The organism is Pedococcus sp., assembly GCF_036000045.1.
Taxonomy (GTDB): domain Bacteria; phylum Actinomycetota; class Actinomycetes; order Actinomycetales; family Dermatophilaceae; genus Pedococcus.
In genome coordinates, this window is the sequence record NZ_DASYGF010000072.1 from 1 (window position 1) to 55635 (window position 55635).

General features: G+C 71.5%; 56 protein-coding genes, 1 tRNA gene and 1 riboswitch (1 of these 58 only partly in view). Of the genes, 27 read left to right on the forward strand and 30 right to left on the reverse strand.

The window, feature by feature from the left end; translation table 11 throughout:
• The 4 genes from VGN50_RS10905 to VGN50_RS10920 form a co-directional block, all read right to left on the reverse strand.
• On the reverse strand, positions 1 to 432 hold a 432-nt coding region (locus tag VGN50_RS10905; protein ID WP_327444797.1), incomplete at its 3' end, for an extracellular solute-binding protein.
• The gene (locus VGN50_RS10910; RefSeq protein ID WP_327444798.1) at positions 429 to 1514 is read right to left on the reverse strand and encodes a LacI family DNA-binding transcriptional regulator; all 1086 of its coding nucleotides are present in this window, start codon (positions 1512 to 1514) and stop codon (positions 429 to 431) included. The genes VGN50_RS10910 and VGN50_RS10905, both read right to left, overlap by 4 nt.
• A gap of 275 nt (positions 1515 to 1789) precedes the next feature.
• Positions 1790 to 1863: transfer RNA gene (locus tag VGN50_RS10915), tRNA-Met, on the reverse strand.
• Positions 1864 to 1909: 46 nt separating this feature from the next.
• Complete coding sequence (locus VGN50_RS10920; RefSeq protein WP_327444799.1) at positions 1910 to 4981, reverse strand: UPF0182 family protein; 3072 nt, start codon at positions 4979 to 4981, stop codon at positions 1910 to 1912.
• A gap of 104 nt (positions 4982 to 5085) precedes the next feature.
• On the opposite strand from VGN50_RS10920, the gene VGN50_RS10925 reads away from it, so the two are divergent.
• Complete coding sequence (locus tag VGN50_RS10925; RefSeq protein ID WP_414694592.1) at positions 5086 to 5640, forward strand: PPA1309 family protein; 555 nt, start codon at positions 5086 to 5088, stop codon at positions 5638 to 5640.
• A 37-nt stretch (positions 5641 to 5677) separates the two neighbouring features.
• Here VGN50_RS10925 and VGN50_RS10930 read toward each other — a convergent pair whose 3' ends face one another.
• The 3 genes from VGN50_RS10930 to VGN50_RS10940 are packed head-to-tail and all read right to left on the reverse strand — an operon-like array spanning position 5678 to position 8417.
• Complete coding sequence (locus tag VGN50_RS10930) at positions 5678 to 6772, reverse strand: YlbL family protein (RefSeq protein WP_327444801.1); 1095 nt, start codon at positions 6770 to 6772, stop codon at positions 5678 to 5680.
• Positions 6769 to 7266 (reverse strand): molybdenum cofactor biosynthesis protein MoaE, encoded by a 498-nt coding sequence (locus VGN50_RS10935; RefSeq protein ID WP_327444802.1) that lies wholly within the window; start codon positions 7264 to 7266, stop codon positions 6769 to 6771. Before VGN50_RS10935 ends, VGN50_RS10930 begins: the two co-directional genes overlap by 4 nt.
• Complete coding sequence (locus VGN50_RS10940; RefSeq protein ID WP_327444803.1) at positions 7263 to 8417, reverse strand: NAD-dependent epimerase/dehydratase family protein; 1155 nt, start codon at positions 8415 to 8417, stop codon at positions 7263 to 7265. The genes VGN50_RS10935 and VGN50_RS10940 overlap by 4 nt, the downstream gene beginning before the upstream one ends.
• A gap of 62 nt (positions 8418 to 8479) precedes the next feature.
• On the opposite strand from VGN50_RS10940, the gene VGN50_RS10945 reads away from it, so the two are divergent.
• Positions 8480 to 9922 carry a zinc-dependent metalloprotease gene (locus VGN50_RS10945; protein WP_327444804.1) on the forward strand — a complete coding sequence of 481 codons (1443 nt, stop codon included), beginning with the start codon at positions 8480 to 8482 and terminating at the stop codon, positions 9920 to 9922.
• A 1-nt stretch (position 9923) separates the two neighbouring features.
• The gene (locus tag VGN50_RS10950; RefSeq protein WP_327444805.1) at positions 9924 to 10523 is read left to right on the forward strand and encodes an NUDIX hydrolase; all 600 of its coding nucleotides are present in this window, start codon (positions 9924 to 9926) and stop codon (positions 10521 to 10523) included.
• Positions 10524 to 10573: 50 nt separating this feature from the next.
• On the opposite strand, the gene VGN50_RS10955 is transcribed toward VGN50_RS10950, so the two are convergent.
• Positions 10574 to 11158, reverse strand: a complete 585-nt coding sequence (locus VGN50_RS10955; RefSeq protein ID WP_327444806.1) for a M48 family metallopeptidase — start codon at positions 11156 to 11158, stop codon at positions 10574 to 10576.
• Between the two features lie 236 nt (positions 11159 to 11394).
• Here VGN50_RS10955 and VGN50_RS10960 point away from each other — a divergent pair, with 236 nt between their 5' ends.
• The 3 genes from VGN50_RS10960 to VGN50_RS10970 all read left to right on the forward strand — a co-directional run bounded on the left by VGN50_RS10960 (position 11395) and on the right by VGN50_RS10970 (position 14034).
• Complete coding sequence (locus VGN50_RS10960) at positions 11395 to 11553, forward strand: DUF5679 domain-containing protein (RefSeq protein WP_195908071.1); 159 nt, start codon at positions 11395 to 11397, stop codon at positions 11551 to 11553.
• Positions 11554 to 11671: 118 nt separating this feature from the next.
• Complete coding sequence (locus VGN50_RS10965; RefSeq protein WP_327444807.1) at positions 11672 to 12700, forward strand: hypothetical protein; 1029 nt, start codon at positions 11672 to 11674, stop codon at positions 12698 to 12700.
• A complete protein-coding gene (locus VGN50_RS10970; protein WP_327444808.1) occupies positions 12697 to 14034 on the forward strand; it encodes an AarF/ABC1/UbiB kinase family protein in 1338 nt (445 codons plus the stop codon). Before VGN50_RS10965 ends, VGN50_RS10970 begins: the two co-directional genes overlap by 4 nt.
• Before the next feature lie 4 nt (positions 14035 to 14038).
• Here VGN50_RS10970 and VGN50_RS10975 read toward each other — a convergent pair whose 3' ends face one another.
• The 7 genes from VGN50_RS10975 to VGN50_RS11005 form a co-directional block, all read right to left on the reverse strand.
• Positions 14039 to 14221 carry a hypothetical protein gene (locus VGN50_RS10975; protein WP_327444809.1) on the reverse strand — a complete coding sequence of 61 codons (183 nt, stop codon included), beginning with the start codon at positions 14219 to 14221 and terminating at the stop codon, positions 14039 to 14041.
• A 2-nt stretch (positions 14222 to 14223) separates the two neighbouring features.
• Positions 14224 to 14844 carry an HhH-GPD-type base excision DNA repair protein gene (locus VGN50_RS10980; RefSeq protein WP_327444810.1) on the reverse strand — a complete coding sequence of 207 codons (621 nt, stop codon included), beginning with the start codon at positions 14842 to 14844 and terminating at the stop codon, positions 14224 to 14226.
• 96 nt (positions 14845 to 14940) lie between these two features.
• Positions 14941 to 15129 (reverse strand): hypothetical protein, encoded by a 189-nt coding sequence (locus tag VGN50_RS10985; RefSeq protein WP_327444811.1) that lies wholly within the window; start codon positions 15127 to 15129, stop codon positions 14941 to 14943.
• The gene (locus tag VGN50_RS10990) at positions 15126 to 15413 is read right to left on the reverse strand and encodes a WhiB family transcriptional regulator (RefSeq protein WP_327444812.1); all 288 of its coding nucleotides are present in this window, start codon (positions 15411 to 15413) and stop codon (positions 15126 to 15128) included. The genes VGN50_RS10985 and VGN50_RS10990 overlap by 4 nt, the downstream gene beginning before the upstream one ends.
• 268 nt (positions 15414 to 15681) lie before the next feature.
• Entirely contained in the window at positions 15682 to 15924 is a 243-nt protein-coding gene (locus VGN50_RS10995) for a hypothetical protein (protein WP_327444813.1), read from the reverse strand.
• Between the two features lie 144 nt (positions 15925 to 16068).
• On the reverse strand, positions 16069 to 18246 hold the full coding sequence (locus VGN50_RS11000) for an ATP-dependent DNA helicase UvrD2 (protein WP_327444814.1): 2178 nt from the start codon (positions 18244 to 18246) through the stop codon (positions 16069 to 16071).
• A gap of 71 nt (positions 18247 to 18317) precedes the next feature.
• Complete coding sequence (locus VGN50_RS11005) at positions 18318 to 18773, reverse strand: PPOX class F420-dependent oxidoreductase (RefSeq protein ID WP_327444815.1); 456 nt, start codon at positions 18771 to 18773, stop codon at positions 18318 to 18320.
• 100 nt (positions 18774 to 18873) lie between these two features.
• On the opposite strand from VGN50_RS11005, the gene VGN50_RS11010 reads away from it, so the two are divergent.
• The gene (locus VGN50_RS11010) at positions 18874 to 19143 is read left to right on the forward strand and encodes a mycoredoxin (RefSeq protein WP_327444816.1); all 270 of its coding nucleotides are present in this window, start codon (positions 18874 to 18876) and stop codon (positions 19141 to 19143) included.
• A gap of 14 nt (positions 19144 to 19157) precedes the next feature.
• Here VGN50_RS11010 and nudC read toward each other — a convergent pair whose 3' ends face one another.
• Positions 19158 to 20012, reverse strand: a complete 855-nt coding sequence (gene nudC, locus VGN50_RS11015; RefSeq protein WP_327444817.1) for an NAD(+) diphosphatase — start codon at positions 20010 to 20012, stop codon at positions 19158 to 19160.
• 131 nt (positions 20013 to 20143) lie between these two features.
• On the opposite strand from nudC, the gene VGN50_RS11020 reads away from it, so the two are divergent.
• On the forward strand, positions 20144 to 21451 hold the full coding sequence (locus tag VGN50_RS11020) for a phosphotransferase (RefSeq protein ID WP_327444818.1): 1308 nt from the start codon (positions 20144 to 20146) through the stop codon (positions 21449 to 21451).
• On the opposite strand, the gene VGN50_RS11025 is transcribed toward VGN50_RS11020, so the two are convergent.
• The 4 genes from VGN50_RS11025 to moeB form a co-directional block, all read right to left on the reverse strand.
• Positions 21448 to 24855 (reverse strand): ATP-dependent helicase, encoded by a 3408-nt coding sequence (locus VGN50_RS11025; protein ID WP_327444819.1) that lies wholly within the window; start codon positions 24853 to 24855, stop codon positions 21448 to 21450. The two genes, VGN50_RS11020 and VGN50_RS11025, sit on opposite strands and share 4 nt — an antisense overlap.
• Positions 24852 to 27998 carry an ATP-dependent DNA helicase gene (locus tag VGN50_RS11030; RefSeq protein ID WP_327444820.1) on the reverse strand — a complete coding sequence of 1049 codons (3147 nt, stop codon included), beginning with the start codon at positions 27996 to 27998 and terminating at the stop codon, positions 24852 to 24854. Before VGN50_RS11030 ends, VGN50_RS11025 begins: the two co-directional genes overlap by 4 nt.
• A gap of 91 nt (positions 27999 to 28089) precedes the next feature.
• On the reverse strand, positions 28090 to 28434 hold the full coding sequence (locus VGN50_RS11035) for an MGMT family protein (protein ID WP_327444821.1): 345 nt from the start codon (positions 28432 to 28434) through the stop codon (positions 28090 to 28092).
• Positions 28435 to 28445: 11 nt separating this feature from the next.
• A complete protein-coding gene (moeB, locus tag VGN50_RS11040) occupies positions 28446 to 29654 on the reverse strand; it encodes a molybdopterin-synthase adenylyltransferase MoeB (protein ID WP_327444822.1) in 1209 nt (402 codons plus the stop codon).
• A 93-nt stretch (positions 29655 to 29747) separates the two neighbouring features.
• Here moeB and VGN50_RS11045 point away from each other — a divergent pair, with 93 nt between their 5' ends.
• The 3 genes from VGN50_RS11045 (at position 29748) to VGN50_RS11055 (ending at position 31144) form a co-directional block, all read left to right on the forward strand.
• Positions 29748 to 30419, forward strand: a complete 672-nt coding sequence (locus VGN50_RS11045; RefSeq protein ID WP_327444823.1) for a TetR/AcrR family transcriptional regulator — start codon at positions 29748 to 29750, stop codon at positions 30417 to 30419.
• Between the two features lie 65 nt (positions 30420 to 30484).
• The gene (locus tag VGN50_RS11050) at positions 30485 to 30709 is read left to right on the forward strand and encodes a DUF3107 domain-containing protein (protein ID WP_327444899.1); all 225 of its coding nucleotides are present in this window, start codon (positions 30485 to 30487) and stop codon (positions 30707 to 30709) included.
• Between the two features lie 159 nt (positions 30710 to 30868).
• The gene (locus VGN50_RS11055) at positions 30869 to 31144 is read left to right on the forward strand and encodes a GlsB/YeaQ/YmgE family stress response membrane protein (RefSeq protein WP_327444825.1); all 276 of its coding nucleotides are present in this window, start codon (positions 30869 to 30871) and stop codon (positions 31142 to 31144) included.
• 92 nt (positions 31145 to 31236) lie between these two features.
• On the opposite strand, the gene VGN50_RS11060 is transcribed toward VGN50_RS11055, so the two are convergent.
• The gene (locus VGN50_RS11060; protein ID WP_327444826.1) at positions 31237 to 31929 is read right to left on the reverse strand and encodes a ferritin-like fold-containing protein; all 693 of its coding nucleotides are present in this window, start codon (positions 31927 to 31929) and stop codon (positions 31237 to 31239) included.
• Positions 31930 to 32129: 200 nt separating this feature from the next.
• On the opposite strand from VGN50_RS11060, the gene VGN50_RS11065 reads away from it, so the two are divergent.
• Positions 32130 to 33644, forward strand: a complete 1515-nt coding sequence (locus tag VGN50_RS11065; protein ID WP_327444827.1) for a DEAD/DEAH box helicase — start codon at positions 32130 to 32132, stop codon at positions 33642 to 33644.
• A gap of 49 nt (positions 33645 to 33693) precedes the next feature.
• On the opposite strand, the gene VGN50_RS11070 is transcribed toward VGN50_RS11065, so the two are convergent.
• The 4 genes from VGN50_RS11070 to VGN50_RS11085 are packed head-to-tail and all read right to left on the reverse strand — an operon-like array spanning position 33694 to position 36889.
• The gene (locus tag VGN50_RS11070; RefSeq protein ID WP_327444828.1) at positions 33694 to 34473 is read right to left on the reverse strand and encodes a ParA family protein; all 780 of its coding nucleotides are present in this window, start codon (positions 34471 to 34473) and stop codon (positions 33694 to 33696) included.
• Between the two features lie 35 nt (positions 34474 to 34508).
• Positions 34509 to 35387, reverse strand: a complete 879-nt coding sequence (locus tag VGN50_RS11075; protein WP_327444829.1) for a PD-(D/E)XK nuclease family protein — start codon at positions 35385 to 35387, stop codon at positions 34509 to 34511.
• Between the two features lie 30 nt (positions 35388 to 35417).
• The gene (locus VGN50_RS11080) at positions 35418 to 36035 is read right to left on the reverse strand and encodes a MarC family protein (protein WP_327444830.1); all 618 of its coding nucleotides are present in this window, start codon (positions 36033 to 36035) and stop codon (positions 35418 to 35420) included.
• Positions 36032 to 36889, reverse strand: a complete 858-nt coding sequence (locus tag VGN50_RS11085; RefSeq protein WP_327444831.1) for a PHP domain-containing protein — start codon at positions 36887 to 36889, stop codon at positions 36032 to 36034. The genes VGN50_RS11080 and VGN50_RS11085 overlap by 4 nt, the downstream gene beginning before the upstream one ends.
• A gap of 101 nt (positions 36890 to 36990) precedes the next feature.
• Between VGN50_RS11085 and VGN50_RS11090 the strand changes: the two genes are divergently transcribed.
• On the forward strand, positions 36991 to 37518 hold the full coding sequence (locus VGN50_RS11090; RefSeq protein WP_327444832.1) for a MaoC family dehydratase: 528 nt from the start codon (positions 36991 to 36993) through the stop codon (positions 37516 to 37518).
• Between the two features lie 10 nt (positions 37519 to 37528).
• On the opposite strand, the gene VGN50_RS11095 is transcribed toward VGN50_RS11090, so the two are convergent.
• Entirely contained in the window at positions 37529 to 38047 is a 519-nt protein-coding gene (locus tag VGN50_RS11095) for a MarR family winged helix-turn-helix transcriptional regulator (protein WP_327444833.1), read from the reverse strand.
• Positions 38048 to 38308: 261 nt separating this feature from the next.
• Here VGN50_RS11095 and glpK point away from each other — a divergent pair, with 261 nt between their 5' ends.
• From glpK to VGN50_RS11115, 4 genes are read left to right on the forward strand one after another with little or no spacing between them, the layout of a single operon-like run.
• On the forward strand, positions 38309 to 39832 hold the full coding sequence (glpK, locus tag VGN50_RS11100; protein ID WP_327444835.1) for a glycerol kinase GlpK: 1524 nt from the start codon (positions 38309 to 38311) through the stop codon (positions 39830 to 39832).
• 49 nt (positions 39833 to 39881) lie between these two features.
• Positions 39882 to 41597: a glycerol-3-phosphate dehydrogenase/oxidase gene (locus tag VGN50_RS11105; protein WP_327444837.1), complete on the forward strand. Its 1716-nt coding sequence runs from the start codon at positions 39882 to 39884 to the stop codon at positions 41595 to 41597.
• Between the two features lie 35 nt (positions 41598 to 41632).
• Positions 41633 to 42634 (forward strand): DNA topoisomerase IB, encoded by a 1002-nt coding sequence (locus VGN50_RS11110; protein ID WP_327444838.1) that lies wholly within the window; start codon positions 41633 to 41635, stop codon positions 42632 to 42634.
• A gap of 55 nt (positions 42635 to 42689) precedes the next feature.
• Entirely contained in the window at positions 42690 to 44180 is a 1491-nt protein-coding gene (locus VGN50_RS11115) for an aminopeptidase P family protein (protein WP_327444839.1), read from the forward strand.
• Here VGN50_RS11115 and VGN50_RS11120 read toward each other — a convergent pair.
• Together VGN50_RS11120 and VGN50_RS11125 are read right to left on the reverse strand one after the other, a co-directional pair.
• Positions 44177 to 44761 (reverse strand): general stress protein, encoded by a 585-nt coding sequence (locus VGN50_RS11120; protein WP_327444840.1) that lies wholly within the window; start codon positions 44759 to 44761, stop codon positions 44177 to 44179. The genes VGN50_RS11115 and VGN50_RS11120 overlap by 4 nt on opposite strands.
• Positions 44762 to 44819: 58 nt before the next feature.
• On the reverse strand, positions 44820 to 46019 hold the full coding sequence (locus VGN50_RS11125; RefSeq protein WP_327444841.1) for an acyl-CoA dehydrogenase family protein: 1200 nt from the start codon (positions 46017 to 46019) through the stop codon (positions 44820 to 44822).
• A 275-nt stretch (positions 46020 to 46294) separates the two neighbouring features.
• Between VGN50_RS11125 and VGN50_RS11130 the strand changes: the two genes are divergently transcribed.
• Together VGN50_RS11130 and VGN50_RS11135 are read left to right on the forward strand one after the other, a co-directional pair.
• Positions 46295 to 47191: a serine protein kinase RIO gene (locus tag VGN50_RS11130; RefSeq protein ID WP_327444842.1), complete on the forward strand. Its 897-nt coding sequence runs from the start codon at positions 46295 to 46297 to the stop codon at positions 47189 to 47191.
• Positions 47192 to 47224: 33 nt separating this feature from the next.
• Positions 47225 to 48019: an alpha/beta hydrolase-fold protein gene (locus VGN50_RS11135; RefSeq protein ID WP_327444843.1), complete on the forward strand. Its 795-nt coding sequence runs from the start codon at positions 47225 to 47227 to the stop codon at positions 48017 to 48019.
• Between the two features lie 8 nt (positions 48020 to 48027).
• Here the strand turns inward: VGN50_RS11135 and VGN50_RS11140 are convergent, their stop codons facing one another.
• A complete protein-coding gene (locus VGN50_RS11140) occupies positions 48028 to 48774 on the reverse strand; it encodes a L,D-transpeptidase family protein (protein WP_327444844.1) in 747 nt (248 codons plus the stop codon).
• 354 nt (positions 48775 to 49128) lie between these two features.
• Here VGN50_RS11140 and VGN50_RS11145 point away from each other — a divergent pair, with 354 nt between their 5' ends.
• From VGN50_RS11145 to cobU, 8 genes are all read left to right on the forward strand, one after another.
• On the forward strand, positions 49129 to 49326 hold the full coding sequence (locus tag VGN50_RS11145; protein ID WP_327444845.1) for a hypothetical protein: 198 nt from the start codon (positions 49129 to 49131) through the stop codon (positions 49324 to 49326).
• Positions 49327 to 49357: 31 nt separating this feature from the next.
• Positions 49358 to 50653 carry an HNH endonuclease signature motif containing protein gene (locus VGN50_RS11150; RefSeq protein WP_327444846.1) on the forward strand — a complete coding sequence of 432 codons (1296 nt, stop codon included), beginning with the start codon at positions 49358 to 49360 and terminating at the stop codon, positions 50651 to 50653.
• The gene (locus tag VGN50_RS11155; RefSeq protein ID WP_327444847.1) at positions 50650 to 50880 is read left to right on the forward strand and encodes a hypothetical protein; all 231 of its coding nucleotides are present in this window, start codon (positions 50650 to 50652) and stop codon (positions 50878 to 50880) included. Before VGN50_RS11150 ends, VGN50_RS11155 begins: the two co-directional genes overlap by 4 nt.
• A 104-nt stretch (positions 50881 to 50984) precedes the next feature.
• A riboswitch (adenosylcobalamin (AdoCbl) riboswitch) is annotated at positions 50985 to 51078 on the forward strand.
• 67 nt (positions 51079 to 51145) lie between these two features.
• A complete protein-coding gene (locus tag VGN50_RS11160; RefSeq protein ID WP_327444848.1) occupies positions 51146 to 51517 on the forward strand; it encodes a hypothetical protein in 372 nt (123 codons plus the stop codon).
• Complete coding sequence (gene cobA, locus VGN50_RS11165; RefSeq protein WP_327444849.1) at positions 51514 to 52500, forward strand: uroporphyrinogen-III C-methyltransferase; 987 nt, start codon at positions 51514 to 51516, stop codon at positions 52498 to 52500. The genes VGN50_RS11160 and cobA overlap by 4 nt, the downstream gene beginning before the upstream one ends.
• A complete protein-coding gene (gene cobT / locus VGN50_RS11170) occupies positions 52497 to 53528 on the forward strand; it encodes a nicotinate-nucleotide--dimethylbenzimidazole phosphoribosyltransferase (protein ID WP_327444850.1) in 1032 nt (343 codons plus the stop codon). The genes cobA and cobT overlap by 4 nt, the downstream gene beginning before the upstream one ends.
• 7 nt (positions 53529 to 53535) lie before the next feature.
• The gene (locus VGN50_RS11175; RefSeq protein WP_327444851.1) at positions 53536 to 54315 is read left to right on the forward strand and encodes an adenosylcobinamide-GDP ribazoletransferase; all 780 of its coding nucleotides are present in this window, start codon (positions 53536 to 53538) and stop codon (positions 54313 to 54315) included.
• Positions 54312 to 54842, forward strand: a complete 531-nt coding sequence (gene cobU, locus VGN50_RS11180; protein ID WP_327444852.1) for a bifunctional adenosylcobinamide kinase/adenosylcobinamide-phosphate guanylyltransferase — start codon at positions 54312 to 54314, stop codon at positions 54840 to 54842. Before VGN50_RS11175 ends, cobU begins: the two co-directional genes overlap by 4 nt.
• A 257-nt stretch (positions 54843 to 55099) precedes the next feature.
• On the opposite strand, the gene VGN50_RS11185 is transcribed toward cobU, so the two are convergent.
• On the reverse strand, positions 55100 to 55635 hold the 3' portion of the coding sequence (locus tag VGN50_RS11185) for a CoA ester lyase (protein ID WP_327444900.1). 352 nt of this gene lie beyond the right edge of the window; the window shows 536 of its 888 coding nt (coding positions 353–888); its start codon lies off the right edge, out of view; it ends in the stop codon at positions 55100 to 55102.

Here is a 55635-nt window from a genome sequence, read left to right on the forward strand (position 1 = left end):
CTTCCCGTCCGCTGACTTGTACTGGGCCGCAGCGGGGCCCGTGCGGGCCTGCACGTATGCCGCGCCGCCGCTGAAACCGTCCAGCGGCACCAGGCCGCCCTGCTTCTGGAACCCCGGCACAGCGGCCGGGGAGGTGTTGAAGACCAGGCACGGGGCGTTGCCGGCGGTGATGGCGGCGCCGATGACCTCCTCAGAGGTCTTGCCAGCGGGAATCTCTTGCCCGGTAACGGTTTCCTTGGGGTTGGCCGCGTTCCACTCCTTGATCATCGCCTGGCCCCAGGCGATCTCCTCGGGGTTGTTGGACAGCCACACCTTGATCGGGCCCTTCGCGCCGACAGCCGCGCTGCCACCGCTCGAGGCGCCGTCTCCGCAGGCCGCGGTCAGGCTCAAGGCCAGGAGGCCGACCGTTCCCATCACGAGCTTGGCTTTCATTGCTTCTCCATTCGTGCGCGTTCCGTGGTGGAACGTCGTCGGGGTGATGGCGCGGCGTATGCCGCACCCGAGTTGGCAGGGCCTGTGGACGCCCGGATCACGAGCGCTGCAGGGGCCAGCTCGACCGGCGTCGGGTCGGTGCCGTCGATCAGTTCGAGCAAGCGGGTGGCCGCGGCCCTGCCCCAGGCGATGGCGTCCTGGCGGACGCTGGTCAGGGCGGGCTGGAGGTGGGCGGCGATCTCGGTGTCGTCGAAGCCGACGATGGACAGCCGACCGGGGACGTCGATGCCGCGGGAGACCGCCAGGGAGAGTCCAGCCATGGCCATGAGGTCGTTGGCGTAGATCACGGCGGTGGGCGGCTCGTCGAGGTCGAGGAGGTGTCTCGTTGCGGCAGCGCCCGATTCGGCCGAGAAGTCGGTCTCGACGAACGGCGCGTCGGGCAGCCCGGCCGCGCGCAGGGTGCCGCACCACGCCTCCCGCCGGGAGACGCCGTGGACCACGGCGCTCGGCCCACCCACGTGAGCGATGCGCGTGTGCCCGAGGGCGAGGAGGTGCTCGACAGCGGCGACGATGCCGGGCGCGTCGTCGGCGCCGACCACGGGCCAGTACGGGTTCTTGTTCCCCGGGCCCAAGATGACCGCGGGGAGCCCGATCTCACTCAGCAGCTCGGGGCGTTCGTCCGCTACGAGCAGGTCGGTGACGAAGACCCCGTCGACGCGACCTTCGCTCGCCAGTCGGCGGTAGCTCTGCCGTTCCCTGTCGGGATCGGACACCATCTGTAGGAGGAGCGCGTATCCGTGATCGGAGAGCACGGACTCCACACCTGCAATGAACGAAGGAAAGAACGGGTCGGCGCGCAACGTGTCGGGTCGGCGCGCCATGACGAGCCCGACAGCCAACGCCTTGGACACCGACAGAGCCCGAGCTCGTGCACTCGGGGTCCACCCCAGCTCACGCGCCACGTTCAAGATCCGCTCGCGAGTGGCTGGTGCGACACCGGGCCGATCGTGCAGGGCGAACGAGACCGCCCCCTTCGACACGCCTGCAGCCAGCGCGACATCGTTGATCGTCGGTCGGGGCATGATGTCACTAAACCGGTTTAGGACAGAGGTGTCAAGAGGCGCGAACCGTCCAATGTGCGCAAAAGCCCGTGGTCGCTGGCGTGCTCCAGCGCCAGTCGCAGGTCGCGCAGGACGTTGCGGGAGGTCGACTTGGCCAGCCCGTGCGGGGTGGCGGACTCGGCCGGGGTGGCTCCGGCGGCGACGTCCTCGGGGCGTGGAGCGCCGGGGGAAGCGATCAGCCCCCCAGGTAAGCCTGGGGGGCTGATCGTTAACGCTGCAATCGCAGTGTTGCGTTGTAGCGGGGGCAGGATTTGAACCTGCGACCTCCGGGTTATGAGCCCGGCGAGCTACCGAGCTGCTCCACCCCGCGTCGGTAGTCACTACCTTACGGGAGCGGTCGCGTCAGTCCAAATCGCCTACTTCGTGGTCGGCGACGGGCTGGGCGTGGAGGTCGTGGCGCTGCCCTTCGGCGTCGGCGTGACCGTCACGCTGCCACCCTTGGGTGCGGCCGCGACCGCCCGCTGGATCGCATCGTCCAGCTGCTTCTGCGCCGCCCCGTACGCCGCGAAGTCGCCGTCGCGCAGGGCCTTCTGCCCCGCGGCATACGCGGCCTGGATGTCCGCGAGGGCCTTGGTGAGGGCCGCGGCATTCTGGGGTGAGGTAGGGCCGGTGCCTCCGGTGCCGGTCGTGGGGGGCGCCGTGGTGCCCGACCCGGAGTCGCCAGTGGTGGCACCCGAGTTGCCGCCGAAGAGACCGGCGAGAGCGCCGTCCAGTGTGTCCGACCACGCCAGCTTGTCGCCGAACGCCGCGATGGTCGCCCGTGACAGCGGATAAGCCGAGGATCCCTGCGCGCTCACGTAGATCGGCTGGACATAGAGCAGTCCGCCGCCGACGGGCAGCGTCAGCAGGTTGCCGAGAGTGACCTTGGAGCCCTGCTGCCGGCTCTGGTTGAGGAACTGGTTCAGGGTCAGCGTGAACGCGGCCGAGGTCTGGTTGGACGAGGCGACATCGTTCTCGACCTGGCCAGGACCCTTGACCGTGGTGTCGCGCGGCAGAACCAGCAGCCGGAGCTTGCCGTAGTCACCGAGCCGCGTGCCGGCCTGGGACCCCGCGTTGGAGTCCACGGCGAGGAACCCGGACAGCACCTCGCGGTCACCGGCCGGCATGAACGTGGAGGTCAGCGAGAACGTCGGCTTGGACTGGTCGGGCATGGCCAGGGTGAGGTAGTACGGCGGCTGCATCACGACGCGGTCCTCCTGGGCCGGGTCGTTGGGGACCCGCCAGAAGTCCTGGCCGCCGTAGAACGAGTCCGCGTCGGTCACGTGGTATCGCGCCAGCATCGTGCGCTGCACCTTGAACAGGTCCTCGGGGTAGCGCAGGTGAGACATCAGGTCGGCGCTGATGTCGCTCATGGGGAGCACGGTGTTGGAGAACGCCTTGCTCCACGCCTTGAGCATCGGGTCCTGGTTGTCCCAGGCATAGAGCTTGACGGACCCGTCGTAGGCGTCGACCGTCGCCTTGACCGAGTTGCGGATGTAGTTGATCTGCCCGCTGCCGATGGGACGCACGGCCTGGGAGCTGGCCGTCACCGAGTCGGACGTGGCGTTGTCGATCTCCTGCAGGCGCGAGTAGGGGTAGTCCGCCGAGGTCGTGTAGCCGTCGATGATCCACTGGATCCGACCCCCCACCACGGCAGGGTAGGGGTTGCCGTCGAGGGTCAGCCAGGGCGCGACGCGCTGCACACGCTCCAGCGGTGAGCGGTGGTCGAGCAGCCTGCTGTCGCTGTTGACCGTGTCGGACAGGATGAAGTTGAGCTCGCGGTACTGAAGCGCGTAGGCGACCTTGCGCGCGAACGAGCTCAGCTGGACACCGCCCTTGCCGGTGTAGGTGTTGTTCTTCTGTCCGGCGACGCTGCTGTCGGGGTAGTCGAACTCACGCGGACGGCTGCCCGAAGGACCGCCGACGATGGAGTACTCGGGCGACTGCTCCCCGAAGTAGATGCGCGGCTCGAAGGGCGGCAGTGGCCCGACCGTGGGGATGTTCTGCTCGAAGAAGACCGGCTGGCCGTCCGCGCCGCGCTGGTTGCCGTATGCCGCGACGACGCCGAACCCGTGCGTGTAGACGGTGTGGTCGTTGAGCCAGTTGCGCTGGTTGTCGGGGACGCCGTTCAGGTCCAGCTCGCGGACCGCGATCACGGTGTCGTCCACCTTGCCGTTGATCGTGTAGCGGTCGACGTCGAGGGCGTCCGGGAAGGCGTAGTAGGACTTGACCGACTGCAGCTGCTTGAAGGTCGGGCTCACGACGATCGGGTCGACGAGCCGAATGCCGGGGATCGTCTCGGCGTCGTTGCGCAGCTGGCCGGCGTTGGACTGCGTGGTCGCCTGGTAGGGGCTCGTCTGCACCCCGTCGATGCCGTAGGCGGCGCGGGTCGCGGTGATGCTGCGCTGGATGTAGGGGCGCTCCAATGTCTTCTGGGAGGGCTGCACCTTGAAGCTCTGCACGATCGCCGGGTAGATGCTGCCCACGACGACCGAGGTGATCACCAACAGGGCCACACCGACCGCCGGCAGCCGCCAGGAGCGGGTCCAGATCGAGGCGACGAACAGCCCCGCCGTCATGATGGCAGCCACCGCGAGGATCGCCTTGGTGGGCAGCACGGCGTGGGCATCGGTGTAGCCGATACCCGTGAGCAGCGAGCTGTCCTTGGTGAGCAACGAGTAGCGGTCGAACCAGTAGGTGGCGGCGCGCACGAGCACCAGCGCCGCCAACAGGACGGCGAGGTGGGTACGGGCGGCCTTGGTCGTCCGGTCGGCGCGCAGCTGCAGCTGGAGCCCGCCATACATGTAGTGGGTGAAGGCCGCCGCGACCAGCGCCATGATGAGGACCATCGTGACGAAGCCGAGGACGAACGTGACCCACGGCAGCGTGAAGGTGAAGAACGACAGGTCGATGCCGAACTGCGGGTCCTTGACGTGGAACGGCACGGCGTTGCGCCACAGCAGGTAGGTCTTCCACTCCCCCGCTGCCGCCGTGCCCGTCAGCAGGCCCAGGACGGCGGGCACGGCGACGATCGCCACCCGGCGCAGGGGCTCCACCGCCTCGCGGTACTGGTCGAGGCTCTGCTGCTGGGGCGTGACCGGCGCGTAGATCGGGCGGGTGCGGTAGCCGATGACCAGGCTGGACGCGACCAACCCCGCCGTCAGGACGAACCCGACGGTGAACAGCAGGATCTTGGTCGTCAGCTCGGTGACGAAGACGCCCTCGTAGCCGACCGAGTCGAACCACAGGACCTCGGTCCACAGGTTCGCACCCAAAGACACGACGACCCCGAGTGCGATGAGGATGGCGATGGTCGGCCCCAGCGGGCCGCGGGCGCGGCGCAGGCGGAGCCCCGGTGGGCGTCGCGGACCCCCAGGGCGAGGGCCACCCTCGGCTCCTCCCCCGCCTTCGCCAGGGCCGCCAGGTCCGAACCAGTCAGAAGAACTCACTTCACGCCCGATCTGCCGAGCGACCCTCTCCGGTCGCCTACTGGTAGTGAGACCAACTTACCGAGGCCCTCTGTGGTTCCCGCACCCGTCAGGAACCTGGGGGCATGCGGCACCATTGGGGCGTGCATCAGTCCTCCCGCCCCGTGACCGACCCCCTGTCCATCGCTGCCCTCGACACCGAGCGCCACGTGGCCTCCGGCGGCTGGGACCAGAACCCACGCCTGTTCGCCCTGGTCCCCACGGCCGAGCTGGTGGAGCGGGAGCCCCACCTGCGCGCCCAGCTGCGGGGACATGACCTCGTCGCCGGGGCCCTCAGCGCGGTCGAGCAGGAGAACCTGCCTCCCACCGCCAACCTCGAGAGCCTGCTCGGGGGCATCGCCTGGCCGGACAGCGTCGTCGGCGCGGCGCTGGCGGTCGAACGGATCGTCGTGCCGCCAGAGGCCGAGCGCGACCTGCCCCTGCACCCCGACGCCGCCGTCGACGCGCTGGCCGCTCATCCCTCACGCCAGGACGTCCGGCTGCTCGTCGCCGTCACCCGCGATGGCCAGAGCCGTTGCCTGTTGCGTCAGCGTGCGCACGACAGCGACGACCAGGTCGCGGTCGGAGAGGACATCGCACCCGGGCTCGTGCACGCCCTGAAGGCGACCCTCCAGGGATAGGGCCGCATGCCCGTATGCCGCGTGCGCGGCATACGGGTCAGCCCGTGCAGGTGGGCAGCGTGCCTCCACGGCCGGCCGCGATCGCCTCCACGGACGAGCGCGCCTGGTCGAATGTCGCCATCTTGACCACCCGTAGGCCGTCGGGCACGTGACCCACGACCTCGTTGCAGTCCGCGGCCGGTGCGAGGAACCAGCGTGCGCCGCCGGCCCGGGCACCAGCGAGCTTCTGGCGGATGCCGCCGATCGGTCCCACGGCTCCGGTGACGTCGATCGTGCCGGTGCCTGCGATGTTCTGACCGCCGGTCAGGGCACCGGGCGTGAGCTTGTCGTAGACGCCCAGCGCGAACATGGTCCCGGCCGAGGGACCACCCACGTCGCCCGCGTTGATCTTCACGTCGACGGGGAACGTGAACCTCAGGCCCAGGAAGACACCGATAGTGGTGCGACCAGCGGACGAGTGCGTCTTGGCGGCCACGCTGATCTCCGTGCCGTGCCGCAGCAGCCGCAGCTGGACGAACTCACCGGGCTTGTGGCGTGAGATCGCGGCGCGGATCTGCTCGCTGGTTGTGACGGGCGTGCCGTCGACCGCCTCGACCACATCGCCCGCCCGGAGCACCGCCGCGGACGGTGCGTCAGGCGCGACCTCGGCGAGGACGAGGTGCTGGGGCACCGTGCGGCCGGTGGCCCTGAGCGCGACCGCGACGGCCACCTGCTGGGAGTCGACCATCTCGGCGGTGTTCTGCTCCTGGACCTGCTTGTTGGTGATGCCTGTCGGGAACAGTGCGCCCTCCGGGAGGATGTCCTGGTCCGGGCTCAGCTTGGCGGCCAGCAGGTCCCACACCGTGACGCGGACCCCGGGACCACCCACGACCCGGACCGTCGTGAAGTCGAGCGCGCCGCGCGTGGGATAGGTGCGTGCGCCCGAGATGGTGATGAGCTGGCTGCCCGAGAGCGTGTCCAGGGTGTTGGTCACCGGCCCCGGCTGCATGACGACGTAGGGCAGGCCGACCATGACCGACAGCGCACCGAGCACGATGACGAAGAACCCCGCGACGAGCGCGACGACCGCCCGTCGGCTGAGCGTGTGGGGGTCGACCGTGACAGCGGAAGGCGGCTGGAAGTCCTGGGTCACGGAAGGCCCACCCACTCGTCGCCGCCATCGCTGAACTGCTGGTGCTTCCAGATCGGGACGCGCGCCTTGAGGGCGTCCACCAGGTCCCGGCAGCCCTCGAAGGCAGCGCCCCGATGCGCCGCCGACACCGCCGCCACCACGGCGAGGTCGCCGACCTCGAGGTGACCGACGCGGTGCACCACCGCCATCCGGGCCACGTCGTGACGGGCCACGACCTCGCGGCATACGGCACCGAGGGTGTCCACGACACTGGGGTGGGCCGAGTAGTCGAGGGACGAGACCGCCTCCCCGTGGTCGTGGTCGCGCACGACGCCCACGAACACGGCGATGCCGCCACATCGCGGGTGCCGCACGAGGTCGAGCACCTCGTCGATGCTGAGCGGCTCCTCACGCACGTCGTGGAGCATCACCTCACGGTGAACGGCGAGGTCGTGCTCGGCCCTCGGGTGCGGGTCGACCTCGACCGTGCGTATCGGGTCCGTTGGCTGGCTCATCGGGTGCCCCCCTTCCTGCGGCGCTGCCGCATGATGGCTGCCGTACCCACCAGGGCGACAGCCGCACTGGCCGCTCCCAGAGCGGCATCCTTGCGATCGAGGCGTCGGGCCGCGACCGCATGCGAGCCCCGGATGGCGTCCAGCAGCACACCGAGGCAGGTCTCATTGTCATAGGTCGGCACCCACCCCTGGTCTCGCAGGGTCCGCGAGGACACGACCCAGGGGAAGGCGACAAAGGCGAGGTCGCTGGCGGGTGCCGGCAGCATTCCAACGCGGTGCAGGCGGTCGGCGGTTCCCAGAGCCGCACCCATGCTGAGCTCCACCCGGCGCATACCGGTCAGGCGCTCGAGGTCCTCTTGACCGAGGAACCCCTCGGAGCCGACCGTGACGACCGGCCCCAGACCCCGCGCGAGCACCACAGCCACCGCGGACGCCAGGTCTTCCAGATGGCAGAACTGCCACGCGGACCGGCCGTCGCGCACCGTGAGGAGCCGAGGCGCCTCGAAGTGCCGGGTGGTGACCGTGTCGATGCCGTCACCGACCAGCGCCGCCGGCCGGACCACGGTCAGCCGCAGACCGGGGTGGACCTCCTGGGCCACCGCCACGAGCTGCTCGACGTCCATGAGGTCGCCGACCTGCCCGTCGCCCGAAGGGGCGCGCAGGGGGGCGTCCTCGGGGAGCGGAACCGGGTTGTGGGGCTCGGCGCCGTAGACCTGCGCGCCCGTGACGACGACCAGATGACGGACGCCCGCGGCGGCAGCGGCCGTGACGACGGTCTGCGCCCGGCGCAGGTTGCGCTCCCGCCGGGGCCGGGCACCGAGCGCCAGGTCGGCGGCCAGGTCAGTGCTCGTCGCCACGAAGGCGGCGCTGTGCACTCCCCGTAGGGCTTCGACGAGCTGAGGGTCGGCGGGGTCGGCCATCCGGAACTCGGCTCCGCCCACCGGCGGGCGTTCGACGTCGACGGCGACGACCGTGCCGATGCGGACCTCGGACTCGTCCCAGGCGGCCGACGCCGAACCGCGGGCCGCCGTGGTGACCAGAGCCCGCAGAACGGCGAGGCTGGCCGGGTCGGCAGTTCCGACGACAGCGACCTCGATCGAGGTACGCCGCGAGCGAACGGCGGCCCTCCGGGGGGTCGCAGGGGAACTCACTGTGGCCTCCGCGTGGTTGTCTTAGTTCAGAACCATCCTCTCAGGAGAGCCCAGGAGCCGTTGTGCCCGACCATCCCCACTCGTCCGACCACCCCGCCGATGACGGCTCCGAATCCGGCCAGGGCATGGGCTCCGGCCTGCCTCCCGAGATCGAGCAGATGCTGGCCAGACTCACCGGCGGCACCCTCGACCCGGACATGGCCAAGGCCCTCAAGGACATGGGGGTCGACAAGATCGACCCCTCCATGATGCAGATGATGGTGGGGCAGCTCCAGGCCATGTTCGCCAGCCCCGACACCGACGCGTTCAACGTCGGCCTGGCCACCGACGCCGCCCGCAAGGCCGTCTCGGCAGCCGGCGACGCCGTGGTGAGCGAGGTGGCGAACCGTCAGACCGCCCAGGCCGCACAGGTCGCCGAGCTGTGGCTCGACGAGGTGACCTCCTTCGAGGCACCCGGGGTGACCACCCACGCCTGGAGCCGCGCCGAGTGGGTCGAGGCGAGTATGCCGGTCTGGCGGACGCTCGTGGAGCCCGTCGCCGAGGGCGTTGGCCGCGCGGTGGGGGCGGCGCTGCACACCCAGCTCGAGCAGCTGGGCGAGGGCGCCCTCCCCGAGGGCATGTTCCCGCCGGGCGTCGACCCGTCCATGCTGATCGGCCAGATGGAGCCCATGGTGGCCAAGATGAGCGGGGCGATGTTCGGCCTGCAGGTCGGCCAGGCGGTGGGCGCACTGGCCACCGAGACGGTGAGCGGCACCGAGGTGGGGCTGCCTGTCGTGGCCGACCGGTCTGTGGTGCTGCTTCCGGCGAACGTCGAGGCCTTCGCCGAGGGTCTGGGCGTCGACCTGGAGCAGGTGCGCCTCTACCTCGCTGTGCGGGAGGCCGCTCGCGTGCGCTTGTTCAGCGAGGTGCCGTGGATCGGACCGCAGCTCGTGGCGGCCGTCCGAGACTACGCGCGCGACATCACCATCGACACCGACCGCATCGAGTCCGCGCTGCAGTCCGTCGACCCCACCGACGCGGAGGCACTCCAGGCTGCGCTGCAGGACCAGCTCTTCCGCCCCGACCAGAGCCCGGCCCAGCGGGCCGCCCTGGGCCGGCTCGAGACCTACCTCGCGCTGGTCGAGGGCTGGGTCGACGTCGTCACCGACCGGGCCACCCGGGCTCACCTGCCGCAGGCTGCCGCGCTCGGCGAGGCGGTCAGGCGCCGTCGCGCCACCGGCGGACCGGCCGAGAAGGCGTTCGCCGGGCTCGTCGGCCTGGAGCTGCGTCCGCGCCGGCTTCGCGACGCGGCGAACCTGTGGAGCGCGCTCGAGTCGGCCCACGGGTCCTCCGGCCGGGACGCCGCGTGGGGGCACCCCGACGTCGCGCCTACGGGTGCTGACCTGGACGACCCGCTGGGCTATGTCGAGCGGGTGGGCTCCTCCGACAGCGCCGCGCTCGACGCAGCCCTGGACCAGATCCTGCGCGGAGGCGAGGACAGCGCCGGAACCACGAGCGAGAGCTGAGGTGAGCGGTTCTCCCGAGGTGACTGCCGCCGCGGGGGTCGTGCCCGCGGCATACCTGCGGCTTCGCGACGATGCGAGGCGCACCCTCGAGCAGTGGCAGGCCCCCGATGCCCAGCAGGAGCAGCTGCGCGCCGAGCTGCTCGAACACTGCAGAAGGCACCCCGCAGCCCTGTGGAAGCAGGGCCCGTCGGCTCACCTGACGGCCAGCACGCTGGTGCTCAACCCCTCCCTCGACAAGGTGCTGCTGACCCTGCACGCGAAGGCCCAGATGTGGCTGCAGTTCGGGGGCCACTTCGAGCCTGTCGACTCCAGCGTCGTCGATGCCGCGACTCGTGAGGCTCGGGAGGAGTCGGGGCTGGCCGACCTCGCACTGCACCCTGAGCTCGTGCACCTGGACCGGCATCGGCTCCTGGCCACGGGGTTCGGGCGCTGCGCAGAGCATCTCGACCTGCGGTATGCCGCGGTGGCCGACGACGCGCAGGCCTATGCCGTCAGCGAGGAGTCGCTCGACGTGGCGTGGTGGCCTGTGGACGCGCTGCCGTCAGCCAGCGGGGACGAGATCCGACCCCTGGCCGTCGCCGCCCGGCGGGCGCTGGGCTGAGCGACAGCCGGGCGGGTCGAAACCTGCCCCACCTGACGGGGTCGCTCCGCTCAGTCGGAGGGCCCGAACTCCAGCGCAGCCTGTCCCAGCTCGTCGTCCTCGACGGCGCCGTCCGAGAGCTCGAGGCCGGCGGTCGCCGCGACCCCCTCGAGGTAGCCGCGGGCTCGCTCGAGCCGGGGATAGGCCTTCAGAAGCGACCAGAACTCAGGGCCGTGGCCCGGCGCCAGCAGGTGCGCGAGCTCGTGGAGGATGACGTAGTCGAGCACGTAGCCCGGCATCCCCTTGACCCTCGTCGAGATCCGGATGGTGCCGTCGGCCGGGGTGCACGAACCCCAGCGTGAGTTCTGGTTGGCCACCCAGCGGATGCTGGTCGGCCGTGCCACGCCGCCGAGGAAGCGCTGTGACAGCTCGGCAGCCCGGGCCTTGAGCTGGGCATCACTGGGCCGGCGCTTGCGGTCGCCCCGAGCGAGCCGATCGACCATCGTGGCCACCCACTGCTGCTCCTCGGCCTTGGTGAACCGGGCCGGGATGAGCACGATCGTGCGGCCACCCTCACGGTAGGCGCTGACGGTGCGCCGCCGCCGTCGGCTGCGCCTCACCTCGACGGCCGGCGGCTCGATGTCGCGTGTCCCCATCCTCAAACGATAAGCGAGAGGGCCGACATCTCCCGGCATGCTGGCCGCACCGACTGTCCGTCGCCCCCTCCCTTGGGGGGCCGGAGGCGTGAGGAGAAGGCTGGGCGCAGGGGTGAGGGAGGGCGTCCTGAGCACGACGCAGCGTCCCCCTTGCACGATTTTGTGCTCAGCATGGTCTAAGTTGGCCGGAGTCCGACGGCGCACCCTGTGCCGTGAACAACAAGGAGACATTGGCGATGGCTGACGAGACCTACAAGGGCGAGTTCTACTGCGTGAAGTGCAAGGAGAAGCGCGAGGCCGAGGGCCGCGTCGTGGAGACGAACGGCCGTCGCATGGCCAAGGGTGTGTGCCCGGTCTGCGGCACCAACCTCAACCGCATTCTCGGCAAGGCCTGATCCAGGCCCCCGCACGAGAGGGGCGGACGCGACCATCCGGTCGGGTCCGCCCCTCTCGCTGTCCCGGGCCTGTGGACGACGAGCGGGAGCACCGGAACGTCTGTGCCAGATTGGCGAGGTGACGTCGCGACCGCTGCTCAAATGCCTGTGGCCCGTGCTGCGGCGCGGCAACGGTGACGTGCAGCTCGGCATCGACCCCAGCCGCGCCGTGGTGCTGCGGGGCCTCACCGAGGACCAGGTGACCGCGCTCGAGTCGCTCGACGGCACCCGTGACCTCCCCGCCGCGCTGGCGGACCACAGTGGCCTGCTCGCGCTGCTGCGCCGCCACGGCCTGGTCGGCCCGGTCCGCGACCACCCCGGCCTACCCGTCGAGCTGCGGGCGGTGCTCGCTGTGGAGTCCGAGGCGTTGGGGCGCACGACCGGCCCAGGCGATGGTTATGCCGTGCTGGCACGGCGGCGAAGCGCGTTGGTGCTCCTCGTCGGCCAGGGCCCGCTGCCCTCTGCCCTGGCCACGCTGCTGCGCCGAGCGGGGGTCGGCACCGTGCGGTCCGGGAGCCTGGCGGTCGAAGAGCTCGAACGCGAACGGGTCGACACCGGAGCGGGGCCTGCACCCTCACTCGTGGTGCTCGTCGCACCCCAGGCCGTCGCACCGGGCGTCGCGGAGCCGTGGCGCCGGCTCGGCATACCGGTGCTGCCGGTGGTCATGCACCTCGTCGAGGCGGTCGTCGGACCGGTCGTGCAGGCAGGTGGGCCGTGTCTGCGATGTCTTGACCTCACGCGGGCCGACCTCGACGCCGCGTGGCCACTCCTGGCCGGTCAGCTGACCCGCCCTGCCGTCGGACGCCCCGAGGAGGTGGGTGGCGAGACCTCGCTGGTCGCGGTGACCGCCGGGCTCGCGTCGATGGTGGCCCTCGCCGTTCTCGACGGGCAGCCATTGCCCCGAGGCCGTTCGCTCGAGGTCGCGCTCCCCTGGCCCGGCGTCCGGCAGCGCGAGTGGCCGGTGCATCGGCGCTGCTCGTGCGCCACGGCCGGGTCCGTGGGCGCGGCCGCCCTGGGCGCGTCCGGCGACGCCGTGGGCGCGCCCGCTGACGCCATGGGCGGGCCCACCGACGAGCGCGAGCGCTCGCAAGCGACAATGGCCCGGTGAGCGAACTTCCCCGCCGGGCCGTCAGCCGCACGGCACGGCTGGCCAGCCTCCCCTTGAGCTTTGCCGGCCGCACCGCTCTGGGCTTCGGAAAGCGGGTCGGAGGCAAGCCGGCCGAGGCCGTCGCCGCCGAGCTCCAGGCGCGCACCGCCGAGCAGCTGTTCAAGGTCCTCGGCGAGCTCAAGGGCGGGGCCATGAAGTTTGGCCAGGCGATGTCGGTCATGGAAGCGGCCCTCCCCGAGGAGCTGGCAGGCCCCTACCGGGCCACCCTCACCAAGCTCCAGGAGTCGGCCCCGGCTCTGCCGACGGCCACGGTGCATGCCGTCCTGGCCGAGGAGCTCGGGCCGCGTTGGCGCACCTCGAAGTTCCAGTCCTTCGAGGACACGCCTAGCGCCGCGGCCTCGATCGGCCAGGTCCACAAGGCCGTCTGGCGTGACGGGCGCGAGGTCGCCGTCAAGATCCAGTACCCCGGCGCCGGCCAGGCCCTGCTCTCGGACCTCAACCAGCTCGCGCGCGTGGCACGTATCGCAGGCAGCTGGATCCCCGGCATGGACATCAAGCCGATCACTGACGAGCTCAAGTCGCGCATGACCGAGGAGCTCGACTACAACCTCGAGGCCACGAGCCAGCGGCGGTTCGCCAAGGTGTTCCGGGACGACCCGCACTTCGCGGTGCCGGATGTGCTCTCGCACAGCGAGCACGTCATCGTCTCCGAGTGGATCGACGGCACCCCGCTGTCGCAGATCGTCGCCTCCGGCACGCCTGCCCAGCGCAACGCCGCCTCCGAGCGCTACATGGAGTTCCTCCTCGTGGGCCCGGCGCGCGCAGGGCTGCTCCACGCCGACCCCCACCCCGGCAACTTCCGGCTGCTCGAGGACGGCCGGCTGGGTGTCATCGACTACGGGGCGGTCAACCGCCTCCCGTCGGGGCTGCCTCCCGCGATGGGTTCGCTGGTCGCGGCTGCGCTGTGCGGCGAGGCTGCCGAGCTCGAGCAGGGGCTGCGCACGGAGGGGTTCATCAAGCCGTCCCTGACCGTCGACGCCGAGGCGCTGCTGGAGTACCTCCAGCCGTTCCTCGAGCCCCTCAAGCACGAGACCTTCACGTTCAGCCGGCCCTGGTTGCGCAGCGTGGCCACGCACGTCAACGACGTCCGGCGCCCGGAGTTCCTCGTGGGCATGAAGCTCAACCTGCCTCCGTCCTACCTGCTCATCCACCGTGTCTGGCTCGGTGGCATCGGCGTGCTGTGCCAGCTGGGTGGCACCGTGCCCGCGCGCGACATCGTCGTGGACCATCTGCCCGGTATGCAGCTGCGTCACCTGCCCCCGCCCGTCGCCTGACGGCTCACCACCAGGCGGAGTCGAGCTTGCCCTCGATGCTGCGCAGGTGCTCGCGGCTGCACCGGTCGCACGTCCAGACCTCGCGGCCGTTCTCGGTGCCGCGCGTCCAGGTCAGTCGCGCGAACGCCGGGTCCGGTGCGGCGCCACCGCAGGTGGCGCACACCGGCGGAGCCTCGTCGTCGGCCATGCTCAGTGGGCCGAGGATGCAGCCGACGACGCCGACGGTTTCGCCGCCGCGTCCTTGGCCTTGGCCTGCGCCTTCGCGGCCTGCTTGAACTCGCGAACCTTCGCCAGAGACTCGGCATCCACGACGTCGGCCACCGAACGGTAGGAGCCATCTTCGGCATACGGGCCGACGGCCTCCTGCCAGCCCGCAGGGCGCACGTCCAGGCGCTTGCCGAGCAGGGCCGCGAAGATGCGCGCCTTCTGGTCGCCGAACCCAGGGAGGTCGCGCAGCCGGGTGAGCAGGTCTGGAGTGTCGCGCGCCTCAGTCCAGATCGCTTCGGCGCGACCGTCGTACCGGTCGCGGACGACTGCGGCCAGCTGCTGGACGCGTCCCGCCATCGAGCGGCCATATCGGTGGATCGCGGGCGGGGTCGAGCACAGGTCGGCGAACGCCTCGGGCTCGGCGGCGGCGATAGCGTCGGGGGCCAGCGTTCCGAACCGGTCGAGGATCTTCCACGGGCCGCGGAAGGCGTGCTCCATCGGGTACTGCTGGTCGAGCAGCATGCCCACGAGCAAGGCGAAGGGGTCGCTGCTCAGGACCTCGTCGGCGGCCGGGTCCTGGGCGATGCGGATCTGGACGGGCATGCTCGCCAGCCTAGCCACGGCGCGTGCTGACTTGAACCATGAAGAACCCACCGGGACGACCCCAGAGGGACGTCCCGGCGGGTTCGGGCGACGGGGTTACCGGGCCAGCATGCGAGGAAGGGCGTGCAGCATCTCGTGCTGCGCCTTCGCCTCGAGCCGGCGCTGGTACTCCCGTTGGCGGTGCCGTCGATGGGCACGCGCCAGGTCGGCATACAACGCCTGGAACATGTCGAAGCTCCTGGTGGGTGAGGATGAGAAGGGTGAGTCGAACGGCACGGTCGTCACGCGGCGACCGGGTTCTTGCGCGGACGTCCGCGCGGACGCTTGCGGGCGACGATGGCTCCCTGGACGAAGAGCTCGCCGCCCCAGACGCCCCACGGCTCGGCGCGGTCGATGGCGCCTGCGAGACAGGCCGTCACCGCCGGGCACGTGTGGCACAGCGACTTGGCGAACTCGACGTCAGCGGGGCTCTCGGCGAACCACAGCTCGGCGTCGTTGTCTCGACACGGGATGCCTGCGCCGACAGTGGCGGCCTGCTCGACCAGGTCGTGGACTGCGCTCAGCTGCATCGGGTGTCACCTCCCTCTTCTCGTCCCGCCGTGGTGGTGGCAGGTCCTTGCGGTGCGGTCTGGCCGGTGCTCCTCCGGTCGGAGGTCGGCCCGTTCTCTTCGGTGTTCTCGTGCTGCGTCATCGGTGCTGCGTCTTCCTGCCTGTGGTGCGGAAGGCCTGTGGTGCGGAAGCCTGTGGCGCTGAACAAACGTGTCTGGACAAACAGAAAGGCCGCGGATCCCGGATGTCGGGTTCCGCGGCCTCGAAGAGAGCCTGCTGGCTGGTGGCCTAGACAGGTGGTTCTCCGAGGGAGCGGAACGCGAGGTCCTTGGTGGTGACGCCAAAGCCGCCGAAGCAGGAGGTCGGAGCCTGGGCATCGGCGATCATCGGGACGCCGTAGGCGGCGCTGGGCACAGTGGTCCCGTTGACCGGTCCGCGGGTGCCTGCGAGGAGGACGCGGCCGGCCTCGGGGCACACGGAGCGGACGCGGGACGTGTGCGTCGCGTCGATCGTCATCGTGGTGTTCTTCATCGGGCCAACCCTCCTTCGGGTGCGTGGTGGGCGCCAGCGTGGTCGGTGTGACGGCTGGGGTGCGTTCGTCAAGGGTAGAGCAGCGCTCGCGACAGCAGCAACGGATTTATCGGAATTTCGGGTAAAGAAACGGAAGTCCTACGGTCAGCTCTCGGATCTCGTTGCGGCAGAACGCATCTCGAGCACCTCGTCGACCTCGGCCCCACCCAGGATCGCCAGCACCTGGGTGCCATAGAGGCCGAGCTTGCGGACGCCGACACCTGAGATCTGCGCCAGCTCGCCGTCGGACTTCGGCTCGCGCTCGGCGATGGCCGTGAGGGTCGCGTCGGTGAAGACGACGTATGCCGGGACGCTCGCCTCGCGCGCCACCGCGAGACGCCAGGTGCGGAGGCGCTCGAAGGTCGCCTCGTCGTAGGCAGGCGGGCAGTCCGCGCACCGGCCGGTCTTGCGCTGGGCCGCGGTGGTGAGCTCGGTGCCGCAGCCGCGGCAGTGGGCGGGCAGCGCGGGCTTGAGCGCCTTGGTCCCGCGCCGGCCCGTGGCAGTCGCCTTGGGCTGCGACCGCGCCCCCTCGCCGAGGATGCTCGCGGCCCCGTCGAGGAAGCGCGAGGGGCGACGGGTCTGGCGGCCGCCGGGCGTGCGCGCGCCGGCCCACGACAGCCGAAGCTCTCGGCGGGCGCGGGTGACGCCGACATAGGTCAGCCGCCGCTCCTCCTCGATCGCCTCGGGCGTGTCGGCCATGGCGATAGGCAGGTAGCCGTCGGAGCACCCGGCGAGGAACACGACGTCCCACTCCAAGCCCTTGGCGGCGTGCAGGGAGGCCAGGGTGACGCCCTGCACTGCAGGGGCATGCTGGGCGGAGGCGCGCTCGTCCAGCTCGCGGACGAAGTCGGGCAGCCGGGCGTCGGGGTTGGCCGCCACCAGGTCGTCCGAGAGCGCCGCGAGCGCTGCGAGCGACTCCCAGCGCTCGCGCGCGGCGCCGCCCGAGGTCGGGGCCTCCCGGGTCCAGCCCGCGCCGAGCAGCACGTCGCGCACCAGCTCGGGCAGCGCGATGCTGCCGTCGTCGGAGCGGGCCGCACCCCGCATCAGCAACACGGCATCGCGGACCTCGGGCCTGGAGAAGAACCGCTCACCGCCACGCACGAGGTAGGGAATCCCGCGGTCCGCGAGTGCCGACTCGAACGCCTCGGACTGACCGTTCGTGCGGAACAGCACCGCGACCTCGCCCGGCGACACGCCCCGGGCGACCCGTTCGGCGATCTCGGCGGCGATCGCCGTCGCCTCGGCCGGGTCGTCGGGATGAGCGGTCAAGGCGGGGACCGGCCCCTGCTCGGCCTGGGCCTGCAGCTGCACCGCGTTGCCGCGCAGGCCTCCTGACGGCCCCCGGACGATGAGGTTGGCGAGGCTGACGATCTGTGGTGTCGAGCGGTAGTTGCGCACCAGGCGCACGACCCTGGCGTCCCTGTGCCGCTCGGTGAAACCGAGCAGGTGGCGCGGGCTGGCCCCGGTGAACGAGTAGATGGTCTGGGCCGGGTCTCCCACCACGCAGACGTCCTGGCGCTCGCCCACCCACAGATCGAGCAGCCGTTGCTGAAGCGCGTTGACGTCTTGGTACTCGTCGACGACGAAGTGGCGGTACTGGGCGCGCACCGCCCTGGCGATGTCCTCGCGCTCAGCCAGGATGCCGACCGTCAGCAGCAGCACGTCCTCGAAGTCGATCACGCCCCGCTGGGTCTTGACCTGCTCGTAGGCCTCGAGCACCCGGGCCATGGCGGTGGCGTCCAAGCCGGGCGGCTCGCGGCGCGCGGCGCGGGCGCCGGCGGCATAGGTCTCCGGGGTGAGCATGGAGACCTTGGCCCACTCCACCTCCGCGGCGAGGTCGCGGATGGCGGTGCGGTCACGAGCGAGGTCGAGCCGCAGCGAGGCAGCGGCCTGGGCGACCGCCGAGGCCTTCTGGCTCATCACCTCGGGAGCGGCGCCGCCGACCGCCTGCGGCCAGAAGAAGTGCAGCTGGCGCAGGGCAGCCGCGTGGAACGTGCGGGCCTGGACGCCGCCCACGGCTAGTGAGCGAAGGCGGGTGCGCATCTCGCCGGCGGCCCGCGCCGTGAACGTCACCGCCAGGACGCGCTGCGGCTGGTAGGCGCCCGAGTGCACGCCGTAGGCGATCCGATGCGTGATGGCCCGGGTCTTGCCCGTGCCTGCGCCGGCGAGCACGCACATGGGCCCCAGCGGGTGCGCGGCCACCTCACGCTGCTCAGGGTCGAGCGCCCCCAGGATCTCGTCGGCGGAGGGGTGCACAGGTATGCCGTGGAGCTGGGTCGCCATCGGCCCGATCCTGTCAGACGGGGGCGACAGCGCCCACCCCGCCTCGGCGCGGTGGGCGTGTGCCGCCACCCTCAGGACTGGACCAGGCCGTAGACCTTGGTGACGTGGATGCTCAGCACGCGCCGGTGGTCGCGCACCATGGCCGCCCGGTAGTCATCCCAGTCGGGGTGGTCCTCGCCGCGGATCATGCGGTAGAGCTCGACCAGCTCCTCGACGGTCGCGTCGTCGGGACCCGACGCTACTGGCGAGAGCTCGGCGTCGCCGTCGAGCACGGCATAGGACCAGCCGTCGGAGGAGGTGACCAGCAGCGAGGCGCGGGGGTCGCGAAGCAGGTTGGCCACCTTGGCCCGACCGTCGACGACAGAGACCCTGATCGTGGGACCGGTCGTGGGGCCGCCAGGGTCGAGGGCGAAGTTGACCATCGAGAGCTGGGGCCGCCCGTCCTTCTTGATCGCGGCCAGTGTCCCGAGGTTGCGGCTGGCGGCAAGGGTGAGCAGGGCGGGATCGAGGTCGGCAGGCGAAGGCATGCCCCATCATGGTCATGAACGTCACATCGGCAAGGGAAGAGGGGGCGCGTCGACGATGTTGAGGGTGATGGCCACTCAGTCCATCGAACAGGAAGACACCATGCCGAACTCCGTGACCAAGGTTCCCGCCCCCGGCTCCGTGACCATGTTCACCACCTCGTGGTGCGGGTACTGCAACCGGCTGAAGGCGCAGATGGGCCGCGAGGGCATCGGCTTCACCGAGGTGAACATCGAGGAGGAGCCCGATGCGGTGGCCTTCGTGATGGACGTCAACGGTGGCAACCAGACCGTGCCGACCCTGCTCTTCCCGGACGGCTCCGCCGCGACGAACCCGTCGATCAACGAGGTCAAGAAGCGCCTCGCCTCCTGAGGCGACGCCCGCGCCTACACCTCGTCCAGGCCGTGGCCCAGCCACCGCTCGATGAGGCGGCGGGCGATCGAGAGGCGGGTCGACGCGCCGACCCTGCCTGAGGCGAGCACCGCGCGGTAGTCCTCGCGGGTGAACCACCGCGCCTCGGCGATCTCGGACTCCTGGAGGCGCAGGTTCTCCAGCTCGTCCTCGCTGCCCGTGGCCCGAGCGGTGAAGCCCACCATGAGCGAGCTCGGGAACGGCCACGGCTGGTCACCGAGGTACGACACGTCGGACACCTCGAGGCCGACCTCCTCACGGACCTCACGCGCCACCGCCGCGGCCAGGCTCTCCCCCGGTTCCAGGAACCCGGCCAGCACCGAGAACCGTCCCTCGCCCCACCCCGCACCGCGCGCCAGCAGGATCCGGTCACGGTCGTCCACGACCGAGACGATGATGGCGACGTCCGTGCGCGGGTAGTGCTCCGTCCCGTCGCTCGTGCAGCGTCGCAGCCACCCTGCCTGCACCGGCTTGGTCGGCGCGCCACAGCGGGGACAGTGGGTGTGGGCGGCATGCCAGTTCGCGAGCGCCAGCGCGGTGGCGAAGAGCGTGGCGTCGCGGTCGTCGAGGTCGGCGCCGATCTGGCGGAGGGTGCGCCAGGCCGGGTGCGCGTCCTGCTCGGCTTGGGGCCGCACCACCGCGACGTATGCCGTGCCGTCGGCGTCCTGCCCGAGGAACACCACCAGCCCTGTGGCGTCAGCCGGTTCGGGGGCGCGGAGCACGAGGGCTGACGCGGCGGCCCGTTCGCCGTCCTGGGGCTCGCGCAGCTCCACCTGGTCGCCGTGCAGGACCAGGACCCTGGTCCCGGGGTCGGCCAGCAGTGTCTGCATGAGCCCGGGCTCGACGCGGCGCTCTGCGCGACGGTCGAGGCCCGGACGCGCAAGGGAGAGATTCGGCAGAGTTTCCAACAGGCGGCCCACGCCTCCACCCTAGGCGGGGCCGTTCGGCATACGGTGACCGTGTGGACCGCAGCCCCCTCTTCCTCGCAGCCCTGGCCAGCGCTGCCGTGCCGGGACTCGACCCCGCCAGCGTCGAGGCCGTACCGGGGGCACCTGACCACCAGTACGACCTCGCGTTCGTCCAGGACACCCAGCACCGCCGGTGGGTGGTGCGCGTGCCGCGCAGCGCTGCGGCGGCGGCTGAGATGGAGGCAACGTTCGGGCTGCTCGCGCTGCTGTCCCGCCGGCTGCCGTTCGGGGTGCCGACGCCGCGAGGCTTCGTGGCCCTGAAGGAGGGCGGTCGTGCGGCGGTGTACCCCTATCTGCCGGGGCGCAGCATCGACTTCGGCGCGCTGCCGTCCGGCCCCGGTCTGGCTGCCGAGCTGGGGCGCTCCATCGCGGCACTGCACAACGCGGACCACGCGTTGTTCGAGGAAGCGGGGCTGCCGGCCTACGACGCCGACACCTACCGGACCCGACGGCTGAGCGAGCTCGACCGAGCGGCCAGCACCGGACACGTGCCCACCGGGCTCCTCAGCCGCTGGGAGAGGGCCCTCGAGGACGTCCGCTGGTGGCGCTTCGCACCGACCCCGACCCACGGCGACCTCACCGGCGACCAGGTGCTCGCCGTCTTCGCCGACGACCACGACGCCGCGAGTGGCACGGTCAAGGCCATCACGGGCTGGGAGGACGCCAAGGTCGCCGACCCGGCCGACGACTTCTTCGCCTTGGTCACGCAGGCCCCACCCCGCGCCTTCGAGACCCTGATGGAGGCCTACGCGCACGCCCGCAGCGAGCGGCCGGACGCACATCTCGTCCCCCGAGCGCGGCTGTCCGCGGAGATGCGCCGGCTCGGCGAGCTGATGAGCGCTGTCGCCGTGGGCGACCGGCGCGCCGTCGAGCGCCAGGCGAGCGCGCTGCGGCGTCTGGACGAACGTGTCCACGCGGAGGACCAGGCAGAGAGCGACTACACGCGCCCATCGATGGCACCCGCCCGGCGCCGGGGGCCCGTCCTGGTGCCACCAGCGGTCGCCGACGAGGACGAGGATCTCGGCGACGACGATGTGGAGGTCATGTTCGCTCCAAGAGCGCAGGACACCACTGAGATCGAGGTCGGACGCGGGGGCGAGGCAGCGCCGGAGCAGGTGCGCGAGCACGAACCTCTCTCCGAGCCTCAGCCGCAGGCGGAACCTGAGTCGGCGCGCGAGCCCCAGCCTCAGCCGGAGCCTCAGCCGGAGCCTCAGCCGGAGTCTGAGCCGGAGCCGATCGGCGGCGAGGACCCGGGCCCGGAGTTCGAGCCCGGCTTCTCAAGCGGCGAGACACACCGCTAGTCGGGAACCGAGCGCAGCAGCTCGGCGAGCTCTTGCTCGCCAGGCAGCGCCGGCCGCACGGTCTCACCCGTGCCCGCGTAGTAGAAGGCGCCGTCGACATGGTTGGGGTCCAGACCCCGCAGCCGCGCAAAGGCCACCCGGTATGCCGCGAGCTGCAGGGCACGGGTGCGCGACAGGTCGCCGGTGGGCTTGGCCCCCGTCTTCCAGTCGACGATCGTGAAGCCGCCGTCCTCACGCGGGAAGACGGCGTCGATCCGGCCCCGGACGGCGATCCCGTCGATGACCGTCTCGAGGGCGATCTCGATCTCGGCAGGCGTCCGGTGGGCCCACTCGCTGGCGAGGAACCGCTCCTTCATCGAGGGCAGCTCGGCGTCGTCGCCCGGATCCTCGTCGGCGCTGCCGGGCAGGTCCAGGACGTCGACCATGGCGGCCCGGGCGAAGTGTTGCTCGACCCAGGCATGGAACGCCGTGCCCCTGCGGGCCGCGAGGGCGGGCGGCTCGGGCATCGGCCGGCGCAGGCCCGACGCGAACCGCTCGGGGTCCTGCGCCAACGCGACCACCGCCGACGCCGACAGGTGGCGCGGCAGGAGCACCGTCTGCGGCCCTCGCTCGGACTGGCGACGCCGCTCCTCCAGGAGCAACGAGAGCTCCTCGAGGATGGGCAGGCTCTCGCCAGGAAGCGGGAGCACGCCCTGCTCGGCCTGGGGTGCGTGGGCCGGCGCTGCGGCATACTCCTCGATCGCCGCGCGGACCGCGGCCGCGCCATCGGCCAAGGCGGCCCGGCGCTCGGCCAGGGGGTCAGCCGGCCACTGCACGGACGTCTGCAGGGTCGCCATGGGGTTCTGCGCCTCGTCGGGCGTGCTGGCGTCGGGCATGGGCGCCCACTCGAGCACGTGCACGGGCAACGGGTGGTCGGCGCTGGTCACCTCGAGCAGGAAGCGTGAGGTCACCTTGGGGGTCTTGCCGTCGGTCCAGACCGGGGCGGTCACCAGCATGTCGGCCTTCGCGCGGGTGAACGCGACATAAGCCAGGCGGCGCTCCTCCTCGACCCCGTGTTCCCCGCCGGCGTGGAGGAACCGCTCGAGGCGCTGCTCCATGTCCTTCCAGTCGGTCGCCCCACGCCAGTCCAGGACAGGCAGACCGTCGCGGTCACCGCGCAGGTCATAGGGGATGCCTCCGTCGGACAGCCCGCCGACCCAGCCGCGCGACTTGGGCGCCGAGACCACCCACTCCTGCCCGTTGGACCGGCTGGCCGCGGACGACAGGGCGGGGAAAGACCCCTCGACCAGGCCGGGAACGGCAACGGCATCCCACTCCAGGCCCTTGGCGGCGTGGATCGTGAGGATCTGGACGGCGTCGTCGGACGCCTCGATGTAGCCCTTGTCGAGCCCGCGCTCCTCCTTGAGGGCAGCTGCCAGCCACGCCAGGAAGCCGCCCAGGGTCGGCCGGTCGGCGCTCACCGTGAACGTCGCGGCGACATCGGCGAAGGCGTCAAGATGGGCCCGCGCCGCAGCAGGCGTGTAGCCCTCGCGGGCCAACACCTCGATGTCGAGCCCCAGGACGCGCTCAGCCTCGCCCACGAGGTCGGCCAGCGGCAGGGCCGTCAGCGAACGCAGGCGGCGGATCGCGCGACGCAGGTCGTGCAACCGCGGCAGCGCCGCGTCACTGACCCGCCTCCCGTCGTGGCTCGTCCAGCCGGGGCGCGGTAGGTCGTCGACCGCCTCGACGATGCTCACGCGGTCGGAGCTGTCGGGCGCCTGGTCGCGCGGCGACGACGGCCCGGCCGGCACCGACAGCCCGCCGGCGGGGGCGCCCTGGGCATCGTCGTCGTCGGCAGGAGTGTCGCGCTCGGAGCGGCCGAGCCGCAGGTCCTGCTGATGTCTGGCCCAGGCCATCAGCCCATCGAGATCAGCGGCTCCCAGACGGCACAGGGGGCCGGTCAACAGCCTCATCAGCTGGTCACCACGGGTCGGGTCGTGGACGACCTGCAGCAGCGCGGTGATGTCCTCGACCTCGGGGGTCAGCAACAGACCACCGAGTCCCACGACCTCGTAGGGGATCCCCCGGGCCTCCAGGGCATCCATCACGGGACCGAACTGGGACCGTTTGCGGCAGAGCACGGCAGCCGAGGCCGCGCCCTCGCGCCGGCGGGCGTCCAGCCAGTCCGCGACCAGCGCCGCTTCGTCAGCTGCGGTGAGCACGCGGGCGGCGCTCACCCGACCTGCCCCCGCCCCCGGGCGGGCCGTCAGCGCGGCCACCGGCACCCGGGAGCGCTCGCGCAGCGGGACCGCGACCGCATTGGCCACCTCGAGCACGGCGATGTCGTTGCGCCAGCTCGTGGCCAACGGGCGCACCGGCACCGGGCCGTCGCCGGCGAAGGCGGTCCGGAACGCCGAGAGCGTCGTCGCGCTCGCCCCGCGCCACCCATAGATCGACTGGTGGGGGTCACCCACCGCCGTCACGGGCAACGGGTCGCTCCCGGGGGCCACGAACAGCGACCGGAGCAGCTCGAGCTGGGCGGCCGAGGTGTCCTGGAACTCGTCGAGCAGGACGGCGCCGAACCGCTGCCGCTCGATGGCGCCGATGTCCGGGAAGGTCATGGCGAGTCGGGCGGCCAGCGCCATCTGGTCGGCGAAGTCCATGGCGTCGCGCTCGCGCTTGAGCCGCAGGTAGCGCTCCACCATGGGCAGCACCCCGGCCCGCGCGCGCAGCTGCTCGCGCATCTTCTTGACGTCGCCGGGCAGGTCCTTGGCGCGGCTGGCACCGGGCGGCAGCGAGGCGAGGGCCTGCAGCACCTCGTCGAGGTATGCCGCGACCTCACCCGGCGCGACGAGGTGCTCGGACAGCTCGCCGGCGAGGTCGACGACCGCCGCCGTCACCGTGGACTCCGCGAACTGCACATGATCCATCGGGCCGTCGTAGCCCGCCACCACCTCGGCGGCGTACTGCCAGGCCGCCGCCTCCGACAGCAGCCGAGACTCGGACTCGTAGCCCAGCCGCAGGGCATGCTCGCGGACGAGCCGCCCGGCATACGAGTGGTAGGTCGAGACGGTCGGGGTGCCCCCGAGCACCTCGGCCCCCGTCTCACCGTCGTCCACGGGCGGTTGCCACACGCCGCGCTGCTGGAGGAGCCGCAACCGGCTGCCGATGCGCTCGGACAGCTCGGTCGCGGCCTTGCGGGTGAAGGTCAGGCCGAGCACCTGGTCGGGCTCCACGAAGCCGTTGGCCACCAGCCACACCACGCGCCCGGTCATCGTCTCGGTCTTGCCCGAACCGGCCCCGGCCACCACCAACAGCGCAGACAGCGGTGCCTCGATGACCTCGACCTGCTCGTCCGTGGGCTCGGGCTGGCCGAGAGCACGGGCAATGTCCTTGGCCGAGACCATCGTGCGGGTCGCCGTCACAGGACACGCCCCTCGGGTTGGGCTGGGCACGACGCCCTGCTGGCGCACATCGTGCACCAGTCGCCGATGGTCGCCTGGAAGGTCGACCCGGCCATGCCCTCTCCAGTTGCCGTGACGAGGTCGGCGGCCCACCCGGGCTCGTCGTCCTCGGCCAAGGGAGGCTGGGGCTGCAGGGTCGTCTTGACCAAGGCCGCCTTGCCGACCTGGAGAAGGGCGGCTCCGGCCGAGACGGTGCCATGGTCGCCGAACGCACCGCGCTCCACCCCGAGCTGGTAGGCCCCGAGCTGGGGATGGCGGGCCAGCTCGTCGTGCTTGGGCTTGTTGCTGCCTGTCTTGTAGTCGACCACGCGCAGGGCCGACCCGTCGGCGGTGCGCTCCAGCCGGTCGACCTTGCCGGTGAGGACCACCCGCCCGAGCACGACCCTCATGTCGACCTCGGCGCCGACGCGCACCCAACCCTCCGCGGCGGCCTCCTCGAAGTACCTCGCCAGACGCCGGACCATCTGGTGGGCCTCCAGGCGCTTGCGGTCGGACACCCAGCCGGACGGGAGCCCCAGGCGTCCCCAACGGGCGTCCACCTCGGCGACCATCGTGTCGGCGTCGACGTCGCCGAGGTCATAGGCGATGTCGTGCACGAGCGTGCCGATGTCGGCCGCCCCCACGCTCGGACCGTCGCCGCCGACCGAGCCCAGCAGCCACCGCAGACCGCAGCTGCCGAAGGACTCGACCTTGCTGGGCGAGACCCTGACCTCCTGGTCGGCCGCGCGGAGAGGCCTGTCGTCGGACACCGCGCGCATGACCCACCACTGGTCAGGGTCTGCACCGGGCACGGCCTCGTGGGCGAGCCGCGAGAGCGCAGCCACGGCAGTGCTGCGCTGCTCGCGGTCGGCCGAGAGCAGCTGGCGGCGCAGCTCACCGACCAGCGTCGGGAGGGTCATCGTGCGCGCAACATCGGCAAAGGGGCGATCGCCATGAGCCGCAATGGTCTCGGGGTCGATGACGTCGAGATAGACGGAAGGCTGCTCGTCATCGCTGCGGACGGCCGTCACCACGACCCGCTCGCTGGCCCGGGTCAGTGCGACGAGCAGGAGGCGCGTCTCGTCGTAGCGGACCGCGGCCTGGGCGGCGCGAAAGGTCGACGCGCGCCCGGTGACGACATCGACGAGGTGCTCGGAGCCCAGCAAGGACCCGCGCAACCGCAGGTCCGGCCACACGCCCTCCTGCACCCCCGCCACCACGACCAGCTGCCACTGCCGACCGGCGGCAGCCTGCGGCGTCGTGACGGTGACCGACTCGCCGACCGGTGACCGGGCGACGAGAGTGTCGCCAGGGATGTCCTGGCTGCCGATGTGGGTGAGGAACTCCTCGGGCCCCGCCTGAGGCAGGCGGTCGACGAACTTCGCGGCCGCGTCGAACAGCCCGACGACGGCGTCGAGATCGCGATCGGCGCGCGCGGCAGACGGCCCGCCATCGAGGGCCGCGGCCTGCCACTCGGGCCCGAGCCGCGTCGCAGACCACATCGCCCAGAGGACCGACTCGGCGCTGACACCGGGCTCCCAGCGCCACACGTCGCCCTCACGCGCACCTCGCGCCGCCGCGACACCTGCCGCGATGCTCGCGGCGACCCGGCGGGCCGGGTTCGCCTCGGGCCCCAGCTCGACCAGGGCCCCGGGCTGGGCCAGGGCCACGGCAAGCAGCTCGTCGCTGGTGCGGCCGCCGCCGTTCTCGAGCTCGATGCGGCGCATGGCCCGTCGCAGGCGTCGCAGGGTCACCGCATCGGCGCCGCCCACCGGGGAGGTGAGCGCGTCGACCGCCACCTGGGGGTCGAGCTGCTCGATGTCACCGCGAGCGAGCTCGAGCGCCACCTGGAGCAGCGCGAGCAGTGGTCGCACCGCCACCTCGTCGCGGACCGGCAGGTCGGTCGAGCTGCCCGCGACAGGAACCCCCGTGGCCATCAGCACCCGCCGCAGTGTCGCGGTGCGGCCCTGGCCACGGACGATCACGGCCATGTCGGACCAAGGCACTCCGTGGCGCAGGTGGGCCTCCCTCAGCTGAGCTGCGACGAACCCGGCCTCCTGGCTCACTGCACGCAGCAGGCGCACGTCGACCTGGCCCCCCGGCCGTGTGGGTGTGGAGAGCCGCTGAGCGCCCCCGCCCAGGGCGCCGATCTTGGGAGCGACCCTGCCAGCCGCGTCGTGGATGGCCTGCGGCAGCCGGTATGCCGTGGGCAACACCAGCGTGGGGCCGTCGCCCAACGCGGTCCACCCGTCGGCGAGGTAGCGCGGGTCGGCGCCGCGGAAGGTCTGGACCGCGCAGTCAGGGTCGCCGAGCAGGACGACGTCGATGCCTGGTCCCACCACGGTGCGCAACAGCCGGGCCGCGGCGGTCGTGAGCTCCTGGGCGTCGTCGACGACGACCAGGCGCAGGCCGGACCTGAGCCGGTCGAGGGCTTCAGGGTCCTCGTCGAGGAGGTCGGCGGCGGCCCCGAGGATCCAGGCCGGGTCGTAGGCGCCCGGCGCCGACAGGGCGGTGACCTCGTCGTACTCAGCAAGGACGTCCGCCGCTGCCACCCACTCTGGCCGGTCGTGGGCACGCCCGAGGTGAGCCAGGTCCTGGGGCTCGAGGCCGTGCTCGACCGCGCGCATCAGCAGGTCGCGCAGCTCGTGGCGGAACCCTCGGGTGGGCAGCGCGAGGTGCAGCCGGTCCGGCCAGGCCGGCCCAGAGCCCTCGGTCGCATGTCCAGCGAGCAGCTCGCGGAGGATGACGTCCTGCTCGGGGCCGCTCAGCAGGCGCGGCGTCGGGTCGCCACGCAGGGCCGCCGCCTGGCGCAGGATGCCGAAGCCGAACGCCTGGAGGGTCCGGGCCAGCGGCTCGGTCGACGTGCGCCCCAGCCGCGCGGTGACGCGCTCCCGCAGGCTGCCCGCGGCCACCCGTGAGGAGGTGAGCATGAGGCACTGGTCAGGGGTGGCCTCACCCGCCTCGACGCGGCTCGCGACGAGCTCCACCGCCGTCGTCGTCTTGCCGGTGCCGGGGCCGCCGAGCACGCGCAGCACGCCGCCGCGGTGGTCGAGCACCGCCCGCTGGACCTCGTCGAGCGGGGGCGCGTCGGCCACCACGCTCGGAGCTCGGCGCAGGGTCAGCACGGCACCGATTCCATCACCTCGCACCGACAGGGGCACGGGCGACCTGCCGACCCCGCGGCGCCGGAGGACGACGCTCCCCCGACCACGCCAGTCAGCCGCCGGGGCGTCTCGCGTCGAGCCACCGCGCCCGCGCGAGGTCCACCCGCCGGCCGTCCACCGGCCCGCGCACCAGCGGGGTGCCCTCCTCGCGGTAGTGCGCCAGCGCCTCGTCCTCCAGCCCCTGCGGGAAGTAGCCACCCGCGCGGATCACCCGCCACCACGGCACGTCGGAGCCATACCTGGCCATGACCGTCCCGACGCCCCGGGGGCCGCCACGTCCCAGCAGCTCGGCGATGTCGCCATAGGTCATCACCCGTGCCTCGGGGATCTGGTCGACGACCTCGAGCACGTCGTCGGCGAACTCGCTGGGCAGCCCGAAGTCCCGTCCGTCGCTCACCATCGCCCCACCTAGTACGTCGGCAGGCTCGGGTCGACGTCCTGCACCCAGGCCAGCACCCCACCTGTGAGGTTGGCGACGTCCAGGCGACCGGTGGCTACTAGCAGCGCCGCGGCCTCAGCGGAGCGGACCCCCGACTTGCAGTGCAGGACCACCGGCATGCCGCCGGGCAGCTGGGCAGCGGCGGTTCCGGACCGGAACTCGTCCAGGTGGATCGCCCGGGCGCCGGGGATCGAGACGACCTCGCGCTCCCCCGGCTCACGCACGTCGACGAGCTCGAACCTGGTCTCCCCCCGGTCGCGGGCGGCCAGCATCGAGGCCAGCTCGACGGCCGTCACCTCGGCGAAGCCGGGCACGGCAACCCCGGCGGCGTGATCGGTGTCGGAGGCACCCGGCATACCGCAGAAGTCGTCGTAGTCGACCAGAGCAGTCACCGTCGGCGACTCACCGCAGACCGGGCACTGCGGATCGGCCCGAACCGTGAGCGAGTCCCAGGTCTGGCGCAGGGAGTCGTGGACGAGCAGCCGTCCCACGAGCGGGTCGCCCTGACCGGTGATGAGCTTGACCGTCTCGGCCACCTGCACCGACCCGATCGCCGCGCAGAGCACCCCCAGGACCCCGCCGGTCGCGCACGAGGGGACGGCGTCCGGCGGCGGAGGGTCGGGGAACACGCATCGGTAGCAGGGCCCCACGCCGGCGAACCACACCGACACCTGCCCGTCGAACCGGTAGATCGACCCCCAGACGTGCGGCAGACCCAGCAGCACACAGGCATCGTTGACCAGGTACCTGGTGGCGAAGTTGTCGGCGCCGTCGAGCACGACGTCATAGTCCGCGAGGATCTCCAGCGCGTTCTCGGAGGTGAGCCGCAGGTCGTGGCACACGACGGTGACCAGTGGGTTGATCCCCGCCACCGTCTCGGCAGCCGACTCGGTCTTGGGCCGCCCCACGTCGGCGACGCCGTGGATGACCTGGCGCTGGAGGTTCGAGGTCTCCACCACGTCGTCGTCGACGACACCGATCGTGCCCACCCCGGCGGCGGCGAGGTACATCAGCGCCGGCGACCCCAGACCGCCGGCCCCCACCACGAGGACTCGGGCGTTGGCGAGCCGTCGCTGCCCCTCCAGGCCCACCTGGGGGAGCAGGATGTGGCGGGCGTAGCGGGCCTTCTGCTCGGCGGTGAGCTCAGAGCCCGGGGGGACCAGCGGCGGGATGGCCATGTGAGTCACGTTACCCACCCGTACGATGTCCAGGACACCGCAGCCAGGCCCGCCACGAACCGACCACGAGCCGACGACGAACAGAGAGGCCCCATGGCGCTTCGCACCGTAGCCCCGAGCCCTGACGCCAAGCAGCCCGGCCAGCCCGGCCAGCGCATGCCGCGCTCGGCTCGCCGCGTGCAGCTCCTCGAGGCAGCGCAGGCCGCGTTCGTCGAGTCCGGCTACCACGCGGCCGCCATGGACGACATCGCCGAGCGCGCCGGCGTCTCCAAGCCGGTTCTCTACCAGCACTTCCCGGGCAAGCTCGAGCTCTATCTGGCGCTGCTCGACAAGCACAGCGAGGGACTCGAGCAGCTGGTCCGCGAGGCTCTGGCCTCCACCCACGACAACAAGGAGCGGGTCTACGCGACGATCAACGCGTACTTCGACTTCGTGTCCCGCGACGGCGCCGCGTTCCGCCTCATCTTCGAGTCCGACCTCACCAACGAGTCGGCCGTCCGCAACCGGCTCGACGCGGTGGGGCTGGTGTGCGCCGAGGCGGTCGCCGAGGTCATCGCCGAGGACACCGGCCTCACGGACGAGGACGCGTCCCTGCTCGGCATGGCCCTGACCGGCCTTGCTCAGGTCAGTGCCCGGCACTGGCTGGCGCAGGGGTCCGACGTCCCCAAGGACGAGGCAGCGCGGCTCGTCGGAGCGCTGGCCTGGCGGGGCCTGGGCTCCTTCCCCATGGTGGGCGGGGAAGGTTCCGCGGACCCCGCTCGTTAGCCTTTCCGCCAGACCACGACACGCGCGTATGCCGCGTGTCCCTTCTCGAAAAGAAAGGCACCACCGTGGAGGTCAAGATCGGCGTGCAGAACGTGGCCCGTGAGATCACGTTCGAGACCGACGAGAGCGCCGAGGAGGTCCTCAAGGCCGTCAGCGACGCCATCGCGAACGGCACTGCACTCACGTTGACGGGTGAGAAGGGCCGCAAGGTCATGGTGCCCGCCGGCGTCTTGGGCTACGTCCAGATCGGCGAGTCCGAGAAGCGCGGGGTCGGGTTCGGCAACATCTGACCGATCCCTGCGGTGCAGCAGGTCGGTTGTTGTCACACCGTGACCAACCTGAGAGCCTGCTGAACGCGCGCGAGCCCGCGAACAGGTGTTGAGTGAAGGGGTCCGGGCCGGCTGACGGCCCCCTCGCATCGCGCGGCCTGCGCAGAAGGAGAGCAACAGATGATCGGAACGATTATCGGCGCCATCATCGGCGGCCTCATCATCGGAGCCCTGGCCCGGTTGGTCCTCCCTGGCAAGCAGAACATCTCGCTGCTGATGACCATCATCCTGGGCATCCTCGGGTCGCTGATCGCCTCGTGGCTCGTCTACCAGGTCGGGTACCACAACTCCAACGGCGGGTTCCAGTGGATCCCGTTCATCGTCGGGATCGTCGTCGCGGCGATCCTGATCGTGATCTACGGCAACGTGACGGGCCGGCGAAACACCAACGTCTGACCCCACACGACGCTGACTCACGCGCACGTCGAAGGGGCCCCGTCCACGCGGACGGGGCCCCTTCGACATACCTGAGCTTTCGGGGGCCGGGCTCAGGCCGACAGGCCTAGGCGTCCCATCCGGCGGGTGTGCTCGTCGGTGAGCCGCGCGAACATCCGGCCGAGCTCGGCGAGGTCGGCGCTGGGGCGGCCCGGCGCCCCGACGCCACCCACGAGCAGCGAGGCCAGGGCGTCGCGCTCCACGGCGACCTGCTGAGCCTGCGAGAGTGCCTCGCCCACGAGCCGGCGGCCCCACAGGGCCAGCCGCCCCGCGATGCGGGGGTCGCCGGCGATCGACTCGCGCACGACCTTGACCACGAACTCGGCCTGCCCGACGTCCTCCATGGCCGAGTGCACGAGGGCCTGGGTCGAGGGGTCCACGTAGGCGGCGATCTCGCGGTAGAAGTCGGTGGCGATGCCGTCGCCGACGTAGGCCTTGACCAGCCCCTCGAGCCACGTGCTGGGCTTGGTTCGCTCGTGGAAGGCATCGATCGGGGCGATGAACGGCGCCATCGCCTCCTCGGGGTCCATGCCCATCTGGTCGAGCCGGGCCACGAGGGTCTCGTAGTGGCGGAACTCCGCCACGGCCAGCGCGGCCACCGACGCCTTGAGCGGCTGGGTGGGCGCGAGCTCGGAGTCCCCCGCCAGGCGCGTGAAGGCAGTCAGCTCACCGTAGGCGAGCACTCCCAGCAGGTCGGCGACCGCGTCGCGGTACTGGGGATCGGCCAGCCAGTCGTCCTGGGTCATGGCCGACACCTTACTGTCGCGTAGCGTCGCGGCTGGTGTGGCGCGGTCTGAGCACGACGGACGGGTACACTGGCAGCACCAACAGGTGCCCGGTCGGCACACCTCTGCTGCGGAGCCCGCTTCGCACCCCCTCGAAGACCTCCGATCGGCTCGCTGTGCGACGGCCGCTCATCCGGAGCGGCCCCGATCGAGAGAACTTCATGACCGACACCACTGTGAGCGCTGACGCGACCACGCCCGTTGCCCCTTCGTTCGCCGACTTCGACGTCCACCCCGACATCGTCGCCTCCCTGGCCGAGGCGGGAATCGTCACCCCGTTCCCCATCCAGGCGATGACGCTCCCCGTCGCGCTGGCGGGCCACGACATCATCGGCCAGGCCAAGACCGGCACGGGCAAGACGCTGGGCTTCGGCGTGCCGATGCTCAACCGCGCCATCGCGCGCGGCGACGCCGCCTGGGACAGCTTCCCGTATGCCGGCAAGCCCCAGGCCCTCGCCGTCGCCCCCACCCGCGAGCTCGCCGTCCAGGTGGCCAGCGACCTCGAGCGGGCGGGCAAGGGGCGCGGCATCCGGGTGCTCACCGTCTACGGCGGCCGCGCCTACGAGCCCCAGATCGAGGCGCTCGCCAAGGGCGTCGAGGTCGTCGTCGGCACCCCCGGACGGCTCATCGACCTCGCCAAGCAGGGACACCTCGACCTCTCGCACGTGAAGTCGGTCGTGCTCGACGAGGCCGACGAGATGCTCGACCTCGGGTTCCTGCCCGACGTCGAGAAGCTCCTGGCCATGACGCCCGGGTCCCGCCAGACCATGCTGTTCTCGGCCACCATGCCCGGTGCGGTGGTCGCCCTGGCCCGCCGCTACATGAGCCAGCCGACGCATATCCGCGCGATGGGCGACGACCAGGAGAACGCCCACACCGTCAAGGCCGTCGAGCAGTTCGTCTACCGGGCGCATGCCATGGACAAGGTCGAGATGCTGGCCCGCATGCTGCAGGCCGAGGGCCGTGGCCTGACCATCGTCTTCAGCCGCACCAAGCGCACCGCCGCCAAGGTGGCCGACGAGCTGACCGACCGCGGCTTCGCGGCGGCGGCCATCCACGGCGACCTCGGCCAGGGCGCTCGCGAGCAGGCGTTGCGGGCGTTCCGCAACGGCAAGGTCGACATCCTGGTCGCCACGGATGTGGCCGCGCGGGGCATCGACGTCGACAACGTCACCCATGTCATCAACTACCAGTGCCCCGAGGACGAGAAGACCTACCTGCACCGCATCGGCCGCACCGCTCGGGCCGGCAACACCGGCATCGCAGTGACCTTCGTCGACTGGGACGATATGCCTCGCTGGGGGCTCATCAACAAGACGCTCGACCTCGGCATCCCTGAGCCGGAGGAGACGTACTCCTCGTCCGACCACCTCTACGAGCAGCTCGACATCCCGCGCACCGCAAAGGGCCGACTCCCCAAGTCCGCCCAGAAGCTCGCCGGTCTCGACGCCGAGGTGCTCGAGGACCTCGGCGAGACGGGCAAGTCCGGTGGGCGGCGGCCCTCCGGGGGTCGCAGCAGTGGCCGTGACGCGAGCGGTGGCAGCCGCGGGTCAGAGGGCCGCGGCTCGGAGCGTCGCAGCGGGAGCCAGCCGGCCGCGGAGGGCGAGAGCGCGGGAGCTCCCCGCCGCAACCGCAACCGCCGCCGTACCCGTGGCGGAGAGCCCAGCCAGAGCTGAGTCGCGCTCGCCCGAGCCGACCTGCGGAGTGGTCAGCAGTGGGCGGCGGTCAGAGCCGGGCTGACAGCGCCGCAGCCACCTCGCGGTAGGCCTTCGCACCCTTGGAGGTGCGCGACGTCGCCAGGATCGAGCGCCCCACCGCCGGAGCCTCGGCGAACCGGACGGTCTTGGGGATCGGCGGCTCGAGGACGGGCAGGCCATAGCGCTCGCCCACGTCGGCCAGGACCTCCTGCGCGTGGTTGCTGCGCCCGTCGAACAGCGTGGGCAGGATGCCGAGGACGCGGAGGTCCTTGTTGAGGATCTTCTGGACGTCGGCCACGGTGTCGAGCAGCTGACCCACCCCGCGATGGCTGAGCATCTCGCAGGGCATCGGGATGATCAGCCCCTGGCTGGCGGTCAGCGCGTTCAGCGTGAGCACACCCAGGCTCGGGGAGCAGTCCAGCAGGATCACGTCGTAGTCGGCCCGGACGTCCTCGAGCACGCCGCGCAGGATGTACTCGCGGCCCGGGCGGGGCAGCAGCTGCGCCTCAGCTCCGGCGAGCTCGATCACGCTGGGCACCAGGTCGACCCCGTCATCACACTGCACGCGCACGTCGGCGATGCTCGCCCGGCCCAGCAAGACCTCGTTGACCGAGCTCTCGACCTCGTCAGGGTCGACGCCGAGGCTGAAGGTGAGGCAGGCCTGAGCGTCGAGGTCGACGAGCAGCACCCGCTTTCCCTGCTCGGCGAAGGCCGCCCCCAACGAGGCGACCGAGGTCGTCTTCGCGACGCCGCCCTTCTGGTTGGCGACCGAGATGACGGTGGCCGGCTTCGGGGTCTTGCGTGCCAAGGCGGCGCCTTTCGGGAGTCGGGCCAGGAGCGCGGTCAGTCTCTCAGGTCGCCTCGCCCGGATGCGACCGGTGTCTCCAGGGCGGCCCACCCCGACTTCTCCGGGCCCACGCGCTGGCCCGCGGGACAGTGCGCCCGGAAGTCGCACCACTGGCACAGTGGGCCCACGTTGGCCGGGAAGCGACCGGAGTCGACCCCGTGCTCGGCATAGTCCTCCTCGGCGCGCCGCGCGTCGCTGGCGATCGACTCGGCCTCGGCGATCTTGCGCTTGAGCGAGTCGACGGTGTGCTCGTGGACGGCCACCGAACCGCTGGGGAGGTGGTGCAGCTCGACCCGCACGCACCGTCGCCGGAACATCTTCCACGCGGCAGCGGCATAGAGAGCCAGGGGCAGCGAGGTGCGGGCATCGTCGTCGGTGGGCACGACGCGGCTCGTCTTGTAGTCGACCACGGCGAGGCCCTCAGGTCGCTCGTCGAGCCGGTCGATGCGACCCTGCAGGGCCAGGGACTCGGTCTTGAGCGAGACGGTGCGCTCGATGCCGAGCGGCTGCGCCGCCGGGTCGACCTGGGTCAGGTAGGCCGTCACGTGCTGCTGCGCGCGGGCGCGCCACTCCAGCGACTGGTCACCGTCGCGGAAGCCCACGTCGATCCAGGACGTGCGCACCAGCTCGGCACCGGCCTGCGGGGTCCGCTCAGCGGGCACGAGGTCCCACCAGTCGCGCAGGGCGTTGTGCACGGCGACGCCGACCGAGGTGTGGGCCCGCTGCCCCCGGGCCGGTGGGGACGGGCGGTCGAGGTACTGCAGGCGGTAGCGGCGCGGGCAGTCCACCCAGGCCAGCAGGCGGCTGGGACTGGCGCGGAAGAGCCGCCTGGGCAGGCCCGCGATCTCGGTCTGCACGAACGCTCCGGCGCTCAATCCCCCGCCTCCCTCGTCACGGGCCACAGGCTAGGCGGAGCCGCTGACAAAGGCTCGGATGCTGTCCGCGACCATCTGGACGGCGATGGCGGACAGCAGCAGACCCGCGATCCGGGTGATCAGCACGGTCCCACTGTCCTTGAGCACACGGTGCACCTGGCCGGCGAACCGGAAGAAGAGCCAGACGACGACCATCGTGGCCACCAGGCCCAGGCCGACAGCGACGTACTGGCTCGCCGAGTGCGAGCTCTTGACGGCGAGCATGGTCGCGACGATGGCGCCCGGACCCGCGAGGAGCGGCGTGCCCAGCGGCACCAGGGCGACATTGACCCCGGCGTCGGCGTGCTGCTCCTGCTCCGAGCCGGTCAGCAGCTGCAGAGCGACGAGTAGGAGCAGCAGCCCACCAGCCCCCTGCAGAGCCGGCAGCGAGATGTGCAGGTACGTGAGGATCTGCTGGCCGAAGACGGCGAACAGCACGATCACTCCGAGCGCGACGAGCGAGGCCCGGCGGGCGGCCGCGACCTTCTGGCGCTGGGTCAGGGCCCCGGTCAGGGCGAGGAAGATGGGCAGCGCCCCCGGCGGGTCCATGATGACCAGCAGCGTCACGAAGACGGAGCCGAGCTTCTGAGGGTCGACCAGGCCCGTCACGACCGACCCGCCCGGACGACCTCGATGCCGCTGGTGGCCTGGTCCTCGATCATCGCCAGCACCTCTGCCGTGGTCGTGTTCTCGCCCAACCGGTTCTCCTTGCCTGAGCCGTGGTAGTCGCTGGAGCCGGTGACGAACAGCCCCAGTCGCGCCGCGAGGGCCTGGGCGTGGGCGCGCTCGGCGGCGCGGTGGTCGCGGTGGTGGGCCTCGAGCCCTGCCAGCCCGGCATCGGCCATGGCCTCGACGACGTCGTCGCCCACCGTCCAGCCCCGCGCGTTGGCGAAGGGGTGGGCCATGACCGGGACCCCGCCGGCCTGGCGCACCAGCTCGACGGCCCGCACCGGGTCGGGCGCGTAGTGCGCGACGTAGTACCGGCTGCCGTTGCGCAAGATGTCGCGGAACGCCTCGTCCCGGGTGGCGACGTAGCCGTTGGCTACCAGCGCGTCGGCGATGTGCGGGCGCCCCAGCGTGGCGCCCTCGCCCGCCAGCGCCTGAACCTGCTCCAACGACACCGGTATGCCGTCGGCCGCCATCCGCTCCACCATGCGTTCGACGCGGGTCAGCCTGGAGTCGCGAGCGTGCTCGAGCTCGGCCAGCAGACCAGCGGCATCAGGATCGACGAGGTAGCCGAGCAGATGCACGCTGACCCCGCGGTGGGAGCACGAGACCTCGACGCCGCGCACGAGGCCGACCCCCACCTCCTGCGCGGCGGCCACGGCAGCCGGCCACCCGGCATACGTGTCGTGGTCGGTGAGGGCCAGGACGTCCACCCCCGCCTGCGCCGCGGCGGCGACCACCACCTCGGGCGGCTCGGTGCCGTCGCTGGCGGTGGAGTGGGCGTGGAGGTCGATCATGGCGAGCCCAGCCTAGGGCTGGTCCCAGCGGGACCTGCGCGCCGCGCTGTGAGCGAACGCACGCGGCCCGGCCATGTCCGCGGGGGCTTGCGGTCGGCAGGATGGAGCCCATGCAATTCGGACGCAGCTACGAGGAGTTCGAGGTCGGCGCGGTGTACAAGCACTGGCCCGGCAAGACGGTGACCGAGTACGACGACCACCTGTTCTGCCTGCTGACCATGAACCACCACCCCCTCCACCTGGACAGCAACTACGCCGAGAACACGACCCAGTTCGGCAGGAACGTGGTGGTGGGCAACTACATCTACTCGCTGCTGCTCGGCATGTCCGTGCCCGATGTCTCGGGCAAGGCGATCGCCAACCTCGAGATCGAGTCGCTGCGTCACGTGGCCCCGACCTTTCACGGCGACACGATCTACGGCCAGACCGAGGTGCTCGACAAGTGGGAGTCGACGTCCAAGGACGACCGAGGCGTCGTCTACGTCGAGACCAAGGGCTACAACCAGGACGGAACGCTGGTCTGCATCTTCCGCCGCAAGGTCATGGTGCCCAAGCAGTCCTACCTCGACGCCCGGGGCGGCGAGCAGCCTGCCCGTCCCCATCTCGCCGAGTCCGCGGCCAAGGAGTAGACGAGCGAAGTCAGCGGCTCCACGCGTGCCTCGGCCGGTCGACCAGACCGACCGTGGCGAGGTCGGCCGTGAGCTCTCCCAGACGCCCGGGCTCCACCAGGTCCCCCAGGAAGTCCAGGGCATCGGAGATCGCCTCCCCGGCTGCCACGACGACGGCCTCGCCTTCGTCGGTCAGCTCGACGAGCATGGAGCGGCGGTCGTTCCAGTCGCGTTCCTTGTCGAGCAGGCCGGCGCGGACCAGGCTCGCCACGGTCTGGCCCACGCTCTGCGGCGTGAGCCGGAGCCGTTCGGCCACGGTGACGATCGCGATGGGGCGGCGGCAGTTGACCAGAACGTCGAGCGCGGGGATGGAGACGTCGCCCTGCCCTCGCGCCGCGAGGGTCGCCCGGACCAGCCGGTCCACGGCGCGGGACGCCTGCCGAAGCCGGAACGGCAGCTCACCAGCCGCCTCTTCCCGTGCACGCGCGAGCTCGCGGGCCGCCGACCTCGCCCGTCGGCCGCGGTCACTCTCGCCCACCCCTGCCCCCATGCGTCCCACCCCTGCCGTCCCTGTCCGTCCCGGTTACAGCTCCACGCAGCCCATGGCCGCCCCCATCAGTGTCTGACCGCGAAGCGAAACCGCCTTTCGGATGTCCACAGGCGGCTTTCGAAATGCGGGACAACACCTGTCGGCGCACATGCGGGACCGCGAAGCGAAACCGCCTTTCGAATGTCCACAGGCGGCTTTCGCATCGCGAGAGGACTGTTACCAGGCCCCCTCTCGTGTTCGTGCCCCCGCTAGGGTCGGCGCATGGCCGAATTCGTCGGGGCGGTGGACCAAGGGACGACCAGCACCCGCTTCATGGTGTTCGACCATGACGGCTCCGAGGTCGGCCGCCACCAGCTCGAGCACGAGCAGATTCTGCCGCAGGCGGGGTGGGTCGAGCACAACCCGCTGGAGATCTGGGAGCGCACCCAGACCGTGATCGGCTCGACCCTCGCGCAGCTCAACCTCCAGGCCCGCGACCTGTCCGCCCTCGGCATCACCAACCAGCGCGAGACCACCGTCGTCTGGAACCGCCGCACCGGCCGGCCCGTCCACAACGCGATCGTCTGGCAGGACACCCGCACCGACCGCATCGCCAGAGCACTGGACCAGTCGGGTCGCGGCGAGGTGATCCGTGAGCGGGCCGGCATACCGCCAGCCGCGTACTTCTCCGCGGGCAAGGTGCAGTGGATCCTCGAGCACGTCGACGGCGCCCGTACGGACGCGGAGCGCGGCGACCTGGCGTTCGGCACCATCGACACCTGGCTGCTGTGGAACCTCACCGGCGGGACCGACAGCGGCGTGCACGTCACCGACGTCACCAACGCGAGCCGGACCATGCTCATGGACCTGCGGACGCTGGACTGGGACGAGGAGCTGCTCGGGTTCTTCGGCATCCCCCGGGCGATGCTGCCGCAGATCCGGCCGAGCTCCGACCCTGCCCTCTACGGCACGACCCGTGCCGGCGGTCCGGTCGGCGGCGAGGTGTCGCTCGCCGGGGCGCTGGGCGACCAGCAGGCAGCGACCGTGGGGCAGGTCTGTTTCAGCCCCGGCGAGGGCAAGAACACCTACGGCACCGGCAACTTCATGATCCTCAACACCGGCGAGGACATCGTCCGAAGCCGGTCCGGCCTCCTCACCACCGTCTGCTACCAGCTCGGCGCCGCCAAGCCCGTCTACGCCCTCGAGGGGTCGATCGCCGTCACGGGGTCCGCCGTGCAGTGGCTGCGCGACCAGCTCGGCATCATCTCCGGCGCCGCCGATATCGAGCGGTTGGCCAGCCAGGTCGAGGACACTGGCGGCCTCTACTTCGTCCCTGCGTTCTCGGGGCTGTTCGCGCCGTACTGGAGGCCCGACGCCCGGGGTGCCATCGTCGGCATGAGCCGCTTCAACACCAACGCCCACCTCGCGCGAGCGACGCTCGAGGCCATCTGTTACCAGACCCGCGACGTGTCCGACGCGATGACCAAGGACAGCGGCGTGGAGCTCGAGGTGCTCAAGGTGGATGGCGGCGTCACCGCCAACAGCCTGTGTATGCAGCTGCAGGCGGACATCCTCGACGTGCCCGTGTCGCGACCGGTGGTCGCGGAGACGACCGCCCTCGGCGCGGCGTATGCCGCCGGGCTGGCCACCGGGTTCTGGAAGGACACCGACGAGCTGCGGACGAACTGGCAGGAGGCCCAGCGGTGGAACCCGACCTGGACCGACGCCCAGCGCGCGGACGGCTATGCCGGCTGGCGCAAGGCGGTCGAGCGCACGCTGGACTGGGTCGATGTCGACGAGGACTGACGCCGTGAGGGGTGCCGCAGTGAAGGTGGACGCCATGAAGGAGGCCGCGATGAGCCACGCCCTCTCGCCACAGGGGAGAGAGCACGCCATCGAGGTGCTCTCCTCCGGCATCGAGCTGGACCTTCTCGTCATCGGCGGTGGCGTCGTCGGGTCGGGCACCGCCCTCGACGCGGTCACCCGGGGACTGTCCACCGGCCTCATCGAGCAGCGTGACTTCGCCAGCGGCACGTCCTCGCGCTCCAGCAAGCTCATCCACGGTGGGCTGCGCTATCTCGAGATGCTCGACTTCGCCCTGGTGCGCGAGGCGCTCAAGGAGCGCGGTCTGCTGCTGACCCGGCTCGCGCCCCACCTCGTCCGGCCCGTCCCCTTCCTGTACCCGCTGTCCCACCACGTGTGGGAGCGCGCCTACGTCGGCTCCGGCATCGCTCTGTACGACGCCATGTCCGTGGGGTCAGCGGTCGCCGCGGGCGACCAGAGCGGCCTCCCCCGTCACCGGCACCTGACCCGCGGGCAGGCCCTGCGGCTCATGCCCAGCCTGAAGAAGTCCGCCCTGACCGGTGCCGTGCAGTACTACGACGCCCAGGTCGACGATGCGCGACACACCATGGAGCTCGCCCGCACCGCCGCCCACTACGGCGCCCACGTCGCGAATCGCGTTGCTGCCATTGGCTTTCTGCGCCAAGGGGAACGCGTCACGGGGGTGCGCGCGGTGGACAAGCTCACCGACCGCGAGTTCGAGATCCACGCGCGTCAGATCGTCAACGCCACCGGCGTCTGGACCGACGACACCCAGGCGATGGTCGGCGAGCGCGGTCAGTTCCACGTGCGGGCCTCCAAGGGCGTCCACGTCGTCGTGCCGCGAGATCGCATCCACTCGTCGACCGGCCTCATCCTGCGCACGACCAGCTCGGTGCTGTTCGTCATCCCATGGGGGCGGCACTGGATCATCGGCACGACCGACACCGACTGGGCCCTGGACAAGGCCCACCCCGCCGCCACCCGTGCCGACATCGACTACCTGCTCGACCACGTCAACCGCGTGCTGTCGACGCCGCTGACCCACGAGGACGTCGAGGGCGTCTATGCCGGTCTGCGCCCCCTGCTGGCCGGTGAGTCCGAGTCGACGAGCAAGCTGTCGCGCGAGCACGTCGTCGCGCACTCCGCCCCAGGCCTCGTCGTGGTCGCGGGTGGCAAGTACACTACCTACCGCGTGATGGCCAAGGACGCGGTGGACGAGGCAGTGCAGACCTTCCCCGGCCGCGTCGCGCAGTCGACCACCGAGACGGTTCCGCTCCTGGGCGGCGTCGGGTTCCAGGCGGTCTGGAACAGGCGGCATACGCTCGCTGCCGCAGCCGGGCTGCACGTCGCGCGCGTCGAGCACCTTCTGCGGCGCTACGGCTCCCTCACCCACGAGCTCCTCGACCTCGTCGCCGCCCGCCCCGAGCTCGGCGAGCCCCTCGACGGTGCCGAGGACTACCTCAAGGCCGAGGTCGTCTACGCGGCCTCGCACGAGGGCGCGCTGCACCTCACCGACGTGCTCACCAGACGGACCCGCATCTCGATCGAGGCGTGGGACCGTGGCGTCTCGGCCGCACCGGTCGCCGCCGCACTCGTCGCGCCGGTGCTCGGGTGGGACGAGGACCGCATCCAGGCCGAGGTCGAGATCTACCTCGGCCGCGTGGAGGCCGAGCGGGTGAGCCAGACGATGCTCGACGACGCGTCGGCCGACGAGGCCAGGCGCAGCGGACCCGACGGCCGGCTCTAGCGGCCTGACCTGCGGTTTTGGCCTAGAGTTCCGGCATGGCCCGTCTGCGCACCGTCTCGCCGAGCATGCGGGGGTGGACCCGTCGCCGCGCCGGTCGGGGGTTCGTCTATCTCGACGAGCACGGCGCCCGGCTGCCGGCCGAAGACGTCGAGCGGATCCGGTCACTGGCCATCCCGCCCGCGTGGACCGACGTGTGGATCTGCCCGTGGCCGAACGGTCACCTCCAAGCCGTCGGCACCGACGCCGCCGGGCGGCGCCAGTACCTCTACCACCCACTGTGGCGGGTCAAGCGCGACCAGGAGAAGTACGACCGCGTCCTCCTGGCAGCGCGCCGGCTGCCGCAGGCCCGCAAGCGGATCCTGCGCGACCTCGCCCTGGACGGTATGCCGCGTGAGCGCGCCGCCGCCGCGGCCGTGCGCCTGCTGGACCTGGGCTACTTCCGGATCGGCAACGACGCCTACACCGAGGACAACGGCTCGTTCGGGCTGACCACACTCGAGCGGCACCACGTCCGGCGTCGCGGGGACGTCATCGTGTTCAGCTTCGTGGGCAAGTCCGGGGTCGAGCACACCGTCGAGATCGACGATGCCGTCGCCATCGAGGTCCTGGAGCGGATGCGCAAGCGGCGCTCGGCGAGCCGCCGGCTGCTGGCGTACCAGCAGGGCAGAAGCTGGTCCGACCTCGACGCGGCCACGGTGAACCTCTACCTCGGCGACCTGCTCGGTGGCGGGATGACCGCAAAGGACTTCCGGACCTGGCATGCCACGGTGCTGGCCGCGCTGGCGCTCGCGACCACCGACGAGCCCGGCGACACCCAGGCCTCGCGGAAGCGTGCCGTCAAGGCGGCCGTCGAGGAGGTCGCCCGCTATCTCGGCAACACCCCGACGATCGCCAAGGGCTCGTATATCGACCCACGCGTGCTCGACCACTACGACTCGGGCGTGACGATCGACGTCAAGCCCGGGCGGTACCGCAGTCCCGAGCGCCGGCAGGCCGCTGTCGAGCGCGCCCTGCTCGCCCTGCTCGCCGAGGACTGACGGTCTGCCGACAGGTGAGCGGCGCGACGTCATACCGTCGTGCGACGATGGCCCCGTGAGCGAAGAGCAGAAGCAGGCGGACAACCGGGCGCGCCCCACCACCGACGAGCTGCGCGCGTTCATCGCGCGCGACTGGGCCCCTGCTCCGGCTGGCCCGACGCAGCTGAGCGAGGCGGCTCGCCACGCCGCCGCGCGTCGCGAGCGCGTCAGCGCCGCCTTCCCCGGCGACCGGCTGGTCGTGCCTGCGGGCGGCCTGAAGGTGCGCAGCAACGACACCGACTACGTGTTCCGCCCGCACAGCGCCTTCGTGCACCTCACGGGGCTGGGGGGCGACCGTGAGCCGGACGCCGTGCTGGTGCTCGAGCCGCGCGACGACGGCACCCATGAGGCCGTGCTCTACTTCCGGCCGCTGGCGGGTCGTGACACGGACGAGTTCTTCTCCGACACCCGCTACGGCGAGTTCTGGGTGGGGGCCCGGCCCAGCATCGAAGACATCGAGACCGAGCTGGGGCTGACCGGGCGGCACATCGATGAGCTCGCCGACGCCGTGGTCAAGGACTCAGGCGAGGTGACGGTGCGTCTGGTCCGCGACGCCGACCGCGACCTGACCCGTGAGCTCGACGCGGCCCGCGTCTCGGAGCACTCCGACCAGGCCGAGCTGGACGAGGCCGACGAGGAGCTGGCCCACTTCCTCTCGGCACTGCGGCTGGTCAAGGACGAGTGGGAGGTCGAGGAGATGCGCAAGGCCGTGGCGGCCACCCACCACGGTTTCGAGGCCGTTATCGCCGATCTCCCAGAGGCCCTGGCCAAGGGCCGCGGCGAGCGCTGGGTCGAGGGCGTCTTCGGCCTCGTCGCCCGGCACGAGGGCAACGGCGTGGGCTACGACTCGATCTGCGCTGCCGGCGACCACGCCACGACGCTGCACTGGATCAAGAACACCGGCGAGGTGCGCGACGGCGACCTCATCCTGCTCGACGCCGGAGTCGAGGTCGACTCGCTCTTCACGGCCGACATCACCCGCACGCTGCCCGCGAACGGCACCTTCACCGACGCGCAGCGCGAGGTCTACGACGCGGTCTATGCCGCGCAGCAGGCAGGCATCGCCGCCGTCAAGCCGGGCGCCCGGTTCAGCGACGTGCACGCGGCGGCGATCCGGGTGATCGCCGAGCACCTGTACGCGTGGGGGCTGCTGCCCGAGGGCGTGGACGTCGAGGCGACTCTCGACAAGGAGCACGGGCAGTATCACCGGCGTTGGATGGTGCACGGCACGAGCCATCACCTGGGGATCGACGTCCACGACTGCGCCCTGGCGACCCGCGACGAGTACATGGACGGCGAGCTGCGTCCCGGCATGATCCTCACGGTCGAGCCGGGGCTCTACTTCAAGGCCGACGACCTGCTGGCTCCGGAGCGGTTCCGGGGCATCGGTGTGCGCATCGAGGACGACGTCCTCGTCACGCAGGACGGCTGCGAGAACCTCTCGGCCGCCATGCCGCGCACGAGTCGCGACGTGGAGGCGTGGATCCGCGAGGTCCAGTCCCGCTAGGCGGGCGGCTGCGGGGGCTGGGTCTGCCCGGCCAGGCGCTGGCGTTCAGCCTCACGGGCGGCGTCGACCTGCGCCTGCGCTGCCGCCATGGGGTCGAGCTGGGCCAGCAGCTCACGAGCCTTCTGGGCGAAGCGGTGCTCGACGAGGACCTCGTACTGCGTGGCCACCACCTGGGTGACCGAGGTGAAGTCGCGGTTGCCGCCGGTGATCGCGTAGCCGATGAGCGCCCATATGAGCCCGAACACCGACCCGAACGCGACCGTCACGATGACCCCGCCGAAGCCGGCCGCACTCGAGGTGTCGAGCAGCGCGAAGATCATGCCGACGAACAGTCCCAGCCACGCGCCCGACACGAGCCCACCCACCGCCACGCGGGCGCGCGTCAGCCGGCCGGTGACGCGCTCGAGCTGCTTGAGGTCGGTGCCGACGATGAGGACGTTCTGCACCGGGAACTCGTGGTCCGACAGGTAGTCGACGGCCTTCTGGGCCTTCTCGTAGGTGTCGTAGCGCCCCAGTGACATGGGGTACTCCAACGACAGGACTGCTCGGGACCGCGACAAACCACTGGGCTGCGTGCTCATGGACCCAGTGTCTCAAAGGGCGGGCCGGCGCGTTGCTTTGGCTTCCCCGGCCGCCGGCTCAGCTCTTGAGCTTGAAGTCCTCGAGCAGGCGCCGGCCGATGATCATCTTCTGGATCTCGGCGGTGCCCTCACCGATGAGCAGCATCGGGGCCTCGCGGTAGAGCCGCTCGATCTCGTACTCCTTGGAGTAGCCGTAGCCACCGTGGATCCGGAACGACTGCTCCACCACGTCGGCGCAGTTCTCGGCGGCGAGGTACTTGGCCATCCCGGCCTCGAGGTCGTTGCGCGCCCCGGCGTCCTTGAGCCGCGCGGCCTTGACCATCATCTGGTGGCTGGCCTCGACCTTGGTCGCCATGTCAGCCAACCGGAACAGGATCCCCTGGTGCTCGGCGATCTTCTTGCCGAACGTCTCGCGCTGCTGGGAGTAGGCGATCCCCAGCTCGAAGGCCCGCATCGAGACACCGCAGGCGCGGGCCGCCACATTGACGCGGCCCACCTCGACGCCGTCCATCATCTGGTAAAAGCCCTTGCCCGGCTCGCCGCCGAGGATCTGCGCGCTGGTCGTCCGGTGCCCCTCGAGGACGAGCTCGGTGGTGTCGACGCCCTTGTAACCCATCTTCTCGATCTTGCCCGGGACGGTGACGCCCTGAGCGGTCTCGCCGAACCCGGCCTCCTTCTCGATGAGGAACGTCGTCATGTTCTTGTAGACCGAGCCAGCCCCGAGGTCCGTCTTGACCAGGACTGCGACGAGGTTCGCGCTGCCCCCGTTGGTGAGCCACATCTTCTGCCCGGTCAGCGTCCACTCGTCGCCCTCGCCCTTGACGGCCTTGGACTTGATCGCCGCGACGTCAGAGCCCAGGCCCGGCTCGCTCATGGAGAACGCGCCACGGATCTCGCCGGTCGCCATCTTCGGCAGGTAGCGCTGCTTCTGCTCCTCGGTGCCGTGCTGCAGCAGCATGTACGCGACGATGAAGTGGGTGTTGATGATGCCGCTGACGCTCATCCAGCCCCGGGCGATCTCCTCCACGCACAGGGCGTACGTGAGCAGGGACTCACCGAGACCGCCGTACTCCTCGGGGATCATCAGCCCGAAGATCCCCATCTCCTTCATGCCCTCGACGATCTTGGTCGGGTACTCGTCGGCGTGCTCGAGCTCCTGCGCCACCGGGATGATCTGCTCGTCGACGAACTCACGCACGAGCTTGATGAGCTCTTGCTGCTCCTCGGTGAGGCCATCGGTCGTCTGGAGTCGAGACATGCTGCATCGCCGCCTTGCTGAGGGTTTGCCGGAGGGACAGGACCTCCCGCGAGTATGCCGAGTGGTCCAGTCCCCGCACAGGCTGCGGCCGTGTGAGCCTCCCCACCAGCGGAAATTCGGTGGCGCTGGTCACGCCGGCGCTGCGACCATAAGGCACCCGCTCGCGGCATACGGCCGCAGGCGCAGGCTCCCACTCGAGAAATGGAGGCGCGAGATGTCCATGACTGTCCGGGGCGCGTCCCGTGCCCACCCGCCTCTCACCTCGGAGTCCCGCCGTGTCCTTTGCAGAACAGTCCCTCCCATCGCCGTCCGCTCCACCGCAGTCCTCCCCTGAGCTCCCAGAACAGCTCGCCCCCTCCTTCGCCTTCGACAGCCTGGCCGACGCACCTCCCGAGGGTGAGCGGTGGACGAGCTGGGACGGTGCTACCCACGGCCCGGTCCCCCGCCCCGACTGGGTCATCACCGAGCTCAGGGCCGTCGAGTCCGATCTCGGAGTCCTCAAGACGGGCAAGGAGGCCGACGTCCACGTCGTGCGGCGCTGGGTGCCCGACGGCACCTCGACGCCGGCGCGCGACAGCCTGCTCGCGGCGAAGCGCTACCGCACGGGCGAGCACAGGATGTTCCATCGCGACGCCGGCTACCACGAAGGGCGCCGGGTGCGCCGCAGCCGCGAGATGCGGGCCATGGCCCGGCGCACCGAGTACGGCCGCGAGCTGCTGTCGGGGCAGTGGGCCACGGCAGAGTTCGACGCGCTCGGAACGCTGTGGGAGCTCGGGCTGCCGGTCCCGTATCCGGTGCAGCTGAGCGACCGGGAGATGCTCATGGAGCTCATCGGCTCGGACGGGGTGGCCGCTCCCCGGCTCGCCCAGACGCGGCCTCCACGAGACCTGCTCGGAGAGCTCTTCGAGCAGGTGCGCTCGGCCATGACGACCCTGGCCCGGCGCGGCTGGGCGCACGGCGACCTCTCGCCGTACAACGTGCTGCTGGACGGTGAGCGTCTGGTCATCATCGACTGGCCCCAGATCGTGGACGTCATCGGCAACCCGCGCGGGTTCGAGTTCCTCGGTCGCGACGTGGCCACCATGTGCCGCTGGTTCACCGCCCGTGGTCTCCCCGTGGACGAGGGCGAGCTCCTGGGCGACCTGGTCGCGGAGGCGACGGCGCGGTGGTAGGCCCCAGGCATACCCGCTGTGGTTGGGTGAGCCATGGCTCAGGTGACCCGGCGCGCGCTGCTGCGGGCCGCTCCGGCTGCCGCGGCTCTCGCGCTGTCCGCATGCGGCGGCAGCCCCCCGGCGGGAGTGGACCGCCGATCGGGCACGCTGCGTAGCCGGCACTGGCCCGGACAGGACATCGGCTGGCAGCTGGCCACACCTTCGGCCCGACCCACGACACCGCGGCCCCTGGTCATCGCGCTGCATGGCAAGGGTGGGGGCGCGGCCGACGCGTTCGACGGGCTGCACCTGGACGACCATGTCGTCAGCACCGGGTTGAGCGTGGCCTCGGTGGACGGCGGGGGCTACTACTGGCACGCGCGTCGCGCCGGCGTGGACCCGGGCGCGATGGTGCTCGAGGACTTCCTTCCGTTGCTGCGCCGCCAGACCGGGTATGCCGGCAAGGTCGCCTTCCTCGGCTGGTCCATGGGTGGGTATGGCGCGCTGCTGCTCGCGAGCCAGCTGGGTCCTGGGCAGGTGGCCGGCGTCGTCGCCGAGAGCGCGGCGCTGTGGACGTCACCGGGACGTAGCGCGCCGGGCGCGTTCGACGATGCGGAGGACTTCGCCGCCCATGACGTCTTCCGGCGCACCACCGTGCTGGGGCGCATGCCCGTGCGGCTCGACTGCGGGACGTCGGACCCGTTCGCGGCGGCCGACAGGGCCTTCGCCGCCGCACTGCCGTCGGCGCGGCTCACCCTCGACGAGGGCGGCCACGACGACGGCTACTGGGCGGCCCACGCCGGCTCGCAGCTGCAGTGGCTGCGCCGGCAGTTCGAGGCCCGCACGTAGCCGTCGGGTCAGTAGACCACCACCCGGCTGCCCACGGGCATCAGGCCGTCGGCCCAGATCATGTCCATGGCGGCGTCGCTGAGCCTCGCGCAGCCGTGCGAGGCCGGGTATCCGGGGATCGCGGCGGCGCCGTGGACGGCGATGCCGCCGTTGAAGTAGCGCGGGCGCCACAGGTCACCCAGAGGACCCTTGTCGAGGTGGTCGACGGTGCGGAAGACCGAGAAGGTGCCCGACGGCGTCAAGGCCACCGCGTCCTGTCCCTCGTACGAGTAGTGCTGGCCGCTGCCGGTGCTCGTGTTGAGGATCATCGTCACCTGGCCGCCGCGGACCACGAGCAGCAGCTGGCGCGCCTTGTCGATCTCGATGCCCGTGCCGCCGACCTGCGAGGTGGGGCGGACGCCGGCGAGCAGGGCTCGGCGGGTGGCCGGACCGAAGACGCCGTCCCGGCCCAGACCGGCGGCCTTCTGCAAGGCCATCACGGCCTGCACGGTCAGCTGCCCGAACTGCCCGTCAGGGATGCCGTTCCAGTAGCCCAGATCGGACAGCTGCCGCTGGACGGTCTCGACGTAGGCGCCCGAGTCACCGGGGTTGAGGCTGTCGCCGGGTTTCTTCGCTGTGGGGGTCGGGGTGGGTGTCGGCGTCGACTTCTGCCTGGGCGCGGCCTTGGGCGTTGGCGTGGCGGTCGCGCTCGTGCTCGTGCTCCTGCTCGTGCTCGTCGAGGGCGACGTCGTCCCGGCCGGAGGGGTGGTACCCATCGTCGCCCCCGGTGCGCTGGGCGGGGGGACGGTACTGGTGGGCGACACCCTTCCGCTGGCCGCAACCGGGCTTCCGGTGAGACTGACCGCGCCGCAGCCGGCGAGCGACATCGCCCCCGCCGCGAGCGCCACAGCAAGAGCCATGGTTCGTGCCGTGGTGCGGGTGCGTCGGATCGCCGTCATGCTCTCCCCTTCGTCGATGACCGCGGTGGTCCGCCGCCGTTGCCTGTCGCGTGCCTGTCGTTCATGGTGACGCACCGGCGAGCCGTTCGGTTGTCCAGGAGTGCGCGAGAACGCACAACATTTCGGACTCGATCTCTACAGACGGCGTGAGGCGGGACGAGCCCCGTCTCGGTGCACGACCCCCTGCTGCTCGAGCCAGGCAGCGACCGCCCCGCGTTCGTCGTGGTCCGTGGCCTGCCTGCGGATGAGCTGCTCGCCGGTGGCATCGACCACGGTGGGGCGTTGGCCGCGTTGCCGTGGCTTGCCTATGTGGCCGGGGTCAGCTCCAACCACGTCATAGACACGCCAATAGAGGCAAACGTGGCTTGACAATCGAACTTGTGTTCGAACAGAATGTCTCATGGCCATCGCACCGCTCACCTCGGCACCGCCCTTGGGCGTGGGGGATGCAGTGCGCCTGATCCATGACGTGCTGGACCGCACCGAGGTCCGCGGTCCCCTCTCGTCGTCGACGGCCGCTGCCGCGCTGAGCCAGGTCGAGCGGGCGATGGCCCGGCTGGACTCCGTGCGCCTAGCCCTGGTGGGAGCCGCCGATCGGGCGCAGGTCGCTGCACAGTCCGGCATGACGGACACCGGGGCTTGGCTGAGCGCGCAGACCAGGTCCGGGGCCGCGGCGGCTGCCGCCGACGTCCGCCTGGCGAGCGCGCTCGACGACGGCCTGCCCACCACCCGCGAGGCCCTCGCCTCCGGGGAGGTGTCTGCTCAGCATGCGAGCGTCATCGCGATGGCGGCCTCGCGGCTCCCCGCAGAGCTGAGCGCCAGCGAGCGAGCCGCCGTCGAGCAGGCGCTGGTCGCGAAGGCAAAGCTCGTCGACCCCGACGCGCTGCGCAAGGCTGCGCGACGTGCGTTGAGCGCGGCGGAGCGCTGCCGGGCGGAGGTCGACGCCCATGAGGACGGAGTGCTGCGTTCGGAGGAGGACCGCGCCTGGGACAGGGCCCGGCTGACGCTGCACGACAACCGCGACGGCACGACCAGCGGCCACTTCACGGTTCCCAACGTGGCGGCGGCGATCCTGCGCAAGACGGTGCAGCAGCTGGCCTCACCCCGCCGGTTCGCCGATCGCGCAGCACGCGTGGGGGCGACCACGGATGCGACCCAGCTCGAGGCGTTCCGCGAGGTCGACTGGTCGCAGCGATATGGGCAGGCCCTCGTCGAGCTGCTCGAGCACCTGCCCACGGACCGGCTGTCCGGCAAGGTGGCGGCGACCGTCGTCGTCACGGTGGAGCACGACCGCCTCAAGCACCAGCTGGGCGCCGCCCACCTGGACACCGGCGACGACCTGTCCGCTTCGCAGGCTCGCCGACTCGCCTGCAACGCGGGCATCCTGCCGGCGGTGCTGAGAGGGCAGTCTCTCCCTCTCGACCTCGGGCGCGCCGACCGGTTCTTCACCGAGGCTCAACGTGTAGCCCTGGCCACCAGGTACGACACCTGCGCAGCCACCAGGTGTGACCGTCCCTATGCCTGGTCCGAGCTTCACCACCACGACCCCTGGTCGCGGGGTGGCTCGACCGACCTGCACCTGGCCGTCCCTTTGTGTGGCTACCATCACCGACGCATCCACGACCCGAGATACGGGCACCGCATCACCACCGACTCCGCCGGGACAAAGTCGGTCACCTACACGCTGCGGACATGAGTCCCGCCATCCGCCTGCGGTCCTGCGGCGCGCGTGTGTGTGACGGCTTTGGTGCGGTTCTGCTGCGGGGGTTGAGCTCCGCGGTGCCGATGACCAGATCTCTCCTGTCGAGCCACCATGCCGGCGAGCCGCCCTGGGTGGACTCGGCGGAGCTGCCCGGGGCCCCGAGGACCGTCACCGCGGCCTGCGGCCAGCCCGCGGCGTACTCGCTCCGGCGCTACGGATGACGAGCCGGGCGCCGGGCGAGGTGGCGACGGACCGCGAACAGTGGGGCGCTGACCAGGGAGACGACGCTCGACTTCTCGGCCTGCTGTGTCATGCCATGATGGGCGCGGCCTCATGCGAGGAATACCGGTGAGAGTCCGGAGCGGTCCCGCCACTGTGATCCCGATCGCCGGGAGAGCCAGGACGTCGCACGCGGCCGCCGCTGTCAGGCCCTCTGGCGCGGCCCCTCGGCAATCGGTGGGCGCGGAACCCGCCAGGAGGACGTCCGTGGTCACGTACCCGTTCACTGCCGTGGTCGGCGCTGACGACCTGTCGTCGGCCCTGCGGCTGACACCGGTCTGGCCCCCGGCCGCCCAGGCTGCCCGCGTGACGGCCCAGTGGCGCGCGCACCTCCTCACCGTCCTGCGCCGGCTGGGACTGCGCCGGCTGAGCTCCACTGCGCCCTCCGTCCTCGTCGAGGTGGGTACCGGTGTGCGAGAAGCCTTGCGCGGCAAGGGGCGTGCCGCTCGGCGCGGAGACACGTACCCAGGCCTGGGTCCACACTGGCTGCGTCTGGCGGTCCGCGACCCGCACACCACCGACGTACTGCTGCGCGAGCTGACGGCCGTCCTCGTCGACCAGCAGGAGCGCAGCGCATGAGGATCACCGTCCCCGGCGAGGCCCCAGCCGTGCTCGTGCGCGACCCGGGCGAGCGCATCGCCGAGACCGTGCACGGCCTCCTCGCCCAAGGCGCTGTCGTCAGCGTGCTGGCCACCTCACCCAGCCCCATGGTCGAGGACCTCGCCACCCGGCAGCTCGTGACCGTCGTCGCCGAGGCCGACGTCACGGCATACGACATCGTGGTGCGGGACCCCCTCACCCGGCCGGTAGCCGGCGCCGAGGCCGCAGGCTCCGGCAGCGTGGTCCTCGTCGGGGGCGGCCCCGGCGACGCCGGCCTGCTCACGGTGGCCGGGCTGGAGGCTCTGCGCAGCGCCGACGTCGTGGTCACCGACCGCCTCGTACCGCTCGGCGCGCTGGACGAGGTCCCCGACCATGCCGAGGTGCTGCACGTCGGCAAGATGCCGCGCGGTGCGTTCACCCCCCAGGAGGCGATCAACGACCTGCTGGTCACTCATGGCCGGGCCGGGAAGCGCGTGGTGCGGTTCAAGGGCGGAGACAGCTTCGTCTTCGGCCGAGGCGGTGAGGAGTGGGCGGCCTGCGTCGAGGCCGGCGTGCCGGTGACGGTCATCCCCGGCGTCTCGTCGGCCCTCGCAGTGCCGGCGCTCGCAGGTATCCCGCTCACGCATCGCACGCTGACCCAGGGGTTCGTCGTGGTGACCGGCCACGTCCCACCGGGCGACCCGCGCAGCATGGTGGACTGGGCGTGGCTCGGAGGCTCGGGCCTGACACTCGTGGTGCTGATGGGGGTGGCCGCGCTGCCGCAGATCTCGGCCGCGCTGGTCAGCGGCGGCATGGACCCGAACACGCCGGCCGCCTGCGTGGCCGACGGAGGCATGCCCAGCATGCGCAGCGTCACCGCGACCATCACCACCCTGGCTGCTGCCGCGAAGGCAGCCGGCCTCCGTCCCCCCGCCGTCACCGTCATCGGCGACGTCGTCACCGCCCTCCAGGAGAGCTCATGACCCTCAGTCCCCCCGACCCCCAGACTCGCGTCGAGGCGCTGGCTCGCTTCGACGCCCTCGCCAAGCCCCTCGGCTCGCTCGGTCGGCTCGAGGAGCTCGGCGCCTGGGTGGCGGCCTGCCAGGGCGCCTGCCCGCCCCGCCCGCTGGAGCGCGTCACCGCGCTCGTCCCCGCCGGTGACCACGGCGTCGTCGCCGCCGGGGTGGCGGCGTACCCCAAGGAGATCACGGCCGCGATGGTGCGCACGATCGTGGCGGGCGTTGCGGGGGTGAGCGTCCTGGCCGCGCAGCACGGGGTCACGGTGCGTGTCCTCGACATCGCCGTCGACGATGACTTGGAGGGCGTGCCCGCCGAGGTCACCGCGCACAAGATCCGTCGCTCGTGCGGGTCCATCGACATCGAGGACGCGATCTCGGCCGAGGAGCTCGAGCGGGCGTTCCAGGTCGGCGCCACCCTTGTCGAGGAGGAGCTGGCAGTAGGCACGCAGCTGCTCGTCCTGGGCGACCTCGGCATCGGCAACACCACCCCGGCAGCCGCGCTGATCGCCAGCACCCTGGGGCTGCGGGCGGAGCAGGTCGCGGGCCGAGGAGCCGGGCTGGACGACGAGGGACTGACTCGCAAGGCCGCCGTCATCCAGACCGCCCTGGAACGCACCGCTCACGTCACCGACCCGCGCGAGCGCCTGGCCGCCCTCGGCTCGGCGGACCTCGCGGTCGCTGTCGGCATCATGGTCGCGGCAGCGCGTGCGGGGCTCCCTGTGCTGCTGGACGGCGTGATCTCGGTGGCCGAGGCCCTGGTGGCCGACTCCGTCGAGCCTGGGGCCCGCGAGTGGTTCGTCGCCGGCCACCGGTCGCCGGAGCCCGCCCAGTCCCTGGCTCTCGAGGCGCTGGGCCTGGTGCCGATCATCGACCTCGGCATGCGGCTCGGCGAGGGGTCCGGTGCGATGACCGCTCTCCCGATCCTGCGGTCTGCGGTGGTCGCGCTGCACGACATGGCCCTGCTGGCCGACCTGCTGGCTCCGGCGGAGTGAGGCTGCGATGACCGCTGTCGTGGACGGACTGCGCCTCGCCGTCGGCACCCTCACCATGGTGCCGGTCGGCGAGCTGGACCCGCCCACCAGGCGTTCGGCAACGTGGGGAATGTCGCTGGCGCCCCTGGCCGCGCTCCCGCTCGGCGTGGCCGTGGCAGCGACCTGCTGGATCGCCCAGCTCAGCGTGCTGCCCCCGCTGGTGGGCGCCACCCTGGCCCTGCTCGTCCTGGCTCTGGGGTCGCGGGCCATGCACCTCGACGGCCTGGCCGACACCGTGGACGGCGTCGGTGCGGGCTGGAGCCGCGAACGCGCCCTCGAGGTGATGAGACGCGGCGACGTGGGGCCCATGGGCGTCGCAGCCCTGGTTATGGTCCTGCTCGCCCAGGCCGCAGCGGCCGCAGTCGTACTGGGTCGTCCGTGGGGCTGGCTCGTCGTGGGGGTCGCGGTGCTGGTGTCGCGCGCGGCCTGCGCCCTGACCTGCACCACCGGCATCCACGCGGCCCGCTCCGACGGCCTGGGGGCGGTCGTGGCCGAGGCGGTGCCCCGTCCGGTCACCGTCGTCGTCCTCCTGGTGACGGCAGGGCTGCTGAGCCTCGCCGTCGGCGTGCAAGGAGTGCAACCCCTCGTCGGCATCGTGGCGGTGCTGGCCATGACCGCCGTCGTGGCTGTGTTGGTGCGCACGGCGACTCGCGTGTTCGGTGGAGTGTCGGGCGACGTCATGGGAGCCGCCATCGAGCTCTCGCTCGCCACCCTGCTCGTCGTGCTGTCATCGGGGCTGGGCCAGTGAGGACCCTCGTCACCGGCGGCGTGCGCTCCGGCAAGTCCATGGTCGCCGAGGAGCTGATCGCCAGCGCCGGTCAGGTCACCTACATCGCCACCGGCCCTCGCAGCGACGATACCGACTGGGCCGAACGTGTTGCCGCACACCGCGACCGGCGTCCGGCTGACTGGACGACCATCGAGACGACCGACCTGGCGACAGCCCTCTCCGAACTGACCGGTCCGGCCCTCGTCGACTGCCTCGGCACCTGGCTGACCTCTGTCCTCGACGAGCTGGCCGTGTGGGAGGCGCCACAGGCATCCTGGGAGGCTGCGCTCGCCGAGCGCTTTCGGCGGGTCACCGAGGCGTGGGCGCAGTGCCCGCACGACGTCGTGGCCGTCACCAACGAGGTCGGGTGGGGATTGGTGTCGGAGCACCGGTCGGGCCGGATCTTCGCCGACTGGCTGGGCCGGCTCAACCAGTCGGTCGCGGGCGCGTCAGACCGGGTGCTCCTCGTCGTCGCCGGCCAGGTCCTGGCCGTCAAGCAGCCATGAGGCGGCCCACCACCGACCCCGTCGTCGTCGGCCTCATCCTCGGTATGCCGCCGACCAGCTTCGGGGACCTCGCCGCCTCCACCCCGTGCCGGGGTTCGGCTCGCTCGCTGCCCGGCTCGAACGGCAGGCGTGGGCCCGCGACACGCGCCCGGCCAGCGACGACAGGGAGCTCACCCCACGGGCCTAAGGCTCGAGGGCCCTCGCCTCGGCCGTCCCACCGAGGACGAGGACCCGTCCGGTCGCCGTCGCCGTCGCGGTCACGCTCCCGCGTCGGCAGACTGTCGCGTGATGGCCTTGTGGACGGCGAGAACCCGCTCCGCGGTCTCGACATGGAGGTTCTCGATCATGCGGCCGTTGTGAGTCACCACTCCGGCGCCGCCGGCGGCCTCCCAGGCGGCCACCACGGCACGGGCGTCCTCCACCGCCGCCGCGCTCGGCGCGAACGTGGCGTTGCAGACCTCGACCTGGCCGGGGTGGATCAGCGTCTTGCCGTCGAATCCCAGCTCGCGGCCCTGCCTGCACTCGGCCTCGAACCCGGCCGCGTCCTTCACGTCGTTGTAGACGCCGTCGAGGATCACCGTGCCCGTGGCGCGGGCGGCGAGCAGGCACAGCGACAGGCCGGTCAGCAGCGGCTGGCGGCCCGGGACATGCTCGGCGTGCAGCTCCTTGGCCAGATCGTTCGTGCCCATGACCAGAGCCGTCAGGCGCGGCGAGGCACCCGCGATCTCCTCGCAGTGGAGCATCGCCGCCGGCGTCTCGACCATGGCCCAGAGGCTGGTGTGGTCCGGCGCCC

Coding starts and splice junctions, on each gene's coding strand:
- VGN50_RS10980 (WP_327444810.1), bottom strand. CDS start 14,844: ATGCCCGTCCAGATCCGCATCGCCCAGGACCCGGCCGCCGACGAGGTC.
- VGN50_RS11045 (WP_327444823.1), top strand. CDS start 29,748: ATGGCGCTTCGCACCGTAGCCCCGAGCCCTGACGCCAAGCAGCCCGGC.
- VGN50_RS11060 (WP_327444826.1), bottom strand. CDS start 31,929: ATGACCCAGGACGACTGGCTGGCCGATCCCCAGTACCGCGACGCGGTC.
- moeB (WP_327444822.1), bottom strand. CDS start 29,654: ATGGCCATCCCGCCGCTGGTCCCCCCGGGCTCTGAGCTCACCGCCGAG.
- VGN50_RS10910 (WP_327444798.1), bottom strand. CDS start 1,514: ATGCCCCGACCGACGATCAACGATGTCGCGCTGGCTGCAGGCGTGTCG.
- VGN50_RS10960 (WP_195908071.1), top strand. CDS start 11,395: ATGGCTGACGAGACCTACAAGGGCGAGTTCTACTGCGTGAAGTGCAAG.
- VGN50_RS11135 (WP_327444843.1), top strand. CDS start 47,225: ATGGCTCAGGTGACCCGGCGCGCGCTGCTGCGGGCCGCTCCGGCTGCC.
- VGN50_RS11105 (WP_327444837.1), top strand. CDS start 39,882: ATGAGCCACGCCCTCTCGCCACAGGGGAGAGAGCACGCCATCGAGGTG.
- VGN50_RS11095 (WP_327444833.1), bottom strand. CDS start 38,047: ATGGGGGCAGGGGTGGGCGAGAGTGACCGCGGCCGACGGGCGAGGTCG.
- VGN50_RS10955 (WP_327444806.1), bottom strand. CDS start 11,158: ATGGGGACACGCGACATCGAGCCGCCGGCCGTCGAGGTGAGGCGCAGC.
- VGN50_RS11005 (WP_327444815.1), bottom strand. CDS start 18,773: ATGCCTTCGCCTGCCGACCTCGATCCCGCCCTGCTCACCCTTGCCGCC.
- VGN50_RS11110 (WP_327444838.1), top strand. CDS start 41,633: ATGGCCCGTCTGCGCACCGTCTCGCCGAGCATGCGGGGGTGGACCCGT.
- VGN50_RS11065 (WP_327444827.1), top strand. CDS start 32,130: ATGACCGACACCACTGTGAGCGCTGACGCGACCACGCCCGTTGCCCCT.
- cobT (WP_327444850.1), top strand. CDS start 52,497: ATGACCCTCAGTCCCCCCGACCCCCAGACTCGCGTCGAGGCGCTGGCT.
- VGN50_RS11125 (WP_327444841.1), bottom strand. CDS start 46,019: ATGTCTCGACTCCAGACGACCGATGGCCTCACCGAGGAGCAGCAAGAG.
- VGN50_RS10925 (WP_414694592.1), top strand. CDS start 5,086: ATGCGGCACCATTGGGGCGTGCATCAGTCCTCCCGCCCCGTGACCGAC.
- VGN50_RS11155 (WP_327444847.1), top strand. CDS start 50,650: ATGAGTCCCGCCATCCGCCTGCGGTCCTGCGGCGCGCGTGTGTGTGAC.
- VGN50_RS11140 (WP_327444844.1), bottom strand. CDS start 48,774: ATGGGTACCACCCCTCCGGCCGGGACGACGTCGCCCTCGACGAGCACG.
- VGN50_RS10995 (WP_327444813.1), bottom strand. CDS start 15,924: ATGAAGAACACCACGATGACGATCGACGCGACGCACACGTCCCGCGTC.
- cobA (WP_327444849.1), top strand. CDS start 51,514: ATGAGGATCACCGTCCCCGGCGAGGCCCCAGCCGTGCTCGTGCGCGAC.
- nudC (WP_327444817.1), bottom strand. CDS start 20,012: ATGCAGACACTGCTGGCCGACCCCGGGACCAGGGTCCTGGTCCTGCAC.
- VGN50_RS11090 (WP_327444832.1), top strand. CDS start 36,991: ATGGAGCCCATGCAATTCGGACGCAGCTACGAGGAGTTCGAGGTCGGC.
- glpK (WP_327444835.1), top strand. CDS start 38,309: ATGGCCGAATTCGTCGGGGCGGTGGACCAAGGGACGACCAGCACCCGC.
- VGN50_RS11175 (WP_327444851.1), top strand. CDS start 53,536: ATGACCGCTGTCGTGGACGGACTGCGCCTCGCCGTCGGCACCCTCACC.
- VGN50_RS11120 (WP_327444840.1), bottom strand. CDS start 44,761: ATGAGCACGCAGCCCAGTGGTTTGTCGCGGTCCCGAGCAGTCCTGTCG.
- VGN50_RS10975 (WP_327444809.1), bottom strand. CDS start 14,221: ATGGCCGACGACGAGGCTCCGCCGGTGTGCGCCACCTGCGGTGGCGCC.
- VGN50_RS10990 (WP_327444812.1), bottom strand. CDS start 15,413: ATGCAGCTGAGCGCAGTCCACGACCTGGTCGAGCAGGCCGCCACTGTC.
- VGN50_RS10935 (WP_327444802.1), bottom strand. CDS start 7,266: ATGAGCCAGCCAACGGACCCGATACGCACGGTCGAGGTCGACCCGCAC.
- VGN50_RS11010 (WP_327444816.1), top strand. CDS start 18,874: ATGCCGAACTCCGTGACCAAGGTTCCCGCCCCCGGCTCCGTGACCATG.
- VGN50_RS11085 (WP_327444831.1), bottom strand. CDS start 36,889: ATGATCGACCTCCACGCCCACTCCACCGCCAGCGACGGCACCGAGCCG.
- VGN50_RS11000 (WP_327444814.1), bottom strand. CDS start 18,246: ATGGCGACCCAGCTCCACGGCATACCTGTGCACCCCTCCGCCGACGAG.
- VGN50_RS11055 (WP_327444825.1), top strand. CDS start 30,869: ATGATCGGAACGATTATCGGCGCCATCATCGGCGGCCTCATCATCGGA.
- VGN50_RS11150 (WP_327444846.1), top strand. CDS start 49,358: ATGGCCATCGCACCGCTCACCTCGGCACCGCCCTTGGGCGTGGGGGAT.